The organism is Arthrobacter sp. K4-10C (genome assembly GCF_059090085.1).
The window spans coordinates 1-53868 of the sequence record NZ_JBNHFI010000016.1 but is presented as its reverse complement, the minus strand read 5'-3'; the positions used below and the strand labels follow the sequence as shown (position 1 = coordinate 53868).

Below are 53868 nucleotides of genomic sequence, written 5' to 3'. Positions count from 1 at the left end.
CGGTGGCGCGTGGTGGACGGGCAGATCCCGGGGCTGGACATCGCCGGGCTCATCGCGGAGCACTCGGCGGCCGCCCGGCGCCTCGTGAACGGCTGACACGCACCCTGCCCACTGCTAGCGTGGCCGCATGACTCCGTCAAAGACGCCGGCCGAGATCCTGGACATCGATGGTGAAGAGGTCCGCATCTCCAGCCCGGACAAGGTGGTGTTCCCGGAACCCGGCCTGACCAAGCTGGACCTGGTGCGGTACTATGTGGCGGTTGCCGACGGCGCGCTGCGCGGGGCAGGCGGCCGGCCGATGGTCCTCAAGCGGTTTCCCAAGGGCATCGGCGAGGAACCGTTCTTCCAGAAGCGTGTGCCGGAAAACCATCCTCCTTACATAGACACCACCACGCTGCATTATGCGTCGGGGACGTCTGCGGAGGAGGCCGTGATCCGGGATGCGGCGGGCCTGGCATGGGTGATCAACCTCGGCTGCCTGGACCTCAATCCCCATCCGGTCCGCGCGGAGGACCTGGAGCATCCCGATGAACTGCGGGTGGACCTCGACCCCATGCCGGGGGTGGACTGGTCGCAGATTGTCGACGTCGCATACGTGGCGCAGGAGGTCCTGGACGATGTGGGCCTGGTGGGCTGGCCGAAAACCAGCGGGTCGCGCGGCCTGCACATCCTGGTGCGGATCGCGCCGCAGTGGCCCTACAAGGACGTGCGGCTCGCGGCCGAAACCCTGGCCAGGGAAGTGGAGAACCGCGCGCCCGGCCTGGCTACCGCGCGATGGTGGAAGGAGGAACGCGGCGAGAGCGTTTTCGTGGATTTCAACCAGAACGCCAAGGACCGGACGGTGGCCTCCGCCTACTCGGTCAGGGCACTGCCCGACGCGCGGGTATCAACGCCGCTGTCGTGGGATGAGGTCCGGTCAGCCCGGCCGGAGCAGTTCACTGTGCCCGCCATACTGGAACGCTTCGCGGCCATCGGCGACCCGCACGCAGGCATCGACGACGCCGCCGGTTCCCTTGACGGGCTGCTGGCCCTCGCCAAGGAGCTGGGTCCCGCCGAAAAGGCGCCGGGGGGAGCCAACGGCTCCGGCCGCCGGCAGTCAACGATGCCGCTCATCGAGGTGGCCCGCACCCGGACCAAACCGGAGGCGCTGGCTGCGCTGGATGAGTGGAAATCCCGGCACGCCGCCGTCGTCCCTTCACTCACCCCGGCCGACGTGCTGGTGGACGGAATGCGCGGGTCGAGCTCGCTTTGGTACCGGGTGCGGGTGAACCTGCAGCACGTTCCCGAGGCGGAGCGTCCGCCGCAGGAAGAGCTCATTGCCGATTACGACCCCTGGGCCGGAAAGGAATGGCCGGGGCGCACGGGGTCCTGACGGCGTCAGCGGCGGTTGAAGCCCGGCAGCGCGTGGATCCAGCGCGAGATGCGGCTGGGCTCGTGGACCCGGTCCTCGGGCACGTAGAAATCCGGATCGATGCCGCCGCCGCGCGGGAGGTAGAACTCCTGCTCGGAAGGCTGGGCCGCGGGTGACGGTGCTGTTGCGGCCTGGTCCTGCTGGTACATCTGGTCCTCCTCTATTTCGTATCGCGGAAAGCAAATTCTGCTATGTGAAAAGACTACGGATGTCACGGCCGCGCGTCAATGCCCCTCTGGACCGGCCTGGACTCCCGCCGGTCACAAAACGAATTTTGGGTTTGTGATGTACACCACCGGATTGCGGGGGTACGCTGGAAGGCAACTCGTGGCGCACGTCACGTAACCTGGGAGCAGCAGGCAGGGTCGTAATGAGCTGGCATCAATGGATGCCGGCTCTTTTTTGTTGGGTCGGCTCCACCGGAAACGCGCCAGAAACGCGCGCTTAATTTCAGTGATGGAACCTAGGTTCCACTTACCGGAGATTGGGAAATGACCATGAGCAGCAAGATCATCCTCGGCGAAAACCAGTACGGCAAGGCCGAAGTCCGCGTCGTCAAGATCACCCGCGACACCAACCGGCACGAGATCGAGGACCTGAACGTCACCTCGCAGCTGCGGGGCGACTTCACTGCGGCCCACCTGGAGGGCGACAACGCCCACGTGGTGGCCACGGACACCCAGAAGAACACTATCTACGCCTTCGCCCGTGACGGCGTCGGCTCCCCCGAAGCCTTCCTGCTGCGCCTCGGCGAGCACTTCACCTCCAGCTTTGACTGGGTCACCGGCGGCCGCTGGGAAGCCGAGTCCTACGCCTGGAACCGCATCCAGGCCCACGGCAGCGAACACGACCACTCGTTCGTCCGCAACGGCCAGGAAGTCCGGACCGCAGTCCTGGTCCGCGACGGCGCCACCACCCACCTGGTCTCCGGGCTCAAGGACCTGACCGTCCTGAAGTCCACCCAGTCCGGCTTCGTAGGCTACCCGAGGGACCGCTACACCACCTTGCCGGAAACCACGGACCGCATCCTCGCCACGGACGTCTCCGCCCGCTGGCGCTTCAAGACCGGCACCGACTTCAGCACCCTTGACTTCAACAAGAGCTACAACGACGTCAAGGGGCTCCTGCTCGAAGGCTTCACCGAGAAGTACTCCCATGCCCTGCAGCAGACCCTGTTCGACATGGGCCAGAAGGTCCTTGAGGCCCACACCGAGATCGATGAGATCAAGTTCTCCATGCCCAACAAGCACCACTTCCTGGTGGACCTCACCCCGTTCGGCCTGGACAACCCGAACGAGGTCTTCTACGCCGCGGACCGCCCCTACGGCCTGATCGAGGCCACCGTCCAGCGCGAGGACGCCGCCCCGGCCCCCGCAGCGTGGTCCGGCATCGCCGGCTTCTGCTAATTCACAACCGGCAGCATAGCCGGGGCCTCTCCGCGGAGGGGCCCCGGCCCCCGAAGGCCCCCGGATTTTCCGCTTTACCCAGACCTGTTAGCCAGACCCCGTTAGCCAGACAATGACGTCTGCCATGAACCCAGAAAGTCTGCCATGAACATCAAGAAAAAACTGGCCGCTGCGGCCGCCGGTAAAAGGGCCCAGCAGGCCCGGCCGGAGGACCAGCGGCTGTCGATCGGAAGCACGTTCGCCTACGGTTTCCAGCACGTCCTCACCATGTACGGCGGCATCATCGCCCCGCCCCTGATCATTGGCGCGGCGGCCGGCATGAGCTCGCAGGACATCGGCCTGCTGATCGCGGCCTGCCTGTTCGTCGGCGGCCTCGCCACCATCCTGCAGACCGTCGGCGTTCCCTTCTTCGGCTCGCAGTTGCCGCTGGTCCAAGGCGTCTCCTTTGCCGGCGTCTCAACCATGGTCGCCATCGTCCACGGCGGCGGCGGAATCCAGGCCGTGTTCGGATCCGTCATCGCCGCGTCGCTGATCGGTTTGCTGATCACACCGCTTTTCTCGAAGATCATCCGGTTCTTCCCGCCGGTGGTCACCGGAACGGTTATCACCACCATCGGCCTCACCCTGATGCCGGTCGCCGCCAACTGGGCCATGGGCGGCAACAGCAAGGCCCCCAACTACGGGAGCATGGCCAACATCGGCCTGGCCGCCGCCACGATGGCCATCGTCCTGCTCCTCAGCAAGGTGGGCAGTGCCGCCATTTCCCGGCTGTCCATCCTGCTCGCCATGGTCCTGGGCACCATCATCGCCTTCGCCTTCGGCATGGCGGACTTCTCCAAGGTGGGCCAGGGCGAAATCGTCGCGTTCCCCACCCCGCTCGCCTTCGGCCCGCCGGTATTCGAGATCGCGGCCATCATCTCCATGTTGATCGTCATCCTGGTGACCCTGACGGAGACGTCGGCGGACATCATCGCCGTGGGCGAGATCGTGGGCACCAAGGTGGACTCCAAGCGGATTGGCGACGGCCTCCGCGCGGACATGCTCTCCAGCGCCGTCTCCCCGCTGTTCAACTCCTTCACCCAGAGCGCCTTCGCCCAGAACGTCGGCCTGGTAGCCATCACGGGCGTGAAGAGCCGGTTCGTGGTCAGCGCCGGCGGCCTGATCCTGGTGATACTCGGCCTGTTGCCCATCCTTGGCCGGGTGGTCGCAGCGGTGCCCACCCCGGTCCTCGGCGGCGCCGGCGTCGTCCTCTTTGGAACCGTGGCCGCCAGCGGCATCCGCACGCTCGCCAAGGTGGAGTACAAGAACAACATGAACCTGATCATCGTGGCGGCGTCCATCGGGTTCGGCATGATCCCCATTGCCGCCCCGGCGTTCTACGACCAGTTCCCGTCCTGGTTCGGCACCATCTTCCACTCGGGCATCAGCTCCGCCGCCGTGATGGCCATCCTGTTGAACCTGCTGTTCAACCACCTCAAGGCCGGGAACTCGGACAACCAGTCCGTGTTCGTGGCTGGTACCGAGCGCGTCGTCCGGGAAGAGGACCTCAAGTGCCTGGCCGACGGCGACCGCTTCGAAGGCGGGAAGCTCATCGACTGCGACGGCAAGGAAGTCCGGGTCGAAGCATCGGAGAAGGCGTCAGAACACTAGGGACGGCACAAAGGGACAGCCCCGGACCTTCGGCTCCGGGGCTGTCCCGTCCTGCGGATTAGACCATAAGCGGCACGGGATGAATCTCGTCCGCCGGATGGCCAGTCCGCTCATGAATGCGCCGGACCGCCTCCGCAGACGGAGCCTCCGACAGGCAGTAGACCAGGCCCGATTCAGGGTCCGCCCATGCCTGCTGGAAATCGACGCTTTCTTCACCCTGGATCGCCAAGTCCGCATCATGCGCGGCCCTGAGCTGTTCGGCGGTGATGCCGACCATGTTGTGGTGAACGTCCATGAATTTCGTCATGATGACAACCCCCGATGGGTTCGAATCCGATGGATGCCGCACATGATACGCCCAGCCGCAACCGCGGTCAACGGCGGCCATGGACAGGCAATAAGCCATTGGCCGGGGAAGGAATCAGGAGCGGTTGAGCTCCGCGGAGATTGTCTGGGCTGCTTCGCGGAGGACGGGAACAGCCTTGTCGGCGAAATGTTCGTCCACGCGCGACACCGGGCCGGAGACCGAGATTGCCGTAGGCGTGGGAGCATTGGGCACGGCCATGGCAAAGCAGCGCACGCCGAGCTCCTGTTCCTCCTCGTCAATGGAGTACCCCCGCTCGCGGATGAGCTTGAGGTCCGCCAGGAGCTCGTCGATGTCGCCGATGCTCTTGGACGTTGGCGTGGGCATGCCGGCACGGGTAACGATGCCGCGGACCACGTCGTCGTCCAGTTGCGCCAGGATCGCCTTGCCGACGCCAGTGGCATGGGTATGCGCCCGGCGGCCCACCTCAGTGAACATGCGCATGGAATGCAGGGACGGCACCTGGGCCACGTAGATGACCATGTCCGAATCGAGCACCGCCATGTTGGAGGTCTCGCCCAGCCGGTCCACCAGCGTCTTGAGCTGCGGGCGGGCCAGGGCGCCGAGCTGCTTGTTCGCTCCCTCGCCCAGCCTGATCAGCCGGGGGCCCAGGGCGTAGCGGCGGTTGGGCAGCTGGCGGATGTAGCCCAGCGCCACGAGGGTACGCAGGAGCCGGTGGATGGTGGGCAGCGGCAGGTCCGTGGAGGAGGACAACTCGCTGAGCGTAACGTCGCCGCCCGCGTCGGTGATCAATTCCAAGAGCTCGAAGACGCGCTCAACGGACTGCACGCCTCCGGCGGCTTTCTCAGCCATAACCAAGTCTCCTGTGGCTCGGATTCCGACAAGCCTTATCCGCATCGTGAAAAAGAGTTGCCCTAGTGATTTCAAGATACAGCACCCGCCGGGTGGATGCGATCGGCCACAGGCAGGGGTTGTATTTCCATAAAGTAGATAATAATATCCATAATACGAAAACATTCGGATAGACCAGCAGCCCCGGACAAGGCCCAACAGGAGGACATTCAATGGCGAACCCCAGCCCCGGAAATTCGATTACCCTGCGCGTGGAAGCACCGTCAAGCTTCAGCGCCACCAGCGAACTGGCCGCGGCAGTCGGAGCGGCGGGCGCCGCCATCACCGCCCTTGACGTCAGCGAGTCCCACCACGAGACGCTGGTTGTTGACGTCACGTGCAACACCACCGACGACGCCCACGCCGCCCGGGTCAAGGACGCACTGAACGCGCTCGACGGCGTCACGGTCCAGCACGTCTCGGACCGAACCTTCCTGATGCACCTGGGCGGCAAGCTGGAAGTCGTCCCCAAGGTGGCCCTGCGCAACCGCGACGACCTCTCCCGGGCCTACACTCCCGGCGTCGCCCGCGTCTGCCTCGCCATTGCGGAGGACCCGGCAGCCGCCCGCAACCTGACCGTCAAGCGCAACACCATTGCCGTCGTCACCGACGGCTCGGCAGTGCTTGGCCTCGGCAACATCGGCCCGGCCGCCGCCCTCCCCGTGATGGAAGGCAAGGCGGCGCTGTTCAAGCAGTTCGCCAACGTGGACGCCTGGCCCGTCTGCCTGGACACCCAGGACACGGAAGAAATCATCAGCATCGTCAAGGCCCTGGCACCCGTGTACGGCGGCGTCAACCTGGAGGACATCGCCGCGCCGCGCTGCTTCGAAATCGAGAACCGGCTCCGCGAGGAACTGGACATCCCGGTCTTCCACGACGACCAGCACGGCACCGCCATCGTCACCCTGGCAGCCCTGGTCAACGCCCTGCGCGTGGTGGGCAAGAAGCTCTCCGAGGTGAAGATCGTGGTCTCAGGCGTCGGCGCAGCCGGCTCCGCAATCATCCAGCTCCTCAAGGCGCAGGGCGCCCGGCACATCATCGCCGCCGGCCGCTCCGGAGCCATCCACGCGGGCGAAAAGTACGACGACGAACACCGCACCTGGATTGCCGCGAACACCAACCAGGAACGTTTCTCCGGCACCCTCCACGACGCCCTCAAGGGAGCGGACGTGTTCATCGGCGTCAGCGCCCCGCACGTCATCGGCGAGGAGCAGGTGGCCTCCATGGCCGAGGACGCGATCGTTTTCGCCATGGCCAACCCCACTCCGGAGATCGATCCCGTCATCGCGTCGAAGCACGCCGCCGTGGTGGCCACCGGCCGCAGCGACTTCCCCAACCAGATCAACAACGTGCTGGCCTTCCCTGGCTTCTTCCGCGGCCTTCTGGACGCCGGCGCAAGCGACATCACGCCGGACATGCTGGTAGCGGCGGCCGAAGCAATCGCCAACCGGGTGGCTGACGACGAGCTCAATGCCAGCTACATTATCCCCAGCGTCTTCGATCCCCATGTTGCCGCCGACGTGGCCGAAGCAGTGGCGGCGGCAGCCCGTTCCGCCAACGTGGCCACCAAGGCAGAACATGCCGCGGACGCCGCAGCGGTTCACGTTGGCGCCCTGGCCGGCGCCTGATTTCCGCCCGACTTCCAGCCATAGGAAAGGACCAGAAATGGCCATCACCGTCACAGATCCCCGGCCGATCAACCGCGCCGAGGAGATCCTCACCCCCAAGGCGCTGGCTTTCGTGGAGGAACTTCACAAGCGCTTCGCCGGCACCCGCAACGAGCTGCTGGCGGCCCGCGCCGCCAAACGGCAGCGCGTTGCCGAGACCGGAAAGCTGGACTTCCTGCCGGAAACCCAGGCCGTGCGCGACGGCGACTGGAAAGTCGCACCGGCACCGGCAGCCCTGCAGGACCGCAGGGTGGAAATGACCGGCCCGGCGTCCCCGGCAAAGATGGCCATCAACGCCCTGAACTCCGGCGCCAAGGTGTGGCTGGCGGACCTCGAGGACGCCAGCACCCCCACCTGGGGCAACGTCATTGATGCCATCCTCAACCTCCGCGACGCCGCCCAGGGCACCCTGAGCTTCACCTCGGACGAAGGCAAGGAGTACCGTCTCCGCACCGACGCGCCGCTCGCCGTCGTGGTGGCCCGGCCCCGTGGCTGGCACATGCAGGAAAAGCACCTGCTCATCGACGGCCAACCGGCTGTGGGTGCGCTGGTGGACTTCGGCCTGCACTTCTTCCACGTGGCCAAGCAGCTGGTGCTCAACGGGCATGGGCCGTACTACTACCTGCCCAAGATGGAAAGCCACCTCGAGGCCCGGCTCTGGAACGATGTGTTCGTTTTCGCACAGGACTTCCTGGGCCTGAACCAGGGCACCATTCGCGCCACGGTGCTGATAGAAACCATTCCGGCCGCGTTCGAGATGGACGAGATCCTCTACGAACTCCGCGACCACGCCTCCGGCCTGAACGCCGGCCGCTGGGACTACCTGTTCAGCATCATCAAGTACTTCCGTGATGCCGGCGGGGAGTTCGTCCTGCCGGACCGCGCCTCGGTGGCCATGACGGCACCGTTCATGCGCGCCTACACGGAACTTCTGGTGAAGACCTGCCACAAGCGCGGCGCCTTCGCCATGGGCGGGATGGCTGCAGTCATTCCCAACCGCCGCCACCCCGAGGTTACCGAGGCTGCGTTCGAGAAGGTACGGGCGGACAAGACCCGCGAGGCCAACGACGGATTCGACGGCTCGTGGGTGGCACACCCGGACCTGGTGCCCACCTGCCGCGAGGTCTTCGACTCGGTCCTGGGCGGGAAGCCCAACCAGCTGGACAAGCAGCGCCCCGAGGTGTCCGTTACCGCCGGGCAGCTGCTGGACGTTGCCTCTGCCGAAGGCCAGGTCACCGAGTCCGGCCTGCGCCTGAACCTCTACGTCGCCGTCGCATACACGGCCGTCTGGCTGTCCGGGAACGGTGCCGTGGCCATCCACAACCTGATGGAGGACGCAGCCACCGCAGAGATCTCCCGCTCCCAGGTGTGGCAGCAGATCCGCAATAAGTCAGTCCTGGCAGATACCGGCAACACCGTCACCAAGGAACTGGTGGAGCGGATCCTGGGTGAGGAAACGGAACGGCTCCGCACCGAGTTCGGGGACGAAGCCTTCCGCCGCTACTACCAGCCAGCCAGCGAACTGATTGCGGACATCTGCCTCTCGGACGACTACACCGACTTCCTCACCACCCCCGCCTACGAACTGGTGGGCTGAGGCATGCCCGCAACACCCAAGCCCTCGCTCTCGCCGGGGGACCTCGCACACATCGACGGCCAGCTTGCCCAAACGGACCGGCTCCTGGAACGCAACTACCCGGGCGACGACGGCTCCCGCCAACCGGTCCACACGGTGTACGTCCCCGCGGACCGTTTCTCGCCGTCGCTCGCTGCCGAATGGGGAGCCGAAGCGAAAGCCGCCGTGGAGGCGCACGGCGGCTTCGGCAGGCTTGGCGGACTGCTGGGCCAGGAGCCCGGCCTCGCCGATGCGGTAGCCTCCCGGGTGGAAGCGAAGCTGGCCGCAGAACCCATTGAGGACCTGCGGCTCGACTTCGAGGACGGCTTCGGGGACAGGGGCGACGACGCCGAGGACGCCGCCGCGGTTGCCGCGGCTTCCGCGGTGGCCGCCGCAGTCTCTGCAGGGTCCGCTCCCCCGTTCATCGGCATCCGGTTCAAGTGCTTTGAGGCGCCCACCCGGGCCCGCGGGCTGCGGACCCTGGACTTGTTCGTTTCCGGCCTGGCCGCCGCCGGAGAGCTGCCGGAGGGACTGGTCCTGACCCTGCCCAAGGTCACCACCCTGGCCCAGGTCCAGGCCATGGACTTCGCCGTGTCCCGGCTGGAGCAGGTGCACTCGCTGCCCGCCGGCCGGCTGCGCTTCGAAGTCCAGGTGGAAACACCCCAGCTCATCCTGGGACCGGAGGGCACGTCACCGGTGGCTCAGCTTCCGCACGCCGTGCCCGGCCGGATCAGCGGACTGCACTACGGCACGTACGATTACTCGGCGTCGCTGCAGATCGCCGCGGAGTACCAGTCCATGGAGCATCCGGTAGCGGACTTCGCCAAGGAGGTCATGCAGCTTGCGGTGGCCGGCACCGGCATCCGCCTTTCCGACGGGTCCACCAACATCATCCCGGTAGGCGACAACGTGGAGAACGCCTGGCAGCTGCACGGCCGGCTTGTCCGACGCTCCCTGGAACGCGGCTACTACCAGGGCTGGGACCTGCATCCGGCCCAGCTGCCCAGCAGGTTCGCCGCCACGTACGCCTTCTACCGGCAGGGCCTCCCCGCCGCGGCCGCCCGCCTGCGCAACTATGTTGAGCAGACTGCCGGCGGGGTCATGGACGAACCCGCCACCGCCCGGGCCCTGGCCGCGTTCGTGCTGCGCGGCGTCCAATGCGGCGCCGTCGGTGCCGAGGAAGTCCAGGCGCTCGCCGCCGTCGGAATTCCGCAGCTGACTGCCTTGGCACATCCGCGGCTCGCCACCACGTCAAACTCCCAGTAAGGATCATTCATGGGCAAGTACTACTACCCCGAAGGCGGCCTGCCGCCGCAGACGCACCTCACCACCGAGCGCGCCATCGTCAAGGAGGCCTACACGGTGATCCCCAAGGGCGTGCTGACGGACATCGTCACGTCCAACCTGCCGGGCTTCAGGAACACCCGTTCCTGGATCCTCGCCCGCCCCATCTCAGGTTTCGCCACCACGTTCTCCCAGCTGATCGTGGAAATCGGCCCGGGCGGCGGGGCTCCCAAGGCGGAGTTCGAGGAAGGCGTCGAAGGCGTCGTCTTCGTCACCAAAGGCACGGTCAACCTGACCCTCGACGGCGAACTGCACCAGCTCGAAGAGGGCGGCTACGCCTACCTGGCAGCCGGAGCCCAGTGGGGGCTGGAGAACGTGTCCGACGACATCGTCTCCTTCCACTGGATCCGCAAGGCCTACGAGCGCCTGGAAGGGTACGAGGCCAAGTCCTTCGTCACCAACGAGAAGGACGTGGAGCCGACGTCCATGCCGGACACCAACGACGTCTGGAAGACCACCCGTTTCACGGACTCCAATGATTTGGCCCACGACATGCAGGTGAACATCGTGACGTTCCAGCCCGGCGGCGTCATCCCGTTCCCGGAAACCCACGTCATGGAACACGGCCTGTACGTCCTTGAGGGCAAGGCCATGTACCTGCTGAACAACGACTGGGTTGAGGTGGAGGCGGGCGACTTCATGTGGCTGCGGGCCTTCTGTCCGCAGGCCTGCTACGCCGGCGGCCCGGGCGAGTTCCGCTACCTGCTCTACAAGGACATGAACCGCCAGGTCCGCCTCACCTAGGCTCCTCAGGCCCAACTGGGTAGCAGCAAGTGTCGTTTTGGAGGGTCAAAAGGACAGTTACTGCTACCTGGTTGGGGGAAGAATAAGACACATGGGTACGCGCCAGGGCAGTGCGGGGCAGCGCAGGAGTGCTGCCCTGTGCGCGGCCTTGCTGGCCATATCCACTGCCGGCTGCACCGCGGAGCCAAGGCCGCCGGACCAGGACAAACCCGCCGCCTACGCAATGCTGGAAGCCTTCAGTTCGCGGATGATCGACGACGGCGCCCCGGCAGTCCTCATCACCGTCAGGAATGGCGAGGACACCTGGACCCATGCCGCCGGGGTGCGGAGCCTGGAGACACGCGAGGCGGTTACGGTGTCCGATCCGGTCCGGATCGGCGGGATCACGGAATCGATGGTGGCTGTCTCCGTCCTGAAGCTGGTTGAAGAAGGCAGGATCAGCCTGGACGACCAGGCCAGCTCATACCTGCCTGAGTTCGGGGCGGTCCTGCGTCCGCCGGGCCCCGTGACACTGCGCCAGCTCCTGTCCCATGAATCCGGGATCCCCGACTTTTCCATCGCCTTGTTTGCCTCCGGCCCCTGGGAAGAGGCCACCAACACCACCCTCAGCCTGGAAGAGCAGCTGGCGCTGGCGGCCACCCTTCCGTGGCAGGGCAGGCTGGTGCAGGGTTTTGACTATTCCCGGACGGACTACGCCGCGCTTGCCCTCATGGTGGAGCGGCTCCGCGGCCAGCCGATCAGCCAGGTGCTTGCAGCCGATACCGCCGGACCGCTGGGGCTGGCAGCCACCGGCCTGGGCAACGAAGCACTGCCTGCCCGCATGGTCCACGGCTACGTCACCGTCAACGGGACACCGCTGGACGTGACCGGGAGGGCATGGCTCGCCGAGCATGCCGCCGGCGGCGGGGTCTCGACCGTGGAGGAGGTGAACCGGTTTTACGGTGCTCTGCTGCGGGGCGACCTCCTGGCACCGCAGACAGTACGCGAGATGCAGGGCGGCTACCAGCGGTACTACGGTTATGCCCTCCGGCGCTGGAACGATACCTGCACCAACCGCTTCTACTACGGACTGCCCGGGGATTCAGACGGCTACGGCGTAATGTCGTTGACCAGCGAGGACGGGAGCAGGCAGGTGGCGCTTGCCGTTGCCTACCCGCCCGAACCGCCCGCGCTGGAGATCAACCCGCTGATCCTCGAATTGGAGGACGTGGCCGAAGGGGCCCTTAACAGCCTCTGCTGACCCCGGCAGGCAACCGCTCAGGCGCCCGGGTTCAGGACCACCTTGATGCAGCCGTCCTCCTTCTTCTGGAACTTTTCGTACAGTGCGGGTGCGCCCTCAAGGCCGGAGCGGTGGGTGACCAGGTCCATCACGCCCAGCGGATCGGCGCCGTCCTCCACGAGCGGGAGCAGGTGGTCGGTCCAGCGACGGACGTTGCACTGGCCCATCCGCACCTGGATCTGTTTGTCGAACATGGTCAGCATCGGCATGGGGCTTGCCTGCCCGCCGTACACGCCGCTGAGCGAGAGGATTCCGCCCCGGCGCACGGCGTCGATTGAGGTGTGCAGGGCGGCCAGGCGGTCCACACCGGCGGTTTCCATTGCCTTCTGGGCCAGTTTGTCCGGCAGCAGCCCCAGCGCCTGGTGGGCGAAGCCGGCAACAGGCGAACCGTGGGCTTCCATCCCGACAGCGTCCACCACCGCGTCAGGGCCCCTCCCCGATGTCATCTCCCGCAGTTCGTCCGAGACAGTCTTCGTGTAATCGAGCACCTCCACGCCGTGCCGCGCCGCCATCTCCCGGCGTTCCGGAACCGGGTCCACTCCCACCACCCGGAAGCCGCGGTGGACGCCGATGCGGCTGGCAAACTGGCCCACCGGACCCAGTCCGAACACGGCCAGGGTGCCGCCGGGCTGGACATCCGCGTACTCCACGGCCTGCCAGGCGGTGGGCAGGATGTCCGAAAGGAACAGGTACCGCTCGTCGGGAAGCTCGCTTCCCACCTTTACCGGACCGTAGTCTGCATGCGGAACGCGCAGGTACTCTGCCTGCCCGCCGGGAACGGAACCGTACAGTTCCGAGTAGCCGAAGAGGGCCGCTCCTGAGCCTTTCTCCTTCACCTGCGTGGTTTCACACTGCGACTGCAGGCCCTGGCCGCACATGTAGCAGTGGCCGCAGGCGATGTTGAAGGGCACAACCACTCGGTCGCCCGGGCGAAGGTTGGTGACGGCGCTTCCCACCTCTTCCACGATGCCCATTGGTTCGTGGCCGATCACGTCACCTTTGTGCATGTAGGGGCCAAGGACTTCGTAGAGGTGCAGGTCAGAGCCGCAGATCGCCGTCGACGTGATGCGGACGATGGCATCGGTAGGCTCCTGGATCACCGGGTCCGGTACTTCTTCGACGCTTACCGAGCGTTTCCCTTGCCAGGTCAGTGCTTTCACGGTTTCCCTTTCGCTTGGCGCTCCTGCGGCGCGAGTGCCCCGTCCTTCGACGCTATCGGCTTCAGTGCAAAAAAGTAAGCAGACTGATCAAATACTTGTCGTCCCGGCCGGGGGCTTCTAGCGTAGGAAGGGCCAGATCCGCACGAGCCCGAGTGGAAACCAGCCGAGTGAAAGAGGAACACGATGACGCTCTACCAGCCCGAACCGGTCGAGATCTCCACCCGCATGCGGCCCGGCGAATGGACGGAAGAAAGCCTGGAGGAACTGGTCAGCTCCTACCGCACCAGGATCGTGGAGATGGGAGCCAGCGCGTCGGACATCGTCACGGACATTGAGCGAAACGACGACGGTTCAGTGCGGGTTGCGGTGTCCTGGGTCAAGCCAGCCCACGCCGGCGATGAGGACACCGTCACGGGCGGGCAGACGGTCTGACGCCTCAGGTATCTCCCCGCAGCAGCCGGCCGATGGCGCTTGACTCAAGGCTTTCCAGCAGGTCCCGCGGGCCCTCGTAAACCTCAGCCGCCCCGGCGTCGCGCAGTTTTGACTCACTTATTCCGCCGCAGGTGACCCCTATCGAGGGGATTCCAAGTACCGCAGCGGCCTTCATATCCCAGACGGCATCACCCACGAAGACGGCGTTCCCGGCCTCCACGCCGATGGCCCGCAAGGCGGCCACCAGAATGTCCGGGGAAGGCTTGCTTTCCTCGGCGTCGTTGGCACTGGTTGCGCCGTCGATGAAGGGGTCGGAGCCGAGGATGTCTTTCATGACCTGCAGGTCCTTCTTCCGCGCGGAGGACGCGAGGGCAACGGCAAGCCCGTCGCCATGGCACCGGGCGAGCAAGTCCCTGGCTCCGTCGAAGGCCCGCAGCGCCGGCCAGTGGGAGGCGTACAGCGCGCCGTGGCTTGCCATCACTTCCCGGTCCGCGTCCCGGTCCCGGTCTGGCGGGAGGAGGCTGTCCACTAGACGGTCCCCGCCCATGCCCACGAAGCCGTGGATGGATGCCATGGGGATGTCATAGCCGTACTGGCGGAAGGCTCCCCACCAGGACAGGGTGTGGATGTAGGACGAGTCGATCAGCGTCCCGTCGACGTCAAAGAGAACCCCCCGGCGTTGCCCGCCAGGGGGTGGCATGCGGGGATGCCCCATCAGCTCACCGCTGTCCGCTTGGCCGCCGGCGCCCTTTTCTGCCGGGCCGCCGCCTCCTTGGCCGTGCTGACCGGCCGCACGGGCTCCCGGATAACCGTGCCCGCGCCACTGTGGCTTTTGTCCCTGATAAGGCCAGTGCCGGCAATCTCCCGGGCCATCGCAACCCCGGCCACTGCAGCCCTCTTAGTAGGGAAGGTGACCGAAATGGCCATCAAGTTTCCGGTCCCGTCAAGCATCCGCACCCTGTAGCCGCCGTCAGGCGCGTCCACAAGCTCAAAATACCCGGCCATACATATCACTCCTCCGTCAGTCACGGCGCTGTGCTTCTTGGAGCACTCCATGAGGTGTTAGTAAGTATACTTAGCTATTCTGCGAAGGAGAAGCTACACCCTTATCAGCGCCGCCTCTGCGCTTTTCCGCCGATTCCGGCGGAATGGGGGTGTCACTCCGCCGAACGGTATCCTGATGAAGCTCCAAAGCGCTAGTCACAAGGGCAAAGTGGCTGAAAGCCTGTGGTGTATTGCCCAGCTGCCGGCCCGCTTTAACCGCCCACTCCTCACTCAGCAGCCCAACATCGTTCCGCAGCTCCAGCAGGCGTCCGAACAGCTGCCTCGACTCCTCCGGCCGCCCCGCGCCCAGCAGAGCCTCCACCAGCCAGAAGGAACACGCCAGGAAAACGCCCTCATCGCCCGGCAGCCCGTCGTCGCTCTCGGCAGGACGGTACCGCAGCACCAGGCCATCCTCGGTGAGTTCGCGCTGTATGGCCTCGATAGTGCCGATGACCCGGGGATCGTCGGGCGGCAGGAAGCCAACACGCGGTATCAGGAGGAGGCTGGCATCCAGTTCGGGCCTCCCGTAGGACTGCACAAACGTGTTGCGGGCGGCGTCGAAGCCGTTGGCCATGACGTCGCGGCGGATGGTGTCCCGCAGCGCCTCCCAACGCTCGGCGGGACCGGGCAGACCGGATTCGCGGACACCTTTCACCATCCGGTCCGCGGCAACCCAGGCCATCACCTTGGAATGGGTGAAGTGCCGGCGCGGGCCGCGCATCTCCCACAGCCCGTTGTCCGGCTGGTCCCAGATGGTTTCAAGGTGGGCCATGAGGGCGCACTGCAAATCCCATGCCTCGTCCGAGTGCTTGAGCAGCGAGTGGCGGGTCAGGGCCAGGCAGTCCAGGACTTCACCCCAGACATCCAGCTGCAGCTGTTCCGCCGCGCCGTTGCCGATCCGCACCGGGGAGGAGTTTTCATAGCCTTTCAGCCAGCCCAGCTCCATCTCGGGGAGCCGCCGCTCACCGTGGATCCCGTACATGATTTGCAGGTCCGCCGGGTCCCCGGCCACGGCGCGCAGCAGCCAGTCCCGCCAGGCCGCCGCTTCGGCGGTGTATCCCGCGGCCAGGAGTGCCTGGAGCGTCATGGTGGCGTCCCGCAGCCAGCAGTACCTGTAGTCCCAGTTGCGGGGGCCGCCCAACTGCTCGGGCAAGGAAGTGGTCACGGCCGCCACGATCCCTCCGGTGGGCGCATACGTGAGGGCCTTCAGGGTCACCAGCGAGCGCAACACTGCGTCCTGGTATTCGCCTTTGACCGTGCACTGCGACGCCCAGCCGCGCCAGAACGCGTACGTGGTGTCCAGGACTTTCTCGGCGTCCACGGTGTGGGGCCTGCCCATGTGGCTTGGCGCCCAGGTGAGCACGAACGGCACCCGTTCGCCGGCGCTGACGGTGAACTCGCTGACCGTGTGCATGTTCTCGCTGTGGAGGGGAGCGGGAGTCACAAAGTAGACGGCGTCGGGGCCGGCGATGGCGTGCAGCCCGTGCTTGTCCCGGCGCACCCAGGGGATGATGTGGCCGTAGTCGAACCGCATGATCAGCTCGCCGCGCATTTTCACGCTGCCGCTGACGCCCTCGACGATGCGCACAATGTCCGCCACCGCGTCACGGGGCGGCATGAAGTCGATGACGCGCACCGTCCCTTCGGTGGTTTGCCACTCGGTCTCCAGGATCAGGCTGCCGTCCCGGTAGCTCCGCCTCGTGCACGGCCCGCCGTCTTGCGGCGCCAAAAGCCAGCGTCCGGCGTCGGGCGTGTCCAGCAGCGCACTGAAGCACGCGGGGGAATCAAAGCGGGGCAGGCACAGCCAGTCGATGGAACCCTCATTGCTGACCAGTGCCCCGGTTTGCAGGTCTCCCACCACCGCGTAATCCTCAATTCGCGCCATGTCCTTACCCTGCCACAACCGGCGGCTGGCGGAAGGCACAATTGGGTGTAGCCTGCAGGGGTGGCAGTCCATATCGGCACTTCAGGGTGGAGTTACGACCACTGGGAGAACGTCCTCTACCCGCCCAGGCTGCCTGCCAGGGACCGGCTCCAGCACTATGTGGCGCAGTTCAGCACAGTTGAGCTCAATGCCAGCTTTTACCGCTGGCCCAGGGACACAACCTTCGCCGGTTGGAACCAGCGACTCCCCCCGGGATTCACCATGTCCGTCAAGGCCCCGCGCGGGCTTACCCACGCCCGGAAACTGTACTCCCCCGAGGTGTGGCTGGAGCGCATCACCCGGTGCTGGCATGAACTCGGCGACAAGCGGGCGGTCCTGCTGGTCCAACTGCCACCGCAGATGGAGCGCGATGATGCCCGGCTGGACTACTTCCTGGCGGCGGTCCCGTCCTGGATCCGGATCACCGTGGAATTCCGGCACCCCACCTGGGACAGCCCGGAGGTGTTCGCGCTGCTGGAGCGGCACCAGGCCGCCTACTGCATCATGAGCGGCGCCAACCTGCCCTGCCTCCTGCGCACCACGGCCCCGTTCACCTACATCAGGCTGCACGGGCCGGACCACCAGCACCTCTACGCGGGCTCCTACTCCGACGCCGACCTGCACTGGTGGGCGGACAGGATCCGCGGGTGGGCGGCTGCCGGCCTGGATGTCTACGCCTATTTCAATAACGACGGCGGCGGCAACGCGGTGCGGAACGCCGAGACCCTGCGCGGCATCCTGGGGACGGGCTGACGCTTCGGCATCGTCACCGCGCACCGGCATGGTGGGCCGTCACGGCGCAGCGTAATGGTGCGGGTGTCTCCTCGCAGGCGGCAGCCCTGTGGCAGAGTGGAGCCATGGACACCGCTCCGCAAAATTCGCACCGGAACACAGCTACCCCTTCCAACCAGGACATGGGCCATCGGCATGTGCTGTCCGGAAACCAGGCATTCCGCCTGGCCCATCGGGTATCCGACGCCTTCAACGGCGTCCGGATCCAGCTGGCCAAGCGGTGGAAGTTCGTACCGCAGACCATCGCTTACCAGGGTTACGGGTCCACCACCCAGGTCCGGGTGCTGGGCCGGGTCCTGATGACGCAAAAGCCGATGCCGGGCAGCAAGGCGGAAACCGATGCAAAGAACGGCACCCAGAACATCCGCGGCTGGCGGGCGTTCACGGGCGTGCCGCTGCAGTTCATCGACGTCGAAATCACGATTGGGGATGTGGTCGCCCACGTCCGTACGGACCGGGGCGGGCTGATTGACACCGAGGTGGACGTCCAGCTGTCCCCCGGCTGGCACATCGCCGTCCTGCGCGCGGAAGGAACCGAGCCTGCGGAGGCCCTCATCCAGGTGATCGCACCCGACGTGAAGTTCGGCATCGTGTCCGATATCGACGACACCGTCATGGTGACAGCCCTGCCCCGCCCGTTCCTTGCCCTCTGGAACACTTTCGTGCTGAGCGAGCGCGCCCGCATGGCCACCCCCGGCATGGCCGTCCTCCTGGACCGGCTGACCGTCGAACACCCCGACGCGCCGGTGATCTACCTGTCCACCGGCCCGTGGAACGCGGCTCCGACACTTGCCCGGTTCCTGACCCGCAACATGTATCCGAAAGGGGCGCTGCTGCTGACGGACTGGGGTTTGACCCAGGACCGCTGGTTCCGCAGCGGCCAGGAGCACAAGCACCGGAACCTGGAGCGGCTGAGCAAGGAGTTCCCGGACATGCGCTGGCTCCTGATCGGCGACAACGGCCAGCATGACGAGGCCATCTACTCGGGCTTTGCAACAGAGAACCCCGACAAGGTAGCTGCCATCGCCATCCGCCAGCTGTCCATCAGCGAATCCGTTTTCGCCGGCGGCCACTCGGAGGACGGGGACCACACCACCTCCAAGGTCCCCTGGATCTACTCCCCGGACGGCGCCGGCATGGCCAAACAGCTGTCTGTGCTGGGCATGCTCTGAACCTGCTGGAGTCCTAGGCGCTGGCACCCAGGGGGGACATGCCGTCGTCGGGCGCTTCTGTGGCAAACACCTCCGGTAGCACGGCCTGCGCGATGGCTGCGCCTGCCGCCACGGCGAGGTCGCGTTCCTCGATAAGTTCCTGGAGCCAGAAGTAGGAGGCCTTCGGTGTCCTTTCCAGCGTTTCGAAGTCCACGTGCAGGAGGCCGAAGGGCTGGTTGTACCCGGCCGACCACTCGAAGTTGTCCAGCAGGGACCAGACGTAATAGCCGCGCAGGTCGATGGACTCGGCCTCGCCGCCCGGCGCCGTGGCCCGCAACGCCGTTTCCAGATGGTCGGAGAGGTACTTCAGCCGGCGCTCGTCCGGAATGAACCTGGTGTTGGTGGACTTGTCCCGGACAATGATGTCCTCGAAGCTGGCCCCGCCCTCGGTGAGGATCACCGGCGGCAGGTTGGGGTACCGCTCAGCCATCTCCTTCAGGGCAACCGCCATGTACTCCGGCTTCACGGGCCAGCCGTAGGACGTGATGTCCGCTTCCGGCCAGGTTTCCACGTGGAACGGTGTGCCCCCGCTGCCCGCCGCGCTGAGGTCGCTGCCCATGGCCTCCGCCATGCTGGCCGGCACCGCGCCGCCGCCCGGGCCCACCGCCACCTTGGTGGGCATGTAGTAGTTGAGGCCGTAGAAATCCAGCGGCTGTGAAATGAGTGCCATGTCCTCCTCCGGGTGTTCGAAGGAGGAGAAGAACTTGGCCGCGCGGATCAGGTCGGGGTACTTGCCGGTGAGCACGGGATCCGCGTAGAGCCGGTTCTGGGCCAGGTCCATCAGGCCGGCGCTGATGCGGTCCAAGGGGTTGATTGAATTCGGCACCATGGGAGAGTAGACGTTGGTCATCCCGATCTCACCCGGCACCCCGGCGGCACGCAGAGCCTGTACGGCAAGGCCGTGCCCCAACAATTGGTGGTGGACCGTGGGGAAGGCGCCCAGGAGCAACTCCTTGCCCGGCGAATGCAGGCCCAGGGAGTAGCCGTTGGTACTGACGGTGGCGGGCTCATTGATGGTGACCCACCGGGCCACCCGGTCACCGAAGGCCTCGGCCAGGATCCCCGCATACTCCCCCAGCCGGTAGGCAGTGTCCCGGTTCAGCCAGCCGCCCGCCTCGTCAAGCGCCAGGGGCGTGTCCCAGTGGTAGATGGTGGCCATCGGCGAAATTCCGCTGGCCAGCAGTTCGTCGAGGAGTCGGTCGTAGAAGTCCAGGCCAGCCTTGTTGGCCCGACCGCTGCCCGTGGGCTGGATCCGCGGCCACGCGAAGGAGAACCGGTAGGAGTCCACGCCCAGCTGCTTCATGAGGGCCACGTCCTGCGGCATGCGGTGGTAGTGGTCGCAGGACGTGACGGGACTGTGGTCCTCCACGATGGCACCCGGTTTGGCAGCAAACACGTCCCAGCCGGCGGGCCCGCGGCCGTCCTCATCCAGTGCCCCTTCAATCTGGAAGGCGGCGGTGGCAACGCCGAGCGTGAACCCCGGGGGAATGAGTGCTGCCAGATCCTTGGCGGTGATGTGCATGTGGCGGGCCCTTTGTCACGGTGGATAAGTACGTCTCAGGATCGCACAAGGTAAGGGTGCTGACGAGCAGGCACTGCCAGGGTCTGCGAATGGATGAAAAACCGGGGCAGTTCAGTGGTGGCGGCGACCCTGGCGGACCAGCCCGTTGGCGATCGCCATCTGGCCTCGGCCGTAAAGGACTTGGTGGCCGATGCGGAGTCCCTGACCCGCAGCCTCCTGGGCAGCGGCAGCCAGCATCACTGGGAGCCGAACAGGAACTCCTTGGCGTGCGCCACGGCCTTTCGAAATGCGTCGTTCCGGAGGGTGACCAGGTGCTCCGTTTCACCGTCCGCCGGTTCCAGGTAGCCGGTGTAGCCCGGACGCAGGACCCAGATGTCTCCGGCGGGAGGCAGGTAGAACACGCCAAAGGACCTTTGCTGCTTTTCCTCGGCAGTCCACACAGGTACCACGGCGAGTGCGGCGCCGGTGGCCGGATTGATCCATTGCGCCCGGGGAAGGGGTTCCTCATGAGCCTCCGGGTCCAGGAAGGGTGCGGTCCCCTGGCCCCACCGCTGCTCGAAGCGCTCGTGGAACGCCGGAATCAGGTGTGAATCGTAGCGCCGCCATTCGCTCATGCAGTTCTCCGCCTCCTCGCGGTATTTGTTGTCGTTGATGCCACGTCAAGCGCTGGATCGAGGCCGCCGCTACGACCAGGGCCCGCTTTCCCAGCGGACGGGCGTGACCCTGATGGTGTGCGCGGAAGACCCGCCGCGGGTTGGTACCTTGCGCACGGGGATCACCCTGGGCGCGGACGCCGCCCGCTGCTTGTCGTACGCGGCTCGCCGCTCCGGGTCCCGCAGGACGTTGAATGCCTGCATGATGCGAAGCAGTTCCCCTTCCGGTCCGATGGCCCCATCCATATCGGGATGGTGGCTGCGCATCAAGGCCCGGTAGGCCCGGGATATCTCCTGGGGGCTGGCGTCCGGTGGGACGCGCAAGGTGGCGTAGTAATCGGGGGTGTCTGTCATAGTGGCCGTCCCAACTCACGGGGCACGGGCCCGGAGGCCCGGCGACCGCCGTCGGACAAAGGACCGCGGGATGCAGGCAGCGCAAGGAGCGCTGCCAGCATCCCGCCCAACGGGCTAGGTTGCGATCTGCTGCATCTGGTCCTGCTGCGTTTCAATCTCGATCTTCCGCGGCTTGGCCTGTTCCGCGACGGGGATGCGCAAAGTCAGGACACCCTGGTCGTAGCTCGCCCTGATGTTGTCCGTGTTCAGGGTGTCGCCCAGGATCAGCTGGCGGCTGAAGACACCCCGGGGACGTTCGGCAGCCACCAACTCCACGTTGGGCTGCGTGGGATCCTGGCGCTCGGCCCGGACGGTAAGGACATTGCGCTCGACATTGAGGTCCAGCGAGTCAACCTTGACCCCTGGAAGGTCGAACGCCACCACGAATTCGCCGTCCTCCTGCCAGGCATCCATGGGCATGGCGGCCGGGCGGGCGGCGGTTCCAAAGACCTGCTGCGTGAGCCGGTCCAGCTCACGGAACGGGTCCGTACGCATCAACATCATTTTCCCACTCCTTCAGCTTGTAAGTGTTGGATCGGTTCTCATCCCCCACCGATCTATGGTGGTGGATATAGATTTTTTATAGCACCCGTGGGAAACTGAGGCAATACCGCAGGACCACAATCTTGGAGACCCTATGGCAGACCCCGGAGCAGAACCGGCGCGCCGCCCCGCCAGTGGACGTGCGCTCTACGCCATCTCGGTTGCAGCCAAGCTGGCTGGGACGGGCCAGCAGAACATCCGGCTGTATGAGACCAAGGGATTGCTGACCCCGTCCCGGACCGCGGGTGGCACCCGCCAATACAGCGACGACGACATCGCCGTGCTGCTGCGGATCGGCGAACTCCTGGAACAGGGCCTGAACCTTGCGGGCGTGGCCAAGGTGCTGGAACTGGAGGCAGCCAACGTAAAGCTGCACCGTGCCCTGAAGCGGGCAAGGTCCCGGCCGCCGGCCTGAACGGGGCTTACTCCCCCTGCGTCTCGGCCCTGGAGAGGTCCCCCGTGATCCGCTCTCCCGGCACCCGGGCGGTCCGCCAGGTGTCCAGGGCGATCACTCCACCCAGGATGATGAGCGACAGGGAGACTGAAGCGAGCGCATCACTCAGCCAGTGGTAGCCGAGGTACAACCGGCTCAGTGCCGCCAGCACAATACCGAAACCCGCCCCAATGAAGCCAAGCACCGCGGCCCGGGTGTTTTTCCGCCGGGAGAAGATCAGGAAGGCGCCCACCAGCAGGAAGTCGCAGGCTCCCAGGACGTGCCCGGAGGGGAACGAAAAGGTGTGGTCTATGCCGAAGAGCATCTGGTCTACGGGCGGGCGCGAACGCCGGACAATCTGCAGGATGATCTGCGAAACGATGACGCCGGCCAGCATCGCGGAGGCCAGCAGGATGGGCCGCCAGGCATGCTTGGCCGCGAAGCCCCATGCCACAACCACCACGAGGATAATGATGGGAAGGGCGATGGGGCCAAACACCACGGCGAGGAAAATCATGACGGCGGTAAGGGTGCCGGACCTCAGTCCGAGCAGCCAGTCGCGGACCGGCCCGTCTGCCGCGGACAGGCCGTCCGCCTGCAGCACGCTGATAAGGGTGGCCAGGAAGAGGGCCACCCCGGCCGCCGCCAGAATTACCGCTGCACGGTACAGGCCGCGCCGGTCTGCAGGCTCGACGTAGCGTTCCTCCACCACAAACTTGTCGTGGAAAGCGCGCCACCTGCCGGCACCTTTCCCGGTTGTTCCGGAGGGTGCCCGAGAGCCTGCCGGTCCCTGCTGTCCCACTGCGATGCCCCTCCCTACAAGGTGAAAGATTGCTTGGGTGAAGACTATCCCGTAAGCCGCGCCCCGGTTGGGTGCGCAGAAACGGCTGCGGCGCTTCGCATGGAAGGACCCATCGCCGATAAGTGACTTGACTCACAAGTGACCGTGCAGTAACATCCGTGTTAGCGCTAACAGAGACGCGTGAGCTGTTGAACCAGGGGCCGGCCGGGTCTCTGGCAACTTCGACGGGGCCCGCCACTCCCCCCGATGTCCGGAGCCCGGACCCCGCATCACCACCAGGCACTCCTGGCGGCTCTATTGCCAGCAAGCGCAGATGCTTGCCGGCCCGGCACCACCTCGCGGACCGGCCTCCGCGGAAGGAGAAAAGCATGAGAATCAGGAAACTACTGGGCGCCGTCGCAGTCGCCCTTGCCGTCACTGTCGGGGCCACAGGTTGCGGCACCCGGGGCGCAGCGACCGAATCAGGGGCATCTGCAAATCCCAGTGAGTCCCTCGTGGGCATCTCCATGCCCACACAGACATCTGAGCGCTGGATTGCTGATGGCGGTAACGTCGAAAAATCCTTGAAGGACCTGGGGTACAAGACTGACCTGCAATTCGCCAATGATGATATTCCTACCCAGGTATCACAGATCGAAAACATGCTCACTAAGGGCGCCAAGGCCCTTATCATCGCCGCCATCGACGGCACTACGTTGACGGATGTCCTGGCCAAGGCCAAGGAGCAGAACGTCAAAGTCATCGCGTATGACCGCCTGATCAACGGTTCCCCGAACGTCGACTACTACACCACGTTCGACAACTACACCGTGGGCGTGCAGCAGGCGACATCCCTGCTGACCGGGCTCGGCCTCGTGGATGCCAGCGGCCAGAAGGTAGAGGGCAAGGGCCCGTTCAACGTCGAGCTTTTCGCCGGCAGTCCGGATGACAACAACGCCAACTTCTTCTGGACCGGCGCAATGGACACACTGAAGCCCTACCTGGACGCCGGGACCTTGAAGGTGCCCAGCGGCCAGACGAAGTTCGAGCAGGCAGCCATCCTGCGCTGGCAGGCGCCTGTCGCACAGAAGCGCATGGAGGACATCCTCACTGCCGCCTACAGTTCGGGGACCAAACTGGACGGCGTGCTTTCTCCCTATGACGGCCTGTCCATCGGCATCATCTCAGCACTGACCAGCACCGGTGGCTACGCCAAAGGCACGCTGCCTGTGGTGACCGGCCAGGACGCTGAAAAGGGCTCCGTGAAGTCCATCATCGCCGGCGAGCAATACTCCACCATCTTCAAGGACACCCGGAAGCTCGGCTCGCAGGCTGTCAAGATGGTCGACTCCGTCCTCAAGGGCCAGGAGCCGGAAGTGAATGACACGAAGACCTACAACAACAAGGTCAAGGTTGTTCCGGCCTTCCTGCTTGAGTCCGTAATCATCACCGAGGACAACTACAAGAAGGAACTCATCGACTCCGGTTACTACTCGGACGCCGACGTCAAGTAACTACCACGCAGGTGTGGCCGGGCCTTTCGGCCCGGCCACACGCTTCCCCCAGCACCTGCAGCAGCAGGCTGCCAGCTTCCAACCAGTCAGTGGGAATTGACGATGAACACACCCATTCTTCAAATGCGAGGAATCACCAAGACCTTCCCGGGGGTCAAGGCCCTCCAGGATGTCACCCTGGATGTCAACCGCGGCGAAGTACACGCCATTTGCGGGGAAAACGGGGCCGGGAAATCAACCCTGATGAAGGTCTTGTCCGGTGTCTACCCGGACAACTCGTTCGACGGGGAAATCCTCTTCGAAAGCCAACCGTGCAGCTTTTCCAGCATCAATGACAGCGAAAAGCGCGGCATCGTGATCATTCACCAGGAGCTAGCCCTTAGCCCGTACCTCTCCATCGCCGAAAACATCTACCTCGGAAATGAGCAGGCCAGGAACGGCTGGGTGGATTGGCGCAAAACCAACCTGGAAGCGGCCAAGCTTCTGGCCAGGGTGGGCCTGGCCGAGAATCCGGTCACCCCGGTCCAGCACATCAGCGTAGGCAAGCAGCAGCTGGTGGAGATCGCCAAAGCCCTGTCCAAGGAAGTCAAGCTCCTCATCCTGGATGAGCCCACGGCTGCCCTCAACGACGAGGACTCGGGCCATCTCCTGGACCTGATCCTGCACCTCAAGGGGCAAGGGATCACGTGCATTATCATCAGCCACAAACTCAACGAGATCCGAAAAGTCGCGGACGCCGTCACCATCATCCGCGACGGCAGGACCATTGAAACGCTCCGGCTGGCCGAAGGCCAGATCACCCAGGAACGCATCATCCGCGGCATGGTGGGACGCGATCTGGACAGCCTCTACCCCGAACGGACCCCCAACATCGGGGAGGAAGTGCTGCGGATCGAAGACTGGTCAGTCCAGCATCCCCAGGACCACACCCGAATGGTGGTATCCAACGCCCACCTCAACGTCCGCAAGGGCGAAGTAGTGGGCCTGGCGGGACTCATGGGTGCGGGCAGGACCGAACTGGCCATGAGCGTGTTCGGGCGGACCTACGGGCGCGCCGTTTCCGGGAAGGTGTTCAAGTACGGCCAGGAAATCAACACCTCCACCGTGCCGGAAGCTATTCGGCACGGCATTGCCTATGCCACCGAAGACCGCAAACACTACGGCCTGAACCTCATTGAGGACATCAAGCGCAATATCTCCATGGCTGCCCTCGGAAAGCTGGCCACGCGGGGCTGGGTGGACAAGAACGAAGAGACAGCCGTTGCCAACCGCTACCGGACGAGCATGAACATCAAAGCGCCCTCAGTTGCCGCTGTCACGGGCAAGCTCTCGGGCGGGAACCAGCAGAAGGTGGTGCTGAGCAAGTGGATGTTCTCCGATCCGGACGTGCTGATTCTCGATGAACCCACCAGGGGTATCGACGTCGGCGCCAAGTTTGAGATCTACACGATCATTGCCCAGCTCGCGGCCGAAGGAAAAGCAGTCATTGTCATCTCCTCGGAACTGCCCGAACTCCTTGGCATCTGCGACAGGATCTACACCCTGTCCGCAGGCCACGTCACCGGTGAAGTGCCCATTGCCGAGGCCTCCCAGGAAACCCTCATGCACTACATGACCAAAGAGAAGGAATAGCATGTCCGCCCTACGAGAATCCCTCGGCTTCCTGACAAGCCGCCTCCGGCAGGTTGGCATATTCGTCGCCCTGATCCTGATTGTGCTGCTGTTCCAGGTGCTCACCGACGGAATCCTTCTGCAGCCCCAGAACGTCACCAACCTTGTGGTCCAGAACAGCTACATCCTGATCCTGGCCATAGGCATGGTGATGGTGATCATCGCCGGACATATCGACCTTTCGGTAGGCTCCGTCGCCGGCTTCATCGGCGCGGTGGCCGGCGTCATGATGGTCCATTGGGGGTGGGCGTGGTGGCTCGCCATCCCGGCATGCCTCCTGATGGGCGCGCTGGTGGGAGCGTGGCAAGGCTACTGGATCGCCTACGTGGGCATCCCGGCATTCATCGTTACCCTCGCAGGCATGCTGATCTTCCGCGGACTCACCCTGATCACGCTGAAAAACCAGCAGATCACCCCGTTCCCCGACGAGTTGCGCGCACTGGGCGGCGGCTTCCTTCCCGACATCACCGGTGGTACCTCCGTGCTGGAATGGCTGACCGTCATCCTGGGCGTCGGCGGCACCGCAGCAATTGTGTTCCAGTCGCTGAAGGAGCGCAGGATCCGCAGGAAGTTCGATCTTGAGAACGAACCGATGGCGTGGTTCGCCACGAAGACGGCGTTCATCGCGCTGCTCATGCTCGTCATCACCTTCCTGCTCGCAAGCTACCGCGGCACGCCGATCGTGCTGATCGTCCTCGCTGTCCTGGTGATTGTCTACTCCGCGTTGATGAACAACAGCATTTTTGGCCGCCACGTCTACGCAGTTGGCGGCAACCTCCACGCGGCTGAACTTTCCGGCATCAAAACCAAGGCCGTCACCTTCCGGCTTTTCGTCAACATGGGTGTCCTGGCCGCCTTGGCCGGGCTGGTATTCACCGCACGGCTGAACTCGGCGCAGCCCGCGGGCGGCACCGGTTTTGAACTGGACTCGATTGCCGCCGCCTTCATCGGCGGAGCAGCCGTAACGGGTGGCATTGGAACCGTGGCCGGCGCCATGATCGGAGGCCTCATCATGGGCGTGCTGAACAACGGCATGTCCATTCTTGGCCTCGGCACGGACTACCAGCAGCTCATCAAGGGACTTGTCCTCCTGCTCGCCGTTGGCTTCGATATCTTCAACAAGAACCGCAGCAATGGAGGCGGAAGCACCGTCGGAAAGCGGTTCAAGTTGCGGACCAGGCCCCCGGCTGCAACCGGTCCAAAAGCACCGGGGAAAGAGGCCGAACAGCGCCCCGTGCCGGTACCGGTGAATACCGCCGACCGGATCTGACGGAAGGGTCAATCCATGCCCGGAGCAGCGGATGACTGGCAGGACCTGCGCGGTTTATGGGTGGAACTCCGTGCAGGGGGACGACTGGTGCGGACCGGCGAAGTGGAGGAGGTGGCAGCGGATTCTTCTGTCTTATGGCTCAGATACAACGGTGCCCACGGCCGCCAGATGATAGCCAGCGGGGACGGTTACGACATTATCCCGCTGGGAAGCAGAACGCCGGAAGCCTGAAGCAGGACTGGACAAGGCGGCCGACGACGGCAGGTAACTGCCGCCGTCGGCCGCCTTTTGGCTGCCCGGCAACCGGTGCCGCGGCCACCCTGATCAGAACGAGCCGGTGGTGAACTGCCAGGTACGGGTGGCGAGCTGGTTCCCGGCGAGGTCGCGGACGGCGGTTCCTCCGCCGGCCACCGTCACGGTGTATTTGGTTTTGCCGGCCAGTGCCTGCTGCGGGTCCAGGACCCACTGGTTGGTGGTGCCGTTGCGGAACACGGCGGCCGGGACCACCGCGCCGGTGGCGGAGTTCTTCACCGTGAAGGTGGTGCCGTTGACGCCCTGCACCGCCTCGCTGAAGCTCACGCTGATGTTATTGCCGCGCCGCACCAGCGAAGCGTTGCTGCCCGGGGTGGTGCCGGTAACCACGGGAGCCGGGCCGGTGAGGAAGGTCCAGTTGGTGGAGGCCAGCGGAGTTCCGGCGGCATCCCGGATGGCGGAGGCGCCGCCCACCAGCGAGGCCGTGTAGGTGGTGTCCGCGGCGAGGCCCGCTGAGGGGTCAAGAGTGGCGGTACGGGTGGTCGCGTTGTAGGTGACGGCGGCGGGAATGGTGCTGCCGGCGGCGTTCTTGAGCACGAAGGTGGCTGGGCTGACGCCCTGTACCGCGGCGCTGAAGGTTGCCGTCACGTTGGTGCCGGTGCCCACCGAGGTGGCCTTCGCACTTGGCGTCACGGCCGTGACCGTGGGGGCCGGAGCCGGAGCCGGGGCGGGCGCAGGGGCAGGGGCAGCAACCGCGGTATACAGCAGCCGGTTTGGCGTCCCGCTCGTGGCGCCCGTGATGGCTCCGGCAGTCGCATTCGTCACCAGTGTGCTGGCTACCTGCGCCGGCGCGAGGGCGGGGTTCTGCGAGAGCAGCACCGCTGCGGCCCCGGCAACGTGCGGCGCGGCCATGGAGGTACCTGACATGGAAGCCGTTGCCGTGGAGGAACTGTAGTACGTGGACGCAATGCCTACCCCGGGGGCGTAAAGATCCACGCAGGAGCCATAGTTGGAGAAGGACGCCTGCCTATCGGCAGAATCGCTGGCCGCCACAGTGACGGCGCCGGAGACGCGGGCGGGAGAACTGCCGCACGCGTCAACGGCGGAGTTCCCGGCGGCAACCACTGCGGTGACGCCGTCGCTCATCACTGACTGGATGGCCGTGTCCACTGCCGCGCTGGCGGGACCGCCCAGGCTGAGGTTGGCCACTGCCGGCACACCTGCGGGGTGGTGGGCCGCGATCCAGTCCAGTCCGGCCACGACGTCCGAGTTGTAGCCGGAGCCCTTGCAGTCGAGCACCCGGACCGGCACCACCGTGGCGGCCTTGGCCACGCCGTAGGTGGATCCTGCGACGGTTCCGGCAACGTGGGTGCCGTGGCCGTTGCAGTCGCTGGAACCCAGGCCGTCGGCCACGGCGCTCCAGCCTGCCGCCACCCGGCCGCCGAAGTCGGCATGGGAGGGCAGGACTCCGGTGTCCACCACGTAGGCCGTCACGCCGGCGCCCGCCAGGGTCCACGAGTAGGAGCCGGACAGCGGCAGGGCGCGTTGGTCCACCCGGTCCAGCCCCCACGGCGAGGGCTGCTGCGTGCCGGACATGCTGACAGGCGCGTCCGCCTCCACCGACAAAACGCGGCCGGAGCGGGCCAGCGCCTCGGCCTGGGCGGGGTTGGCAGTGACCACGGCACCGCGGAGCGCGTGCTTGAAGGTACGTCCGACGCCGACGCCTTGCCCGCGCAGGCTTGCCGCCTCCGCGTCCACGTCGGCATTGGCCGCGTACTGGACGATGTAGCGACCCGCTGCGCCCGCATCCGCTTTTGGTGCGGCTACGGCGGGGAGGGACGTGGCGGTCAGGGCGACGGCGGAGACCAGGGCTGCTGCGGCGGGCAGCACGAAAGATGGGGTGCGAATTTTGGGGTCCTCTGGGATGGCGCTGGGGGTGGCGGAGACCACCGCTGTTACCACCAGAATAGGAGCCCAAAAGGCCCCGCCGGAGGGTCCTTGCAGGATCCTGTGAAAACCCTTGGATGTTCCTGCGCGCGGTGCGTTTCCGGCGGCAAACTTGGGCCGGGACTATGCCCGGGGGTTCCGCCAGCTGTGTTCAGGCTCGAAGCCCAGGAGCCTGCGGGCCTTGTCGATGGACAGCATGGTTTCGTGCTCGCCCAGTTCCTTGGTGACCTTGACCGCAGGGAAGACCTCGGCGGCGAGGCCGGCACTTGACCGGCTCATCACGGTGTCCGCATTGGCGATGATGAAGGCTTCGAATCCCGCCCGGCCGTTCTCCAGGGCCCGCACCACTGCCTGGGCGCCATCGCGGCCGTCGATGTAGCCCCAGAGGTTCCACTTTCGGAGCTTCGCGTCCGAGTCGAAGGAGGGGAAGTCGTCGTAGTCCTCCTCGTCCATGACGTTGGAGAACCGCAGCGCCACGATGCTCAGTTCCGGGTCCCAGCGCGTCAGCTCCGCCGCCATCTGTTCTTCGAGGTGCTTGACCAGGGAGTAGGTGCTTTCCGGGCGGGCGGGGTATTCCTCGTCCACGGGGATGTAGGGCGGGTCGACGTCGAACGGCAGTCCCAGCACCGTCTCGCTGGAGGCGTACACCACCTTCTTGATGCCCGCACGGCGGGCAGCCTGGAAGACGTTGTAGGTGGAAAGCATGTTGTTTTCGAAGGTCGCAGCGTCCGGAAGGATGCCCGGCGCCGGAACGGCACCAAGGTGCACCACGGCGTCGAAACCGCTGTGCCTGTCGTCGACCCCCAGCAACGCATCCACCACCTGACCGTAGTTGCGCAGGTCCACCACCAGCAGCCCGGGGCTCCTGGCGCCTGCCCGGTCCAGGTTCAGGACGTGGTGGCCGTCATCGGTGAGCCGGCGAACCACGTGCCGGCCCAGTTTTCCGCTTCCGCCGGTGACGGCAATTCTCATCGGGATATCCTTTGGTTGGAGGTCCGGGCCTGGTCAGGACCGGGGTGTGGCAAGGAACTTTTCGACGGCGGCGATCGCCATCGCGGTGACCTCCACAGGGTCCCCGCTGCCGTCTACGGAGACCAGGATCCCGCGGCCGGCATAGACCGACACAACTTCATGGGTCTCGCGGTGGTAGAGGTCAAGCCGGTTGCGGAACACGTCCACAGTGTCATCGGTCCGCCCCTGCTCCTGGGCACGCCGCCGCATCCGCTGCTCCAGTTCGGCGTCGGGAGCCCGCAGCTCGATGACGGCGTCCAGGGCCAGCCCCTGGGAAGCGAGCATGTTGTCCAGTTCCACCACCTGGGGCGCCGTGCGCGGATAGCCGTCCAGCAGGAAACCCGACTGGACGTCGCTGTCCAGCAGGCGGTCCTTGACCAGAGCGTTGGTGAGGTGGTCCGGGACGAAATCGCCGCCGTCGAGGTACTTTGCAGCCTGGCCGCCCAGTTCGGTCTCCTCGCTTACATTGCTCCGGAAGATGTCACCTGTGGAAACGGCAGGAATGCCGAAGTGGCGGGCCAGGTGTTCGGCCTGCGTCCCCTTGCCCGAACCCGGCGGACCGATGATGAGCAGTCTGGTCATGTTCGTGTCCCTTCCGGGGAAAACGGCCCGCTTGTTTCACGTCTGCCGCCGGAGCGCCGGCGCCTGCTTCATTCTGCCGGGAACACCGGCAAGGCGCCAGAGCAGTGCGCTCCGGCGGTGGCCGATATGGCGTCCCCCCTTCTGCTGGATGTATATACTCGGACGTATCGGTTTAGCAGCAGGCCGTTGGACAGTTCGTCGATCCAGCGACCTTCACCGGTTCCCGCCTTTCCGGCAGGCCGGCGTGTTGCCGGCTCGTTTTGACCTGAGCGAATGGCACCAGAAAAATCGTGGCCAGCGAGTCAACAGCAAAAACCGATACATCCATTACAGGGCACCTCCACGAGCTGGTCCTGAACAGCTCTGACGTTGAGGACTTCCTCAACGAACTGGCGCAGGTGCCTGCCCGTAGTCTTTCCGAGCCCGGCGACGAGATGCTGTGCGCCATCACCCTGCTTCGGCCGCGCAAGGCCGCCACGGTGGCGAGCAGCGGCCCGGACGCAAAGGCACTTGGCCTGCTTGAGCACCAGTTCGCCGAAACCCCCAGCCTGGCCGCTTCCGCCACCCGGGAGACCGTGCACGTTCGGGATATCGAGGCGGACCGGGGGTGGCCCGAATATTCCACTGCCGTAATGGCCCAGGGGGTCCGCTCCGTGGTGGCGCTGCCTTTCCGCCTCGAGGGTGAAACGAAGGCTGCCCTGATGCTCTACTCGCGCAGGCCCAACCGCTTTGACGGCCGGGTTCTGGAATTTGCCGATGATTTCGTCAGCCAGACCTCACTGGCGCTGCGCCTGGCAGTGCGGTTCGCCCACTACAGCGAGACCGCCGCCAACCTGCGCGCCACGCTGGAATCGCGGACGGTGATCGACATGGCCGTGGGCATCATCATGGCCCAGAACCGGTGCAGCCAGAATGACGCCTTCGAAATCCTCAAGACGGCGTCGAGCACCCGCAACTCGAAACTGCACGATGTGGCGGCCGCGGTTGTCAACGCCCTGGGCCAGGGCCCGGCGCGCACGCATTACGACGGCTAGCAGACACATCCGCCAAAGCACCAGCAGCACAGGTAGAATAAGGCCAACTTTGGCCGGGGGGCTTTTATGGAAAAGAAAAAGGTCTGCCTCGTCGTCGAAGACGACAAGGACATCCGTGGACTGATAACCGTGGTTCTTTCGCGCGCCGGATTCGAGGTGCAGACCGTGGCCACCGGGGCCGAGGCCATCGCCGCCGCCGCGGATCCAGCCATCGCACTTGTCACCCTGGACCTTGGCCTGCCGGACATGGACGGCCACGTGGTGGCTCGCGCCGTCCGGGCACTGAGCAAGGCCCCCCTGCTGTTCCTGACTGCGAGGTCCGAGAAAGACGACCTGCTGGCCGGCATGGCTTCGGGTGCTGCAGCGTACCTCACCAAGCCTTTCCATCCCCGCGAGCTTCGGGACGTGGCAATACAGCTGTGCCCCGCAACCGTTTCACCGGCCCCTCACGCACCCGGCAAGTCTTCTGCTGACTCGCCTGCCTTGAAATGACCCACGCCCGCCCGTTTCCGGCGACGGCGGACCGGCCGTCGCCGGAAACGGCACGTTAATCCCTACTTGGCGAGGAAGCTCAGCAGCGCCTCGTTGACCTCGGCGGCGTGGGTCCAGAGCAGGCCGTGCGGGGCACCTTCGATTTCGATGTAATCAGCACCGGGCAGTGCTTTAGCGAACAGGCGGCCCGTTGAGTCGATGGGAAGGATGTTGTCCGCGGTGCCGTGCAGGATAAGCGCGGGAACGTCGATCTTGGGGATGTCCTTGCGGAAGTCGGTGAGCCAGGTGGGCTGCGCGGCGACAGATGCGGTGGCACCGGCGCTGGCGGCAAGATTCCAGCTGGCGTTGACGGACTCCTGGCTCAGGCGGGGAGTGCCCAGGAAGGTGTCGGAGTTGTAGAAGTTCTTGAAGAACTCGGTGAAGAAGGCGTACCGGTCCGCCGTGACCGCTTCCTTCAGCCCGTCGAAGACTTCCTGGGGAACACCGTCCGGGTTGTCGTCCGTCTTGAGCAGGAACGGCTCGAGGGAACCGAGGAAGGCAGCGCGGGCCACCCGGGCGGAACCGTAGGTACCGAGGTATCGGGCCACTTCGCCAGTGCCCATGGAGAAGCCCACCAGCACCACGTCATTAAGGTTTAGGGTGGTCAACAGCTCGTTCAGGTCGGCCGCGAAGGTATCGTAGTCGTACCCTTCGGTGGGCTTGCTGGATTTACCGAAGCCGCGGCGGTCGTAGGTGATGACCCGGTAGCCCGCGTCCAGCAGGGCGGTGGCCTGCTTTTCCCAGGATGAGCCGTCCAGGGGGTAGCCGTGGATCAAAACAACCGGCTGGCCCGAGCCGTGGTCCTCGTAGTAGAGCTCGATGTCGGTGCTGTTCTCGGTTCCAACGGTGATGAAAGCCATAGCGGGCAATTCCTTTCGAGGCTGGTCGGAGCGGGCGAACGTCGTGCGGAGCCCGCGCACTCCCTACTCTAGGGCCGTCACTGCCCTTGGACGTCCCAAACCGGCGTCCGCTACTGGCTTGATCCCGGCTGGATATCCCTTACTGGGACGGCTGCGGGATCTCGCACGTGATCTTCGGATTGGCGCCCATGTAGTTCAGCGGGCCGGCGACGACGGTGATGGCCACGGTGCCTGCCTGCGCGCAGTTATCCGGTGCTCCGCCGAAGTAGCCACGCTGCCAGGCAGCCACGCCGCCGATGATCAGCCAGATGACGATAAGTGCTCCCAGGATCCGCATGATTCCTCCATCGGCCGCGGCGGCTGTGGGATCAATTATGCGACGACGGCGGCCGTCACCATAGTGCGGTGCTGCAACGATTGTGACACTATATGCGCATGAATGCAGATAAGAAGATTTGTTCCCTGGGGGCGGACGGCCAGTATGTGGAGCTCGCCGTGGAAGTCTTCGCGATGCTGGCGGACGCCACCCGGGTGCGGATCATCCTGGCCCTTCGGGACGGAGAGATGGCCGTGGGCGCCCTTGCCGACGTGGTGGGCAAATCGCCCGCGGCCGTCTCCCAGCACCTGGCAAAAATGCGGCTCGCCAGGATGGTCTCCACGCGGCAGGACGGGACCCGTGTCCTGTACCGGCTGGAGAACGAACATGCCCGCCAGCTTGTGGCCGATGCCATCTTCCAGGCCGAGCACGCACTGGGCGGACATCCGGCCCACCACCGCCTGGACAGCCCGCAACAGGACGGCGTCAAGCAGTGAGCGGGCACCAGCACGTTCAAGACCACAGCCACGAGCACGATCATGAACATAGGCACCATCATCACGGCGGCTTCCGCGGCTGGCTGAGGGACCTCTTTGTCCCGCACACGCACGATGCGGCGGACTCCATCGACGGTGCGATGGAAGCGAGCACTGAGGGCATCCGCGCCCTGAAGGTCAGCCTCTTCGTCCTGCTGGTCACCACCGTGCTGCAGTTTGCCGTGGTCCTGGTCAGCGGCTCGGTTGCCCTGTTGGCGGACACCATCCACAACTTCTCGGATGCCCTGACCGCCGTCCCGCTTTGGGTGGCGTTCATCCTGGGGCGGAAGGCAGCCACCCGCCGCTTCACCTACGGGTTCGGCCGCGCCGAGGATCTGGCTGGCCTGTTCATCGTGGGCGTCGTGGCGCTGTCCGCGATCACGGCCGGCTGGCAGTCCGTGGACCGGCTGATCCATCCGCAGCCGCTGCAGAACCTGGGCTGGGTGATGGCAGCCGGGCTGATCGGTTTCGCCGGCAACGAGGCCGTGGCCATCTACCGGATCCGGGTGGGCCGCAAAATAGGTTCCGCTGCCTTGGTAGCGGACGGAGTGCACGCCAGGACGGACGGTTTCACCTCACTGGCCGTGGTGCTCGGCGCCGCCGGCGTCATGCTCGGATTCCCGCTGGCGGACCCGATCGTAGGGCTCCTGATTTCCGCGGCCATCATGGTGCTGCTGTGGGGAACCATCCGGAGCATCGGCCGCCGCCTGATGGACGGCATCGAGCCCGAACTGGTGTCACTGGCCTGCCAGGCCCTGGAAGGAACCCCGGGGGTACTGGCAGTGCAGCGGGTGCAGCTTCGCTGGAACGGGCACCGGTTGCAGGGCACCGCCACGGTGCTGGTGGAGGACACCAGCCTGTCGGCGGCGGAAAGCATCATGGACCAGGCCGGCCACCGGCTGCGGCATGCCCTGCCCAAGCTGGACGACATGGTCCTGTCGCCCAGCCCGCGGCGGTAACGGGACTCAGGCCCTGGCGGCCTTGCCCGGAAGGGCCAGCTTGAAGACCTTGGCCCAGGAGGAACCCACCTGCTTCAACAGCGGCCCGGTGGTGTACTTGAGGCCGTAACGCTGGCAGATTTCACGGACCCTCGGGGCGACCTCGGCATACCGGCTGGAGGGCAGGTCCGGGAACAGATGGTGCTCGATCTGGTGCGACAGGTTGCCGGTCATGATGTGCATGAACTTCGAACCCGAGATGTTGGCCGAGCCGATCATCTGGCGGACGTACCAGTCGCCGCGGGTTTCGCCTTCCACCATTTCCTCCGTGAAGGTGTCGGTGCCTTCGGGGAAGTGGCCGCAGAAGATCACGGCGTGTGCCCAGACATTGCGTACCGCGTTGGCCGCGATGGTGCCGTAGAGGGCCTGCTTGCCGGAACCGGTGAGCATGGCCACAGCGGGGGTGGCTGCGTAGTCCTTGGTGAACTGCGTGACAACCTTCTTGCCCAGGGCCTTGAGGTCCTTGAGCAGGGCTTCCTTGGACTTGGTGCCTTCCTTGTACTCGGTCAGCTCGAGGTCGTAGATGGCGATGCCCCACTCGAATACCGGTGCCAGGATGGCATTGAACAACGGGTTGGCCAGGTTAATGGGCTTCCACGGCTGGTCCTCGTCCATCCGGAGGAGGTTGTATCCGACGTCGTTGTCCTTGCCCACCACGTTGGTCCAGCGGTGGTGCAGGTCGTTGTGGGTGTGCTGCCAGGAGCGGGAGGGAGTAACGAAGTCCCACTCCCAGGTGGTGGAGTGGATGTCCGGGTCACGCATCCAGTCCCACTGGCCGTGGAGGATGTTGTGGCCCAGCTCCATGTTCTCCAGGATCTTGGCGAGGCTGAGAAGGGTGGTGCCGGTGACCCAGGCGGCCTTGTTCTTGCTGACCAGCAGGGCCGCACGGCCGGAGATCTCCAGCCCGCGCTGGATCTTGATCATCCGGCGGATATACGCAGCGTCTTCGGCACCGCGCTTGGCCAGGATCTCGTCCCGGATGGCGTCGAGTTCGCGTCCGAGCTCCGCCACCTGTTCGTCGGTCAGGTGTGCCGCGGCAGGAGGCCGGACCGTGGGACTGCCGGACTCGGCCAGCTTTCCGGGGCGGGTCCTCGACCCGCCGGCAGCGCCGCCCTTGGTGGATGAGGGAGTGGCTTTGCTGGGTGAAATTACAGACATACCGTGATGCTCCTCAGAGTTCGAGGTTGACGGGTCCGGCGGCTGCCGAGACGCACGTTTGGATCAGTTGGCCGGGTTCGCCGTGGACTTCCCCGGTGCGGAGGTCGCGGACCTGTCCCGCGCGGAGCGGGGTGAGGCAGCTGTGGCAAATTCCCATCCTGCAGCCGCTGGGCATCAGGATCCCGGCGTCCTCACCCACGTCCAGGAGCGGGGTGTCGCCGTCGGCTTCCACTTCCCGGTCGGACGTTTCAAAGGTGACCACGCCGCCGTCGTGCCCCACACCGCCGTTGAACGTGGTGTTGAACCGTTCGATCATCAGGTTGCCGGCACTGCCGGCAACCGCCACCTCTGAGCCGGGCGCCGCCGTCGTGAGCGCTGCGCGCTTCCAGAGCGCCTCGGCGTCGTCCAGGAAGCTGTCCGGGCCGCACGCGTAGGCCGCCCGTTCCTTCCAGTCCGGGCAGAGCTCGTCCAGCTGGGCGGTGTTGGTAAGGTCCATGCGGCCCTGCTCACCGGTGAACCAGTGGGCCAGCCGGAAGTTGGGGAACTGGTCGGCAAGCTCGGCAAGTTCCTCGCGGAACAGGCTGTCACCGGGCGTCTTGGCGGAGTGGACAAGCACGACGTCGGCATCCGGGCGCCGTGGAACAAGCGTGCGGATCATGGACATCACCGGGGTGATGCCGCTGCCCGCCGTCACCATCAGCAGGGGCCGCGGGTGCTCCGGGAGGACGAAGTCGCCCTGCGGGGGTGCCAGGAAGAGCACGTCGCCGGGGCGGGTGGTGCGCACCAGTGTTCCGGACACGGCACCAACGTCGGTAACCGTGATGGCCGGGTCCTTGCCTGCGGGGGCGCTGAGTGAATAGGAGCGCCAGTGCCGGACGCCGTTGAGTTCAACGCCGATCCGAGCCCACTGGCCGGCCAGGTGGGAGTGCCAGCCGCGGCCGGGGCGGAAGAAGATCGTGGCTGACTGTGCTGTCTCCTGAACGACGCGCGTGACCACACCGCGGAGCTGCCGCGCGGAGTAGACCGGGTTGAACAGCGCGAGGATGTCTTCCGGTGCCAAAGGCGTGGTAAGTACGGAGGCCGCCTGGGCCAGCTGACGTAGCCGGATCATGCGATAAAGCCTAAAACGGCGCGGGCCATATTTCTCTCTCTCCGTCATATGACCGTTCCGCAGTCACTCTGTGTCAGGGCGGCAAAGCCCCCAAAGCCGCACTCTAAGAGTAACGGCTGCGGCTGCAGAACGTTCCCCAAGGGTTCAATAAGCATGCTTAGTATACCGCGGATATGGGTGGGCAACGCATCATAGCGGAGTTGACAATCAGGTGGTGCCAGTCCCCTGCGGAGTCAGGATCCGGCCGGGCTCCACCCAAGCGCGGGGGCGATATGGCGGGCCACGTTGGCCAGGAGCTTGGCGTTGAATTCGACGCCGAGCTGGTTGGGGACGGTGAGCAGCAGGGTGTCCGCGGCCTGGACGGCCGTATCGGCAGCCAGCTCCTCTACCAACTGATCCGGTTCGCCCACATAACTCTTGCCGAACCTGGCGGTGAACCCGTCGATGGTTCCCACCTGGTCCCGGCTGTCGCGCAGGGCGCTGCCCGCAAAGAAACGGCTGTCCTCGTCGTCCGCGATGGGAAGGACGCTGCGGCTCACTGAAATCCGGGGCTCGTGCCGGTGGCCGGCAGCGGACCATGCGTCCCTGAACAGCCGGATCTGTTCCGCCTGCAGTTCGTGGAACGGGACGCCGGTGTCCTCGGTGAGCAGGGTTGAGCTCATCAGGTTCATGCCCAGTTCGGCAGCCCAGACGGCGGTCTTGCGCGTTCCGGCGCCCCACCAGATGCGTTCGGCTAGGCCGGGTGATTGGGGCTGGACCGGCAGGAGCCCGGTGGCACCGCCGGCATACCGCGGATCGGCCTCTGCCACGCCGGCGCCGCTGATCGCCTTGCGGAAGAGGGCAGTGTGCCGGCGGGCCATGTCGGCGTCGGTCTCGCCTGGTTCCGGTACGTAGCCGAAGGCTGCCGCGCCCTGGCGGGCCGGTTCGGGTGAACCGCGGCTGATGCCCAGCTGGAGCCTGCCGCCGCTGATCAGGTCCGTGGCCGCAGCCTCTTCGGCCATGTAGAGCGGGTTCTCGTACCGCATGTCGATCACACCGGTGCCGATCTCGATCCGGCTGGTGCTTGCCGCAATGGCGGACAGCAGGGGGAATGGGGAAGCCTGCTGGCGGGCAAAGTGGTGGACGCGGAAGAATGCGCCGTCCACGCCCAGCTCCTCCGCTGCCACCGCCAGTTCGATGCCCTGGAGCAGCGCCTCCCCGGCAGTCCTGGTGCGGGAGCCCTGGCCTGGGCCCCAGTGTCCGAATGACAAGAATCCGATGCGCTCCATACCTGCCCAACCTTGCGGAGCCTGGCCGCATTCCCGGCTGGCATGATGGCTCCGTGGGTACTCCTGATCAGACGTTGGCCATTGGCAAGATTGTCCTGCTGTTCGCCCTGGCGGCGGCTGCGGAAATCGGCGGGGCCTGGCTCGTGTGGCAGTCCGTGCGCGAAGGCAAGGACTGGTGGTGGGCCGGGCTGGGCGTCATTGCCCTGGGCGCCTACGGATTCGTTGCCACCCTCCAACCGGACGCCCACTTCGGCCGGATCCTTGCGGCCTACGGCGGGGTGTTCGTGGCAGGTTCCCTCGCCTGGGGCATGATCTTCGATGGTTTCCGGCCCGACCGCTGGGACATCACCGGTTCCCTCATCTGCCTGCTGGGCGTCGCCGTCATTATGTTCGCCCCGCGGAACGGCGGCTGAACAGCGCAGCGGCAGCCAAGCCGGGCGCCGGGAGGATAGGCTCGGGGCCAACAGGGAGGTTGGATGATGGACCAGGCGGATTACTGCATCATTGGCGGCGGAATCGTGGGGCTGGCCACCGCCTACCAGCTGCTCCGCAAGGAACCGGGAGCCTCCCTGGTCCTGCTGGAAGCAGCTGGGACACTCGGTTCCCACCAGACCGGGCACAACAGCGGCGTTATCCACTCCGGCATCTACTACGCCCCGGACAGCCTCAAGGCCCGCTTCAGCAAAGCCGGGGCGCAGCAGACCAAGGACTTCTGCCGGGAGCACGGGATCCGCTTTGCCGAACCCGGCAAACTGCTGGTGGCCACCAACCCGGTGGAACTTTCACGACTGGACCAGCTGGAGCAACGTGCCGGCATCCACGGCCTGGAGTGCGAGCGCATCACCGAGGCAGAACTCCTGCGCCGGGAGCCGAACGTTACTGGCCTCGGCGCCCTGTTCATCCCCAGCACGGGCATTGTGGACTATCGTGCCGTGGCACGGAGACTTGCGGAACTGGTGACCGCTGGCGGCGGACGGGTAGTGACCGGCGCCAAGGTCAACTCCATCACCGAGCATGCCGGCAGGGTTGATGTGGGCACCATCCGCGGACTGTACTCCTGCCGGCAGCTGGTAGCGTGCGCGGGCCTGCAGTCGGACCGCGTTGCGGAGTTGGCCGGCGTGGACATCGACGTCCAGATCATCCCGTTCCGCGGCGAATACTTCGAGCTGCCGGCGGCCAAGTCCGGCTACGTCCGGCACCTCATCTATCCGGTTCCGGACCCTGCCCTGCCTTTCCTGGGCGTGCACCTCAGCCCCACCGTGGCCGGAACCATCACCGTGGGTCCGAACGCCGTCCTGGGACTGGCACGCGAGGGGTATCCCAAGTTCTCGGTGGACGTTCGCGACGTGGCCCGGTATGTGCGCTTTCCCGGTCTGTGGAGGGTGGCCCGTGCGCATGCGGCAACGGCGGTCCGCGAGGCCCGCAACTCCCTGTTCAAGGGCAGCTACCTCAGGGAATGCCGGAAGTACGCGCCCGGGCTGACCGCTGCTGACCTGTTGCCGTACGAGGCCGGCATCCGAGCGCAGGCCGTACGCCGGGACGGCACACTGGTGCACGACTTCCTGCTGGCCGAGACGGACCGGATGATCCATGTCCTGAACGCCCCCTCCCCCGCCGCCACCGCAGCGCTGCCCATCGGCGAACACCTCGCTGACAAAGCCGTGCGCGCCCGCACTGCCTGAACAGTGCACCATGTGAACACCGCACCATCTGAACATCGCATCGTCTGGACACCGCACCGTCCGGACACCGCACCGTCCGGACACCGCACGGTCCGGACAGGTCAGCGCCACGGCCTGAACGGCCGAGCTGTACCGCCTAAACTGGCACCGTGACCAGCAGCCAGCAACCGCCCAAGGAGCCCGCACCGCCGTCGCGCGGGAAAATCGCCGAGCGGCTGCTGCCGGGCGGTGAAGAACCCGATCCGCGTTTCACCCTGGCCAACGAGCGCACGTTCCTCGCCTGGATCCGCACCTCATTGGCCCTGCTGGCAGGCGGCATCGCCATTGAGGCGTTCACCGCAGACCTGTTCCTGGAGCCGGTCCGCAAGGGCCTGGCCGTCGTGTTGCTGCTCCTCGGCATGCTGCTGAGCGCCGGCGCGGCAGTCCGGTGGCTTCGGGTGGAACGCAGCATGCGCAACAAGGCACCCCTGCCGCTGCCGCTCATTGTGCCCCTGCTGGCCGGGGCAGGCGCGCTGGCGGCCGCCGTCGTGCTTGTTTTCATCCTCTGGCGCTGACGCATGGCACGTTCCCGCTCCGCTGGCCCGCACGGGGATCCGGGCCTCCAGCCCGAACGGACCACCCTCGCATGGGGCCGCACCATGATGGCTCTGGTCACGGTCAGCGCGATCTTCCTGCGCTGGCTTCCGGTGCACGGGTTTCCCATCCTGCTGCTCTTCGGCGTTTCCTCGGCTGCCGCCCTGGCCATTTACCTCACCCAGCGCCGGCGCTACAGCACCAGCTCCCGGGGCATCTCCCGGGAGTATGTCGACGCCGACATCGCCTCGGTGCTTTGGACGGCTTTCGCGGGCGCGGCGCTGGGCGGCCTGGGCATCGGTGTAGTCCTCGCCGGGTAGCCTCCTCCCGGCCTAGAACATCGGCAGGACAAAACCGGCCAGCAGGGCCACAGCGCCGATGCCGGTCAGGACGCGGCCCAGCACGGAAGCCGTCCTGCCGGCCTCTTCCGGCGCCACGGTCTGCCACTGGGTGGGACGCTTCGGATGGTAGTAGATGGGCAGGGTGTCGCCCTCTGACAGGGGCTTGATGTCGTGGGGTGACATGGGCGCGTGGTGCACCTGCTGTTTCCCGTCCAGCCAGCGGAATCCCACGCCAGTGTTGTCCGAGTACACCACGGCGTCGGCCACTGCCCATGGATGGACGAAGCGGCGGAGGAACCCGGTGTAGAACAGCAGACCCAGCCCGGTGGGCAGGCACATCCAAGTCAGCATTTCCAGGATTGGACCTGCCATATCGAGCACAGTGGGCATGAACCTGATGGTACCGCGCAGGGGTGGTGGCTTCTGCACTGACTACGTACCCTGAGGGGACCAGACGGACCGGCACGGAGTAAGGGGAGATCATGAACGATCAGGATATTCTGGCGCGCATCCAGGACCTGGTGGAGGAGGAACATTCCCTGCGAGAGGCCGCCGGCGGCGGCCAGGTTCCGGACCAGGCCCGGCTGAAGCAGGTGGAGGAAAGCCTGGACCAGTGCTGGGACCTGCTGCGCCAACGCAGGGCCAAGTCCGAATCCGGAGAGAACCCGAACGAGGCTGAGGCCCGGCCCGTCAGCGAGGTGGAAGGCTACAAGCAGTAGCTCGATAAGCTGGGAATGTCCCGCCAGCGCCCTGCCTTGTGGCACCAGATTGGAGTTTTCCATGCGTCTTGCAGTCGCCCAGATCATCAGCAGCGCTGATCCGGCAGCCAACCTGGAGCTGATCCGGGACTACGCCACCCAGGCCAAGGCGGCGGGTGCGGAGCTGGTGGTCTTCCCGGAAGCGGCGATGCGGGCTTTCGGCCATTCCCTAAGGGGCATTGCCGAGCCGCTGGACGGGCCATGGGCGGAAAAGGTCCGCGGCATCGCCAGGGAACTGGACATCGCCATCGTGGCAGGGATGTTCACCCCGGGGAAGGACGGGCGGGTCCGCAACACCCTGCTGGTGACGGGTCCCGGCGTCGACACCTCCTATGACAAGGTGCACCTCTTCGATGCCTTCGGCTTCACCGAGTCGAAAACAGTGGACGCCGGGGAACGCCCTGTCACCTTCGAGGTCAATGGCACGGTTTTCGGCCTTGCCACCTGCTACGACGTCCGCTTCCCGGCCCTGTTCACGGCCAACGCGAAGGCCGGCGCACAGGTCAACATCGTGTGTGCGTCCTGGGGTGCCGGCGAAGGCAAGGCGGAGCAGTGGGACCTGCTGGTCCGTGCCCGGGCACTGGACAGCACCACGTTTGTTGTTGCCTGCGGCCAGGGCGACCCCGAGACCGTCGGCGCAGGACCTGCGGGCACCGCCCCCACCGGAATCGGCCACAGTGCGGTCATCTCGCCCCTGGGCTCCGCCCTGGTGGCGCTGGGCGGAAAACCGGAACTTGCCGTTGTGGACATCGAGCCATCCTCCGTTGACGAGGTCCGCACCAGGCTCCCGGTCCTGGTTAACGCCCGCCGGTTCTAGTCCTGCCGGGAGCCGGTGAGCTTCCGTTCACGGGCAGGAAACCTGGCGGGCAAGGCGGACGACGGCGGGTCCTCACCTGTCCCTCGCGGCGTCGCCTGCTTTTTGGGGCCAGGAGCAGCGGGAACTCTTCGGTCCAGGCACCGCTGATGGCGCCCGTTAACATCGCCGAAACATCTTCGACACGGGAACTTCACGCAGCGGCGGTTTGTGTAACGCCGCCGCAACTTTCCTGGGCGCTAACGGAAACACGGGCCACGAAAGATGAGTCCCCGGGGGAATTGCCGGGGCGTCGGACCGCCCCGGGAGGATCGTGTGCGAAGGGACTGCCGGTGGAGATTTCTGCCCAACACGTCTGGCTGATGATGTCGGCCGCGATGGTACTGCTCATGACCCCCGGACTGGGTCTTTTCTACGGCGGCATGACCCGCGCCAAGGCTGCCCTCAACATGATCATGATGAGCTTCATTTCCGCCGGCATCGTCGGAGTGGTGTGGGTCCTCTGGGGCTATTCCATGACCACCGGCGACGGTGTGCTGGGCATCTTCGGGAACCCGTTCACCAGCTTCGGACTGCAGAACCTGATGGGCTCGCCCGATCTGATCAAGGCGGGCTTCAGTTCCACGTTTGCCATCATCACCGTCGCGCTGATCAGCGGCGCCATCGCGGACCGGGCGAAGTTCGGCGCGTGGGCCCTGTTCGTGCCGGCGTGGGTCACCGTTGTCTACTGCCCGCTCGCCTACATGATCTGGGGCGGCGGCCTGCTGAGCGCGGGCGGGGCCCTCACCGCCATATTCGGCCAGGTCATCGACTTCGCCGGTGGCGCCGTGGTGGAGATCAGTTCCGGAACAGCGGCACTGGTTCTCGCCCTCATCGTCGGCCAGCGGCACGGCTTCGCCAAGGACCCGAACCACCGCCCGCACAACGTGCCCTTCATCATGCTGGGCGCGGCCATCCTGTGGTTCGGCTGGTTCGGTTTCAACGGCGGTGCCGCCACCACTGCCGAGCAGGCGGGGCTGGTCTGGGTGAACACCCTGGTCACTCCGGCAGCGGCGATGCTGAGCTGGCTGGTCACTGAAAAGATCCGGCACGGCCATCCCACTTCCCTGGGTGCGGCCTCCGGAGTGGTGGCCGGACTCGTGGCCATCACCCCGTCCTGCGCCAACATCAGCCCGGTGGCCGCAATCGGCCTGGGCCTGGTAGCCGGCGCTGCCTGCGCCGTCTTTGTCGACCTGAAGTACCGCTTTGGACTGGATGACTCCCTGGACGTGGTGGGGGTCCACCTGGGTGCCGGGCTCATCGGCACGCTGGCCCTCGGGTTCATTGCCCTTCCCGTGGACAGCCAGGGCGGCGGGCTCTTCTACGGCGGCGGCATGCAGCAGCTCATCGCCCAGACAGCAGCCGTGGTGGTCACCCTGCTGCTCTCCGGACTGGGCACCCTGGTTATCGGCCGGGCTATCAACAAGACCATCGGGTTCCGGGTCAGCCACGAAGCTGAGACTGCCGGTGTGGACCTGTCCGAGCACGCCGAGAGCGCCTACGCCTTTGGCGAGCTGGGAGCCGGCTTCAACCCGCTGCGGCCCGGTTCTTCCCAGCTTCCCGGCACAGCCACGGACTCCTTGGAGCGGCCCGCCAGGGAAGACTCATTCGCCTAGGTGTAACCAGCCAGCAGGCTGCAGCACCTCCCGGTTTCCCTGGCTTAGTCCGCCAGGATCTTGTACAGGGCACGGCGGGTCTCATCCAGCTTTTCGATGGCTGCGGCACGCTGCTCCTCGGTAACGCCGCTGCGGAACTGGTGGATGACGCCCATCAGCTTGCCGATGCTCTGGTGAAAGTCCCGGTCCGAGCTGTCGGGGCCGGCGTTCCACGCGTTTTCCATCTCCTCGGCGTGTTCTGCAACATAGGCCCTGCCGGCCTCGGTGAGGGAGAACTCGGTACCGCGGCCTTCGCTCAGCGCCTCGATCAGCCCCTCGTCGACCAGCTGCTGGAGCGTGGGGTAGATGGAACCGGGACTTGGCCGCCAGGCACCGTCGGTCCTTTCGGCGATGGTCTTGATCAGCCCGTAACCATTCGACGGTGATTCCGCCAGGAGCGAGAGGATGGCGGCACGCACGTCCCCACGGTTTGCCCGCCTTGCGCCGCGACCGAATCCGGGACCATAACCAGGCCCGAAGCCCGGACCAAACCCGGGTCCAAAGCCCGGACCGAATCCGCCGCCGCGATGCCCGTGGGGCCCCCTGCGGCCTCTTCCCCGCTGGAACCTGCTCCTGCCGAATTCGCGGTCCGGGAATTTTTCGTCATTCATGCCTTTCATGAGGCATCGTCCTTTCGGTACTTTCCTGTTACGCTGACCTCCTCAGCGATAGTTAACGATATGTCGTTAACTATCGCTTGGTCAAGGGACAAGTGTGACCAAATCCTGACCTGCCGGACTCTGGAAGACGCATCTGCAGCGGCGTAGTCTTTTCTCACCTCCAAGCTCGAGGGCTGAAAAATGGCGAAGAAACGGAAGCGCAGGCCCGGCGTCGGCACCGCTGTGGGACGACTTCTGGGGTTCCTGGCGGCGAGTGCAATGTGCGGGATCCTGGCTGCGAGTTTGGTTGTCCCGGCAGTGGCAGCCGCGGGAATTGGCGTCCGCAACTCCATCGGCTTCTTCGAAAGCCTGCCCGAGGAACTGACTGTGCAGCCGCCGTCGCAATCCACCAAGGTGCTCACCTCCGACGGCCAGCCGATCGCGACCTTCTATGCCGAAAACCGGGTGCGGATCCCCTTGGACCAGATGTCGCCGCACATCAAGGACGCCGTCATCGCCATCGAGGACAGCAGGTTCTACGATCACGCCGGCATCGACCCACAGGGCATTGTCCGCGCCGTGGTGGCGAACCTGACCAAGGGTGACCAGCAAGGTGCTTCGACCATCACCCAGCAGTACGTCACGAATGTCATCAACGAGGCCCGGCTGTCGCAGGACCGGCCCGACGAGGTGATCCTGAGCGGCCAGAAGGACATGGGCGACAAGCTGCGGGAGATGAAACTGGCCATAGCGCTGGAGAAAAAGTTCAGCAAGGAGCAGATCCTTGAGGGGTACCTGAACATCGTGTTCTTCAACAGCGACGCCTACGGTGTGGAGGCCGCCGCGCGCTACTTCTTTGGCACGACGGCCAAGGACCTCACCCTGCCCCAGGCGGCCCTGCTGGCGGGCCTGGTGAACAGCCCGACGTTCTACAATCCGGCGCTCAACCCGGACAATTCGCTGGCGCGCCGCAACCAGGTACTCGGCGAGATGCTCCGCCTCGGCAAGATCTCCCAGGCTGAGCACGACGACGCAGTTGCCACGCCGATCGAACTCAAGATCAGCCCGGAGCGGCAGGGCTGCGCCAACGCCACCATGGCCCCGTACTTCTGCGACTACATCTCGCACCTCATCCTGAACAACCCGGCGTTCGGGCAGAACGAGGTGGAACGCCAGCGCAAGCTGTACCGCGGCGGCCTGACCATCATCACCACCCTGGACAGCAGGCTGCAGGCCGCAGCCCAGGAACAGGTGGACGGCACGGCCGGACCCAACCCGGACCGGTGGGGTGCGGCTCTGGTGACCGTGCAGCCGGGAACCGGCAAGATCCTGGCGATGGCTCAAAACACAGTTTTCCTTGCGGAACCGGGCAAGTTCGATACCCACTTGAACTTCAATGTGGATGCCAAGGATCCCCAGGGAAACAACCTGAATGGTGCGGGCGGGTTCCAGACGGGGTCCACGATGAAGCCGTTCACGTTTGCCCAGTGGCTGAACGAGGGCAAGCCCCTGACCGCGGAAGTGGACGCGTCCCGCCGCGTTTACCCGCTGGGGTTCCCGTGGCGGTCGAGTTGCGGCAAGGTGTTGGGCGCCTACAGCACGGCCCAGAACAACCCTGAGCTGGGCGCAGCGGATGACCTGCAGAACGCCGAGGAGGGCTTCTACCGGAAGATGGCCATCAATTACGGCCTGTACAACTCCATCAACACCGCCACTTTCGCTTCAGCCACCCAGCTGGACTTCTGCGGCATCCAGAAGATGGTGGATGCCGTGGGCCTGCACAATGGCCTGGACGGGTCACCCATCAATATGCATCAGTTGGGCAACCTGCTGGGTGCCACGAACGTTGCTCCGCTGCATATGGCGAATGCTTTTGCCACCTTCGCCAACGACGGCCGCTACTGCAATCCGATCGCTCTGGTGGAGGTCACCGATGCTTCGGGCGGGAAGCTTCCGGTGCAGCCTGTGGAGTGCCGGGATGCGGTGAAGCCTGACGTGGCGCGGGGAGTGAACTCCGTGCTGCAGGACGTGCTGGTGAGGGGCTCCGGCTTCTGGATCAACCCCAAGGTCCATGACAAGGTGCCAACGGCTGCCAAGACCGGCACGTCCAACAACAACGGCGCCACCTGGATTGTTGGCTACACCACCGGACTGTCCACCGCGTCCTTCTTCGGGGACCCACTTGAGAGCCAGAAGCGCCCCGGCCAGAACGTCACCATCAACGGGACCCATTACCCCCGGCTGGACGGCTATATGATCGCCGGACCACAGTGGGCCAACTACATGGTGAAGGTGGCACCGCTGTACCCCACCGCACCCTTCCCTGGGCCTCCCCCGTCGATGATTGGACCCAACCCGACGCCCAAGCCGTAGCAGGGACACCACCGTCACCACCCTGCGCGGCGACTACCCTTGCCGATGCCCAAAGGCCTCCATAAACAAAGTCTTCCGGCACCCACTGACAATCCGGCCCAGCCACACCCCATGTGGAAAAGGCGATATGGGCACGCCATTCAACATGTGCTGCCAGCCCAAGCGCCCCCTCCCCTGCCACAATGAACGGCGTGAAGAGTCTCGAGACCGAACGGCTGATCCTCCGCGAGTGGAGGCCTGAGGACGCCGGCTTCGTGCTGGATCTTTACTCCCGCTGGGAGGTCCAGCAGTTCATCGGCAATCCACGACAGGTCATGGCAGACATGGCCCAGGCGCAGGCACGGATTCACGCGTGGCAGGCGATGGACCACCCCGTCCACGGGGTCTGGGCCGTTCAACTCAAGGACACCGGGCAGCTTGCCGGAACTCTGCTCCTGAAGTCCATCCCGGCGTCGGGCGGCTCCCTTCCCCTGCAGCCCTCCGGGGAGACCGAAATAGGCTGGCATTTCCACCCCGACTTCTGGGGCCACGGCTACGCGACCGAAGCCGCCCGCACGGTGCTCACCTACGCCTTCGATAACGGCCTTCCGAAAGTGGTGGCCGTGACAGCGCCGGCCAACACCGCCTCACAAAAGGTATGCATCCGGATCGGACTGAAACACAAGGGGCAGACGGGGCGCTACTACAACACGCTCTGCGAGCTTTACGAGCTGACCCCGGAAACCTGAGCCAGGCACGCATCGCAAGCCAAGCCCCCACAAGCAATAACCGACGACGGCGGGAAGCGCCGCCGTCGTACTAACGCCTTGCGGTATTGCCCCCCCTTAGCCAGGCCCCTTCCACAGCCGTTGCCACCACGAGCGAGGGGCTTCAGGCTCCGGCGGAGCCTCAACGGTCCGGGAAACCCGGCGCTGCCGCCAGTGCCCCACTTCTTCCTCGATATCGCGAAGTTTGGTGATGACCGGCGGCCCGCCCTGAAGCTGCCGCCGCGCATCGATGACACGGCGGTTGAAATCCTGAAGGACGTCGCGGACCTGCTGTTCCGTGTACTGTGCGTCGAGCTTGGCGTCCAGTTCCGCATCCTCGACGCGCAGGAGAATGGCGGGCGGGCCAAGCCCGCTGATGTTCTCACGCTGGAGCAGGCCTTTGACCCACCAGTCGGGATCATACGACTCACCCAGGCCAGGGATCGGCTTGCCGGCGTACTTGAGGTTGTCGAACTTGCCCTGCGCCATGGCGTCCCGGACCAGGTAGTCCGCCCTGGCGGCGTCGCCCACCTTGCGCCTCTTCTCCCGTTCCTTCGCATCGAGGGCGTCGAGGGCAGCTTCCTCTTCGGCGCTGATGCCCGCTCCCCGGTAGGACCGCACCTCGGCGGCGCGCTCCAGCCGCTTCCGGAAATCCTCCCGCCCGCTGCTCATTCCTGCCACCGCCTAACGTCCGTCCAGCGCCCTTCCCCAAGTATTTCGAAGCCCTCTGGAAGGTTCAACGGCTTCAAGGCAATACAGTGGGGAAACGCTTCCCGCGAAAGGTTCCGGGTCACCAGCCGCTACATGGATCTGGAAGGGAAGCCGGCAATTCCGGTGTCCGGTGAACTGCACTCCACCAGGGTGCCGCGCACGAGGTGGCAGGAGGGGGCCGAGCGCCCTGCCGCGTAACCGCGGCACCGCCTAAGCTGGCACAAAAGCGGACATCGAAGAGGAGACGCCCATGGATGCCAGCGGGCAGGCGGAACGTTCGGAGACCTTCAGCTGGACGGATCCGAGGGTAGGGCTGGAGCACCTGCCCAAGATGTCCGGACTGGAGTTCCTCTCGGGAATGCGGGACGGAAGCATCCCGCGTCCGCCCATGGCCTCGCTGATGAACCTTCGCCTGGTGGCGGTGGAGCACGGACGGGTGGAGTTTGAATGCCGCCCTGGGGAGGCGCACTACAACCCGCTGGGTGTTGTGCATGGCGGACTGGCCTGCACGCTCCTGGACACCGTGGTGGGGTGCGCGGCGCACAGCACGCTCGCGGCGGGGTTCGGCTACACGTCCATCGACCTGTCGGTCAGCTACCTCCGGCCGATCACCCTTCACCACGGGGTGCTGCGGGCGGAGGGCACGGTGGTGAAGTTGGGGTCCCGGGTGGTGTTTTCGGAGGGCCGCGTTCTTGGGCCGGACAGCGAACTCCTGGCCACCGCCACCAGTTCCTTGCTGGTTTTTGCCGCGGCACCAAAGCAGGCCCCACCAAAGGCGTAGCGTACGACGGCGGGACGTCCCGCCGTCGTACGCTTCTGTTGGTCAGGCGTTGGCGTGCTCGGCGAGGATGCCGTCGATCTGGCCGACAGCCTCCTTCAGGCCTTCCTCCATGCCCATCGCCACCATCTGCTCCAGCTGCTCTTCAGACTCGAACGTGGACTGGATGGTCATGCGGGTCCGCTCCCCCAGGGGTTCCAGGGTCACCGCAGCATGGGTGATGCCCATGTCACCGGTGGGGTTGCCCTCGCTGTCCGCGAAGCCGTCGTTGAATTCGAGCTGGCGCGGTGCCTGGATGCTGGTGAATTGCCACCAGCCGTGGGCCTTCTCCCCGTCCGGGCCGGTCATGTAGTAGTTGGCCTTGCCGCCCGGTACGAACTCATGCTTGTGGAAAGTTGCCGGCCAGGTGGGCGGACCCCACCAGCGCTCCAGCTGTCGCGGGTCCTCGAAGAGCTGCCAGACGCGGTCCACGCCGGCCTCGAACTCTGCAACGAGGGTAAGGCTCAGTGCCTCGGGGTTCTTGTCCATACTGATGACTGTCATGGCTATGCCTTCCTAACCTTCAGCGAGAATGTCGGCCATCCGAGCGGCACGCTGCCGCCAGATTTGTTCATATCCATCGAGCAGCCGCCGGGCTTTCTGCAGGCCTTCATGATTACCCCGCACAATCTGCTCCCTTCCGCGCTTTTCCTTGGTGACCAGGGATGCACGCTCCAACACCGCCACATGCTTCTGGACTGCGGCGAAACTCATGGCGTAGAGGCCTGCCAGGCCTGACACTGAATACTCGCCGACCGTCACCCGCCGCACGATGTCGCGGCGGGTGGAATCGGCGAACGCCTGGAAGAGGCGGTCCAGTTCGGCCTCACGGAGCTCATCTACAACCATTTGGTTGTACGATATTCCGGCCTCCGGACGGAGTCAATGGGTTCCCGCCCCCTCTTTGCGGCTCCCCCGAAATTGCTGGGAGGACCGGTAGGTTGAATCCCATGAGCATCTTCCTCGCCGGTGCCGGGCCGGACCACATAGCCTTTCCCGGCGCGTTTGACCGCTTCGCTGAAGAGGTCTCGCAGAAAGCTGGCCCGAATGCCTTCCCCAAAATCGCCGTGGTGGTGCATGACCAGGGCGGGAACCCGGCGGGCCGGCTGCCGCAATACGTGGAGCCGCTCCGCGCCCGGATGGCCGTCGAACCCGTACCGGTGCTCCTTGGCCTGGACGGTGCCGCTGACCCGTCGCTGTTCGAGGGCGTGGACGCAGTTGTGGTGGGTGGTGGGCTGACTCCTGCCTACCTGGAGGGCCTCGCTCCGGCGCTGGACGCGATTACCGGCCTCGTGGCCGGCGGTGCTTCCTACCTCGGCTTTTCGGCCGGGTCAATGGTGGCGCCAGGACGGGCTTTAATCGGCGGTTTCCGGGTGGACGGCACGGAAGTGTGCGGCGAAGAGTGCTCGGAGGGGCTGGACGCCGTGGACATCCGGGACGGCTTGAACCTGACCCCTTTTTCCGTGGATGTCCATGCGGCGCAGGCCGGAACACTGGGCCGGGCGGTTGGTGCCGTGGCGGCAGGGCTGGTGGCAAGGGCGGTAGCCATTGACGAAGACACTGCCCTCATCCTTGCCACAAGAGACTCAGAGGACTTCGAAGTAATCGGAAGCGGCAACTGCTGGGATATCCGGGGACGTGCTTCCGGTGCACCGGACGCGGCCGGAGGATCCGCCATTGTCTCCCTCCTCCGCGCGGGTTGACCGGGGGGTTGCTGCTACCCGTCGAAGTGGGTCTGGATGCGGTCGCCGGACAGCTGTTCGATCAGCTCAGTGGCAACATCACGCAGCTTGCGGTTGCGGTTGCTGGAGACCTTGGTGAGGATTTCCATCGCTTCGGACTGGGAGCAGCGGTTTTGCGCCATGATCACGCCGCAGGCCAAATTAATGGCGGTCCTGCTTTGCAAGGCTGCTTCCAGGTCCTCCGCCCGGTTCTGGGCCGCGTTGATCCGGACGGAGAGACGCAGCGTGTTGTGCGCGGCAGCGGCGAATCCCAGGGCCTTCTCATAGACGTCGGGCGTGAAAGCCCGCGGTTTGGTGGCAAAGAAGTTAAGGGCAGCGAGGGCATCGCCGCTGATTTCAAGTGGCACGCCCAGGCTGCTGTGCACGTTGGCCGCGGCAAGCGCCTCGTTGTATGCCGGCCAGCGCGGGTCCCTGGAAACGTCGTCGATCATCACTGCCGTCATTTCCCGCAGGGCGAGGATACAGGGGCCGTCACCCAAGGCTTGCTCCACGTGGTCGAGCTCCACGGCGCGCGGGCTGCTCCCGGCCGCCGTGGCGGGCCTGCGCCGCAACTTGAGCGTGACCGCGCATTCCACTTGGTCGCCGGCGGCTTCGGAAATGGCGGCTGCGGCCAGGCCAGAGAGTCCAGAGAGGAATTCCACCGCGTTCTCCGCGCCCACCAGGATTTCCTGCAGTTGCTGTACAGACTCGTGATCGGCAGAACTCAACATGGGGCCATCTTACTGTCCACGGGAAACCGGCGCGGCCCTCAGCGGGCAAAAAGGGCCCCCTTCCGTGGCGGTCCGGAATGGCAGGCGGCTCCGGTGGGAGTTTAGGGGGCAGCACTCACAGCTCCCCCTGTCCGCACGTGATGAGATTCACTTGCAATAAACGGCCATTTTGTTGAGAGCGCCCTTTCGGTTTCGGCACCATGGAAGGGCAGGGCAGGATCACCTCCCGCCCTATCCATCCTGGTGACGCAATGAGGCACACCGGCATGCCCCACGGGCGGCCGGCGCCTCAGGGCGCAGACAGGCCGACCTTCGGCTTCACTGGCCGGACTAATGCAAGGAAGTGCTGAACAATGACGTTTGAAGCTGCCGAATCCGTGACCCTGAAAATCTGGGACCGCTCTGCCGTGCACCACACTCTGGACACGCTCGTTGAGGACCTCTCCGTCCGTCACAATACCGACAAGGGCAGCATCGCCGTGACCTGCAGCGGCCCCAACACCTTTACCCTCACCCTGGCTCCCGCCGTTCTGTAACAGCCAGCCAGCACCAGGCAGTGCCCTGGTGTCCTTGCTCACATCGCTCCGGTTCCGGTTGCCAATCAACCCCGCTGCCGTGCACACTAAATCCTGGGAATGCGCTTTCCCGAACTGCTTGTCCTCACCGACGAGGACACGGCCAGACACGTTTCGGCCGCCAGACCGCAAGAAATGGAAGTTGAATAATGACGTTCGATGCCACTGACTCCGTAACCCTGAAGATCTGGGACAAAGCCACCCTCCACCACACGCTGGAATCCGCAATCAGCGATCTCTCGGCACGCCACAACACCACCACCTGCCGGGTCGCGGTTACGTGTAGCGGCCCCAACACCTTCACGCTGAGCCTGCGCGGCGAGGACCGCGCCCTGGTGGGCGCCTAAGCGGTAACCCGCCATAAACGGAAGCGGGGGGCCGCCGGGCCGCCCCCCCCCGGCCCCGGGCGGCAAGAAGCCGGGGCCCCCCCCCACAGACCCGGGTGGCCCCCCCC

At 65.5% G+C, this 53868-nt stretch carries 60 protein-coding genes (1 of these 60 only partly in view); 34 read left to right on the top strand and 26 right to left on the bottom strand.

The genetic code is table 11. From position 1 onward, the window contains the following. Both AC5RUU_RS19015 and ligD read left to right on the top strand, forming a co-directional pair. A protein-coding gene (locus AC5RUU_RS19015; RefSeq protein WP_493976762.1) for an 8-oxoguanine deaminase crosses the window boundary here: on the top strand, positions 1-96 show its 3' end. Its footprint begins 1272 nt before the window's first position; the window shows 96 of its 1368 coding nt (coding positions 1273-1368); its start codon lies off the left edge, out of view; it ends in the stop codon at positions 94-96. A gap of 31 nt (positions 97-127) precedes the next feature. After that, positions 128-1372, top strand: coding sequence for a non-homologous end-joining DNA ligase (gene ligD / locus AC5RUU_RS19010; RefSeq protein WP_493976761.1), 1245 nt, complete (start codon positions 128-130; stop codon positions 1370-1372). A 5-nt stretch (positions 1373-1377) separates the two neighbouring features. Here the strand turns inward: ligD and AC5RUU_RS19005 are convergent, their stop codons facing one another. After that, entirely contained in the window at positions 1378-1560 is a 183-nt protein-coding gene (locus AC5RUU_RS19005; RefSeq protein ID WP_493976760.1) for a hypothetical protein, read from the bottom strand. A gap of 348 nt (positions 1561-1908) precedes the next feature. On the opposite strand from AC5RUU_RS19005, the gene pucL reads away from it, so the two are divergent. Further along, the gene (gene pucL, locus AC5RUU_RS19000) at positions 1909-2817 is read left to right on the top strand and encodes a factor-independent urate hydroxylase (RefSeq protein WP_493976759.1); all 909 of its coding nucleotides are present in this window, start codon (positions 1909-1911) and stop codon (positions 2815-2817) included. A gap of 144 nt (positions 2818-2961) precedes the next feature. Continuing rightward, positions 2962-4467, top strand: a complete 1506-nt coding sequence (locus AC5RUU_RS18995; RefSeq protein WP_493976758.1) for a nucleobase:cation symporter-2 family protein — start codon at positions 2962-2964, stop codon at positions 4465-4467. Between the two features lie 58 nt (positions 4468-4525). Here the strand turns inward: AC5RUU_RS18995 and AC5RUU_RS18990 are convergent, their stop codons facing one another. Together AC5RUU_RS18990 and AC5RUU_RS18985 are read right to left on the bottom strand one after the other, a co-directional pair. Next, on the bottom strand, positions 4526-4774 hold the full coding sequence (locus AC5RUU_RS18990; RefSeq protein ID WP_493976757.1) for an SCO4226 family nickel-binding protein: 249 nt from the start codon (positions 4772-4774) through the stop codon (positions 4526-4528). Between the two features lie 114 nt (positions 4775-4888). Beyond that, entirely contained in the window at positions 4889-5644 is a 756-nt protein-coding gene (locus tag AC5RUU_RS18985) for an IclR family transcriptional regulator (RefSeq protein WP_493976756.1), read from the bottom strand. A 212-nt stretch (positions 5645-5856) separates the two neighbouring features. Between AC5RUU_RS18985 and AC5RUU_RS18980 the strand changes: the two genes are divergently transcribed. The 5 genes from AC5RUU_RS18980 (at position 5857) to AC5RUU_RS18960 (ending at position 12293) form a co-directional block, all read left to right on the top strand. Beyond that, positions 5857-7311 (top strand): NAD-dependent malic enzyme, encoded by a 1455-nt coding sequence (locus AC5RUU_RS18980; RefSeq protein WP_493976755.1) that lies wholly within the window; start codon positions 5857-5859, stop codon positions 7309-7311. A 37-nt stretch (positions 7312-7348) separates the two neighbouring features. After that, positions 7349-8947, top strand: coding sequence for a malate synthase A (gene aceB, locus AC5RUU_RS18975; RefSeq protein WP_493976754.1), 1599 nt, complete (start codon positions 7349-7351; stop codon positions 8945-8947). Positions 8948-8950: 3 nt separating this feature from the next. Further along, a complete protein-coding gene (locus tag AC5RUU_RS18970; RefSeq protein WP_493976753.1) occupies positions 8951-10231 on the top strand; it encodes a DUF6986 family protein in 1281 nt (426 codons plus the stop codon). Between the two features lie 9 nt (positions 10232-10240). After that, entirely contained in the window at positions 10241-11053 is an 813-nt protein-coding gene (locus AC5RUU_RS18965; protein ID WP_493976752.1) for a bifunctional allantoicase/(S)-ureidoglycine aminohydrolase, read from the top strand. A 91-nt stretch (positions 11054-11144) separates the two neighbouring features. Next, positions 11145-12293, top strand: coding sequence for a serine hydrolase domain-containing protein (locus tag AC5RUU_RS18960; RefSeq protein ID WP_493976751.1), 1149 nt, complete (start codon positions 11145-11147; stop codon positions 12291-12293). 17 nt (positions 12294-12310) lie between these two features. On the opposite strand, the gene AC5RUU_RS18955 is transcribed toward AC5RUU_RS18960, so the two are convergent. Continuing rightward, complete coding sequence (locus AC5RUU_RS18955) at positions 12311-13492, bottom strand: zinc-dependent alcohol dehydrogenase (protein ID WP_493976750.1); 1182 nt, start codon at positions 13490-13492, stop codon at positions 12311-12313. A 183-nt stretch (positions 13493-13675) separates the two neighbouring features. Between AC5RUU_RS18955 and AC5RUU_RS18950 the strand changes: the two genes are divergently transcribed. Further along, complete coding sequence (locus AC5RUU_RS18950) at positions 13676-13924, top strand: hypothetical protein (RefSeq protein ID WP_493976749.1); 249 nt, start codon at positions 13676-13678, stop codon at positions 13922-13924. A 4-nt stretch (positions 13925-13928) separates the two neighbouring features. Here AC5RUU_RS18950 and AC5RUU_RS18945 read toward each other — a convergent pair whose 3' ends face one another. The 3 genes from AC5RUU_RS18945 to AC5RUU_RS18935 form a co-directional block, all read right to left on the bottom strand. Beyond that, entirely contained in the window at positions 13929-14624 is a 696-nt protein-coding gene (locus AC5RUU_RS18945) for an HAD family hydrolase (protein ID WP_493976748.1), read from the bottom strand. A 14-nt stretch (positions 14625-14638) separates the two neighbouring features. Further along, the gene (locus tag AC5RUU_RS18940) at positions 14639-14929 is read right to left on the bottom strand and encodes a hypothetical protein (RefSeq protein WP_493976747.1); all 291 of its coding nucleotides are present in this window, start codon (positions 14927-14929) and stop codon (positions 14639-14641) included. A 70-nt stretch (positions 14930-14999) separates the two neighbouring features. After that, the gene (locus AC5RUU_RS18935) at positions 15000-16925 is read right to left on the bottom strand and encodes a glycoside hydrolase family 15 protein (RefSeq protein WP_493976746.1); all 1926 of its coding nucleotides are present in this window, start codon (positions 16923-16925) and stop codon (positions 15000-15002) included. On the opposite strand from AC5RUU_RS18935, the gene AC5RUU_RS18930 reads away from it, so the two are divergent. Continuing rightward, entirely contained in the window at positions 16914-17645 is a 732-nt protein-coding gene (locus AC5RUU_RS18930; protein ID WP_493976745.1) for a DUF72 domain-containing protein, read from the top strand. The two genes, AC5RUU_RS18935 and AC5RUU_RS18930, sit on opposite strands and share 12 nt — an antisense overlap. 104 nt (positions 17646-17749) lie before the next feature. Beyond that, entirely contained in the window at positions 17750-18856 is a 1107-nt protein-coding gene (locus AC5RUU_RS18925) for an App1 family protein phosphatidate phosphatase (protein WP_493976744.1), read from the top strand. A 13-nt stretch (positions 18857-18869) separates the two neighbouring features. Here the strand turns inward: AC5RUU_RS18925 and AC5RUU_RS18920 are convergent, their stop codons facing one another. The 4 genes from AC5RUU_RS18920 to AC5RUU_RS18905 all read right to left on the bottom strand — a co-directional run bounded on the left by AC5RUU_RS18920 (position 18870) and on the right by AC5RUU_RS18905 (position 21964). Further along, positions 18870-20417, bottom strand: coding sequence for a glycoside hydrolase family 1 protein (locus tag AC5RUU_RS18920; protein WP_493976743.1), 1548 nt, complete (start codon positions 20415-20417; stop codon positions 18870-18872). A 236-nt stretch (positions 20418-20653) separates the two neighbouring features. After that, positions 20654-21031 carry a hypothetical protein gene (locus AC5RUU_RS18915; RefSeq protein ID WP_493976742.1) on the bottom strand — a complete coding sequence of 126 codons (378 nt, stop codon included), beginning with the start codon at positions 21029-21031 and terminating at the stop codon, positions 20654-20656. 69 nt (positions 21032-21100) lie between these two features. Beyond that, positions 21101-21424: a J domain-containing protein gene (locus AC5RUU_RS18910; protein ID WP_493976741.1), complete on the bottom strand. Its 324-nt coding sequence runs from the start codon at positions 21422-21424 to the stop codon at positions 21101-21103. A gap of 114 nt (positions 21425-21538) precedes the next feature. Then, a complete protein-coding gene (locus AC5RUU_RS18905; RefSeq protein ID WP_493976776.1) occupies positions 21539-21964 on the bottom strand; it encodes an Hsp20/alpha crystallin family protein in 426 nt (141 codons plus the stop codon). A 136-nt stretch (positions 21965-22100) separates the two neighbouring features. Here AC5RUU_RS18905 and AC5RUU_RS18900 point away from each other — a divergent pair, with 136 nt between their 5' ends. Next, on the top strand, positions 22101-22421 hold the full coding sequence (locus tag AC5RUU_RS18900; protein WP_493976740.1) for a MerR family transcriptional regulator: 321 nt from the start codon (positions 22101-22103) through the stop codon (positions 22419-22421). A gap of 7 nt (positions 22422-22428) precedes the next feature. Here the strand turns inward: AC5RUU_RS18900 and AC5RUU_RS18895 are convergent, their stop codons facing one another. After that, positions 22429-23241, bottom strand: coding sequence for a phosphatase PAP2 family protein (locus AC5RUU_RS18895; RefSeq protein WP_493976739.1), 813 nt, complete (start codon positions 23239-23241; stop codon positions 22429-22431). Positions 23242-23609: 368 nt separating this feature from the next. Here AC5RUU_RS18895 and chvE point away from each other — a divergent pair, with 368 nt between their 5' ends. The 4 genes from chvE (at position 23610) to AC5RUU_RS18875 (ending at position 27906) form a co-directional block, all read left to right on the top strand. Then, positions 23610-24734: a multiple monosaccharide ABC transporter substrate-binding protein gene (gene chvE / locus AC5RUU_RS18890; RefSeq protein ID WP_493976738.1), complete on the top strand. Its 1125-nt coding sequence runs from the start codon at positions 23610-23612 to the stop codon at positions 24732-24734. A 102-nt stretch (positions 24735-24836) separates the two neighbouring features. Next, on the top strand, positions 24837-26366 hold the full coding sequence (gene mmsA / locus AC5RUU_RS18885; RefSeq protein WP_493976737.1) for a multiple monosaccharide ABC transporter ATP-binding protein: 1530 nt from the start codon (positions 24837-24839) through the stop codon (positions 26364-26366). A 1-nt stretch (position 26367) separates the two neighbouring features. Continuing rightward, positions 26368-27675, top strand: coding sequence for a multiple monosaccharide ABC transporter permease (mmsB, locus tag AC5RUU_RS18880; RefSeq protein WP_493976736.1), 1308 nt, complete (start codon positions 26368-26370; stop codon positions 27673-27675). A gap of 15 nt (positions 27676-27690) precedes the next feature. Next, positions 27691-27906: a hypothetical protein gene (locus tag AC5RUU_RS18875; RefSeq protein WP_493976735.1), complete on the top strand. Its 216-nt coding sequence runs from the start codon at positions 27691-27693 to the stop codon at positions 27904-27906. Positions 27907-27999: 93 nt separating this feature from the next. On the opposite strand, the gene AC5RUU_RS18870 is transcribed toward AC5RUU_RS18875, so the two are convergent. From AC5RUU_RS18870 to AC5RUU_RS18860, 3 genes are all read right to left on the bottom strand, one after another. Further along, positions 28000-29889: a S8 family serine peptidase gene (locus AC5RUU_RS18870; RefSeq protein WP_493976734.1), complete on the bottom strand. Its 1890-nt coding sequence runs from the start codon at positions 29887-29889 to the stop codon at positions 28000-28002. A 108-nt stretch (positions 29890-29997) separates the two neighbouring features. Then, positions 29998-30846, bottom strand: coding sequence for an NAD-dependent epimerase/dehydratase family protein (locus AC5RUU_RS18865; protein ID WP_493976733.1), 849 nt, complete (start codon positions 30844-30846; stop codon positions 29998-30000). A 33-nt stretch (positions 30847-30879) separates the two neighbouring features. Then, the gene (locus AC5RUU_RS18860; protein WP_493976732.1) at positions 30880-31467 is read right to left on the bottom strand and encodes an adenylate kinase; all 588 of its coding nucleotides are present in this window, start codon (positions 31465-31467) and stop codon (positions 30880-30882) included. A 290-nt stretch (positions 31468-31757) separates the two neighbouring features. Here AC5RUU_RS18860 and AC5RUU_RS18855 point away from each other — a divergent pair, with 290 nt between their 5' ends. Beyond that, the gene (locus AC5RUU_RS18855; protein ID WP_493976731.1) at positions 31758-32501 is read left to right on the top strand and encodes a GAF and ANTAR domain-containing protein; all 744 of its coding nucleotides are present in this window, start codon (positions 31758-31760) and stop codon (positions 32499-32501) included. A 66-nt stretch (positions 32502-32567) separates the two neighbouring features. Then, positions 32568-32993 (top strand): response regulator transcription factor, encoded by a 426-nt coding sequence (locus AC5RUU_RS18850; RefSeq protein WP_493976730.1) that lies wholly within the window; start codon positions 32568-32570, stop codon positions 32991-32993. 62 nt (positions 32994-33055) lie between these two features. Here AC5RUU_RS18850 and AC5RUU_RS18845 read toward each other — a convergent pair whose 3' ends face one another. Both AC5RUU_RS18845 and AC5RUU_RS18840 read right to left on the bottom strand, forming a co-directional pair. Further along, complete coding sequence (locus tag AC5RUU_RS18845; RefSeq protein ID WP_493976729.1) at positions 33056-33892, bottom strand: alpha/beta fold hydrolase; 837 nt, start codon at positions 33890-33892, stop codon at positions 33056-33058. 139 nt (positions 33893-34031) lie between these two features. Beyond that, positions 34032-34229, bottom strand: a complete 198-nt coding sequence (locus tag AC5RUU_RS18840; RefSeq protein WP_493976728.1) for a hypothetical protein — start codon at positions 34227-34229, stop codon at positions 34032-34034. A 98-nt stretch (positions 34230-34327) separates the two neighbouring features. Between AC5RUU_RS18840 and AC5RUU_RS18835 the strand changes: the two genes are divergently transcribed. After that, on the top strand, positions 34328-34705 hold the full coding sequence (locus tag AC5RUU_RS18835) for an ArsR/SmtB family transcription factor (protein ID WP_493976727.1): 378 nt from the start codon (positions 34328-34330) through the stop codon (positions 34703-34705). A gap of 140 nt (positions 34706-34845) precedes the next feature. Next, positions 34846-35703 (top strand): cation diffusion facilitator family transporter, encoded by an 858-nt coding sequence (locus AC5RUU_RS18830; RefSeq protein WP_493976775.1) that lies wholly within the window; start codon positions 34846-34848, stop codon positions 35701-35703. A gap of 6 nt (positions 35704-35709) precedes the next feature. On the opposite strand, the gene AC5RUU_RS18825 is transcribed toward AC5RUU_RS18830, so the two are convergent. From AC5RUU_RS18825 to AC5RUU_RS18815, 3 genes are all read right to left on the bottom strand, one after another. Then, the gene (locus AC5RUU_RS18825) at positions 35710-36900 is read right to left on the bottom strand and encodes a fatty acid desaturase family protein (RefSeq protein ID WP_493976726.1); all 1191 of its coding nucleotides are present in this window, start codon (positions 36898-36900) and stop codon (positions 35710-35712) included. 13 nt (positions 36901-36913) lie between these two features. Then, positions 36914-38011 carry a ferredoxin reductase gene (locus AC5RUU_RS18820; RefSeq protein ID WP_493976725.1) on the bottom strand — a complete coding sequence of 366 codons (1098 nt, stop codon included), beginning with the start codon at positions 38009-38011 and terminating at the stop codon, positions 36914-36916. Between the two features lie 233 nt (positions 38012-38244). Next, positions 38245-39279, bottom strand: a complete 1035-nt coding sequence (locus tag AC5RUU_RS18815; RefSeq protein WP_493976724.1) for an LLM class flavin-dependent oxidoreductase — start codon at positions 39277-39279, stop codon at positions 38245-38247. Positions 39280-39353: 74 nt separating this feature from the next. Between AC5RUU_RS18815 and AC5RUU_RS18810 the strand changes: the two genes are divergently transcribed. The 4 genes from AC5RUU_RS18810 (at position 39354) to AC5RUU_RS18795 (ending at position 41854) form a co-directional block, all read left to right on the top strand. Continuing rightward, positions 39354-39692, top strand: coding sequence for a YnfA family protein (locus AC5RUU_RS18810; RefSeq protein ID WP_493976774.1), 339 nt, complete (start codon positions 39354-39356; stop codon positions 39690-39692). Between the two features lie 66 nt (positions 39693-39758). After that, positions 39759-40961 carry an L-2-hydroxyglutarate oxidase gene (gene lhgO, locus AC5RUU_RS18805; RefSeq protein ID WP_493976773.1) on the top strand — a complete coding sequence of 401 codons (1203 nt, stop codon included), beginning with the start codon at positions 39759-39761 and terminating at the stop codon, positions 40959-40961. Positions 40962-41110: 149 nt separating this feature from the next. Further along, positions 41111-41515, top strand: a complete 405-nt coding sequence (locus tag AC5RUU_RS18800) for a YidH family protein (protein WP_493976723.1) — start codon at positions 41111-41113, stop codon at positions 41513-41515. A 3-nt stretch (positions 41516-41518) separates the two neighbouring features. Next, a complete protein-coding gene (locus AC5RUU_RS18795; RefSeq protein WP_493976722.1) occupies positions 41519-41854 on the top strand; it encodes a DUF202 domain-containing protein in 336 nt (111 codons plus the stop codon). A gap of 12 nt (positions 41855-41866) precedes the next feature. On the opposite strand, the gene AC5RUU_RS18790 is transcribed toward AC5RUU_RS18795, so the two are convergent. Continuing rightward, complete coding sequence (locus tag AC5RUU_RS18790) at positions 41867-42265, bottom strand: hypothetical protein (RefSeq protein ID WP_493976721.1); 399 nt, start codon at positions 42263-42265, stop codon at positions 41867-41869. A gap of 92 nt (positions 42266-42357) precedes the next feature. On the opposite strand from AC5RUU_RS18790, the gene AC5RUU_RS18785 reads away from it, so the two are divergent. From AC5RUU_RS18785 to AC5RUU_RS18775, 3 genes are all read left to right on the top strand, one after another. Beyond that, positions 42358-42594, top strand: a complete 237-nt coding sequence (locus AC5RUU_RS18785) for a DUF2630 family protein (protein WP_493976720.1) — start codon at positions 42358-42360, stop codon at positions 42592-42594. Between the two features lie 61 nt (positions 42595-42655). Then, on the top strand, positions 42656-43450 hold the full coding sequence (locus tag AC5RUU_RS18780) for a carbon-nitrogen hydrolase family protein (RefSeq protein ID WP_493976719.1): 795 nt from the start codon (positions 42656-42658) through the stop codon (positions 43448-43450). Positions 43451-43779: 329 nt separating this feature from the next. Next, complete coding sequence (locus AC5RUU_RS18775) at positions 43780-45102, top strand: ammonium transporter (protein ID WP_493976718.1); 1323 nt, start codon at positions 43780-43782, stop codon at positions 45100-45102. 44 nt (positions 45103-45146) lie between these two features. Here the strand turns inward: AC5RUU_RS18775 and AC5RUU_RS18770 are convergent, their stop codons facing one another. Beyond that, positions 45147-45761, bottom strand: a complete 615-nt coding sequence (locus AC5RUU_RS18770) for a PadR family transcriptional regulator (protein ID WP_493976717.1) — start codon at positions 45759-45761, stop codon at positions 45147-45149. A gap of 180 nt (positions 45762-45941) precedes the next feature. Here AC5RUU_RS18770 and AC5RUU_RS18765 point away from each other — a divergent pair, with 180 nt between their 5' ends. Both AC5RUU_RS18765 and AC5RUU_RS18760 read left to right on the top strand, forming a co-directional pair. Further along, positions 45942-48113 (top strand): transglycosylase domain-containing protein, encoded by a 2172-nt coding sequence (locus tag AC5RUU_RS18765; RefSeq protein ID WP_493976716.1) that lies wholly within the window; start codon positions 45942-45944, stop codon positions 48111-48113. A gap of 182 nt (positions 48114-48295) precedes the next feature. Next, on the top strand, positions 48296-48841 hold the full coding sequence (locus tag AC5RUU_RS18760) for a GNAT family N-acetyltransferase (RefSeq protein WP_493976715.1): 546 nt from the start codon (positions 48296-48298) through the stop codon (positions 48839-48841). Between the two features lie 96 nt (positions 48842-48937). Here AC5RUU_RS18760 and AC5RUU_RS18755 read toward each other — a convergent pair whose 3' ends face one another. Then, on the bottom strand, positions 48938-49531 hold the full coding sequence (locus tag AC5RUU_RS18755) for a DnaJ family domain-containing protein (protein WP_493976714.1): 594 nt from the start codon (positions 49529-49531) through the stop codon (positions 48938-48940). Positions 49532-49820: 289 nt separating this feature from the next. On the opposite strand from AC5RUU_RS18755, the gene AC5RUU_RS18750 reads away from it, so the two are divergent. Continuing rightward, positions 49821-50351, top strand: a complete 531-nt coding sequence (locus tag AC5RUU_RS18750; RefSeq protein ID WP_493976713.1) for a PaaI family thioesterase — start codon at positions 49821-49823, stop codon at positions 50349-50351. 42 nt (positions 50352-50393) lie between these two features. Here the strand turns inward: AC5RUU_RS18750 and AC5RUU_RS18745 are convergent, their stop codons facing one another. Then, positions 50394-50891: an SRPBCC family protein gene (locus AC5RUU_RS18745; RefSeq protein ID WP_493976712.1), complete on the bottom strand. Its 498-nt coding sequence runs from the start codon at positions 50889-50891 to the stop codon at positions 50394-50396. A 12-nt stretch (positions 50892-50903) separates the two neighbouring features. After that, on the bottom strand, positions 50904-51236 hold the full coding sequence (locus tag AC5RUU_RS18740) for an ArsR/SmtB family transcription factor (protein ID WP_493976711.1): 333 nt from the start codon (positions 51234-51236) through the stop codon (positions 50904-50906). Between the two features lie 101 nt (positions 51237-51337). Here AC5RUU_RS18740 and AC5RUU_RS18735 point away from each other — a divergent pair, with 101 nt between their 5' ends. After that, on the top strand, positions 51338-52090 hold the full coding sequence (locus AC5RUU_RS18735; protein WP_493976710.1) for a type 1 glutamine amidotransferase family protein: 753 nt from the start codon (positions 51338-51340) through the stop codon (positions 52088-52090). 14 nt (positions 52091-52104) lie between these two features. Here the strand turns inward: AC5RUU_RS18735 and AC5RUU_RS18730 are convergent, their stop codons facing one another. Continuing rightward, entirely contained in the window at positions 52105-52839 is a 735-nt protein-coding gene (locus AC5RUU_RS18730; RefSeq protein WP_493976709.1) for an ANTAR domain-containing protein, read from the bottom strand. Positions 52840-53192: 353 nt separating this feature from the next. Between AC5RUU_RS18730 and AC5RUU_RS18725 the strand changes: the two genes are divergently transcribed. Beyond that, complete coding sequence (locus tag AC5RUU_RS18725) at positions 53193-53375, top strand: hypothetical protein (protein WP_493976708.1); 183 nt, start codon at positions 53193-53195, stop codon at positions 53373-53375. Between the two features lie 188 nt (positions 53376-53563). After that, on the top strand, positions 53564-53761 hold the full coding sequence (locus tag AC5RUU_RS18720; protein WP_493976707.1) for a hypothetical protein: 198 nt from the start codon (positions 53564-53566) through the stop codon (positions 53759-53761). The last annotated feature ends 107 nt before the right edge of the window (positions 53762-53868 follow it).

What these genes read in the sequence shown, in the direction of transcription:
- ligD (WP_493976761.1), top strand. Translation starts at nt 128, where the DNA reads ATGACTCCGTCAAAGACGCCGGCCGAGATCCTGGACATCGATGGTGAA.
- AC5RUU_RS18820 (WP_493976725.1), bottom strand. Translation starts at nt 38,011, where the DNA reads ATGATCCGGCTACGTCAGCTGGCCCAGGCGGCCTCCGTACTTACCACG.
- AC5RUU_RS18780 (WP_493976719.1), top strand. Translation starts at nt 42,656, where the DNA reads ATGCGTCTTGCAGTCGCCCAGATCATCAGCAGCGCTGATCCGGCAGCC.
- AC5RUU_RS18910 (WP_493976741.1), bottom strand. Translation starts at nt 21,424, where the DNA reads ATGACAGACACCCCCGATTACTACGCCACCTTGCGCGTCCCACCGGAC.
- AC5RUU_RS18755 (WP_493976714.1), bottom strand. Translation starts at nt 49,531, where the DNA reads ATGAGCAGCGGGCGGGAGGATTTCCGGAAGCGGCTGGAGCGCGCCGCC.
- AC5RUU_RS18740 (WP_493976711.1), bottom strand. Translation starts at nt 51,236, where the DNA reads ATGGTTGTAGATGAGCTCCGTGAGGCCGAACTGGACCGCCTCTTCCAG.
- AC5RUU_RS18945 (WP_493976748.1), bottom strand. Translation starts at nt 14,624, where the DNA reads ATGCCACCCCCTGGCGGGCAACGCCGGGGGGTTCTCTTTGACGTCGAC.
- AC5RUU_RS18735 (WP_493976710.1), top strand. Translation starts at nt 51,338, where the DNA reads ATGAGCATCTTCCTCGCCGGTGCCGGGCCGGACCACATAGCCTTTCCC.
- AC5RUU_RS18905 (WP_493976776.1), bottom strand. Translation starts at nt 21,964, where the DNA reads ATGTTGATGCGTACGGACCCGTTCCGTGAGCTGGACCGGCTCACGCAG.
- AC5RUU_RS18970 (WP_493976753.1), top strand. Translation starts at nt 8,951, where the DNA reads ATGCCCGCAACACCCAAGCCCTCGCTCTCGCCGGGGGACCTCGCACAC.
- lhgO (WP_493976773.1), top strand. Translation starts at nt 39,759, where the DNA reads ATGGACCAGGCGGATTACTGCATCATTGGCGGCGGAATCGTGGGGCTG.
- AC5RUU_RS18850 (WP_493976730.1), top strand. Translation starts at nt 32,568, where the DNA reads ATGGAAAAGAAAAAGGTCTGCCTCGTCGTCGAAGACGACAAGGACATC.
- AC5RUU_RS18995 (WP_493976758.1), top strand. Translation starts at nt 2,962, where the DNA reads ATGAACATCAAGAAAAAACTGGCCGCTGCGGCCGCCGGTAAAAGGGCC.
- mmsB (WP_493976736.1), top strand. Translation starts at nt 26,368, where the DNA reads ATGTCCGCCCTACGAGAATCCCTCGGCTTCCTGACAAGCCGCCTCCGG.
- AC5RUU_RS18990 (WP_493976757.1), bottom strand. Translation starts at nt 4,774, where the DNA reads ATGACGAAATTCATGGACGTTCACCACAACATGGTCGGCATCACCGCC.
- AC5RUU_RS18830 (WP_493976775.1), top strand. Translation starts at nt 34,846, where the DNA reads ATGGAAGCGAGCACTGAGGGCATCCGCGCCCTGAAGGTCAGCCTCTTC.
- AC5RUU_RS18965 (WP_493976752.1), top strand. Translation starts at nt 10,241, where the DNA reads ATGGGCAAGTACTACTACCCCGAAGGCGGCCTGCCGCCGCAGACGCAC.
- AC5RUU_RS18745 (WP_493976712.1), bottom strand. Translation starts at nt 50,891, where the DNA reads ATGACAGTCATCAGTATGGACAAGAACCCCGAGGCACTGAGCCTTACC.
- AC5RUU_RS18940 (WP_493976747.1), bottom strand. Translation starts at nt 14,929, where the DNA reads ATGGCCGGGTATTTTGAGCTTGTGGACGCGCCTGACGGCGGCTACAGG.
- AC5RUU_RS18725 (WP_493976708.1), top strand. Translation starts at nt 53,193, where the DNA reads ATGACGTTTGAAGCTGCCGAATCCGTGACCCTGAAAATCTGGGACCGC.
- chvE (WP_493976738.1), top strand. Translation starts at nt 23,610, where the DNA reads ATGAGAATCAGGAAACTACTGGGCGCCGTCGCAGTCGCCCTTGCCGTC.
- AC5RUU_RS18860 (WP_493976732.1), bottom strand. Translation starts at nt 31,467, where the DNA reads ATGACCAGACTGCTCATCATCGGTCCGCCGGGTTCGGGCAAGGGGACG.
- AC5RUU_RS18960 (WP_493976751.1), top strand. Translation starts at nt 11,145, where the DNA reads ATGGGTACGCGCCAGGGCAGTGCGGGGCAGCGCAGGAGTGCTGCCCTG.
- AC5RUU_RS18835 (WP_493976727.1), top strand. Translation starts at nt 34,328, where the DNA reads ATGAATGCAGATAAGAAGATTTGTTCCCTGGGGGCGGACGGCCAGTAT.
- AC5RUU_RS18915 (WP_493976742.1), bottom strand. Translation starts at nt 21,031, where the DNA reads ATGAGCGAATGGCGGCGCTACGATTCACACCTGATTCCGGCGTTCCAC.
- AC5RUU_RS18720 (WP_493976707.1), top strand. Translation starts at nt 53,564, where the DNA reads ATGACGTTCGATGCCACTGACTCCGTAACCCTGAAGATCTGGGACAAA.
- AC5RUU_RS18795 (WP_493976722.1), top strand. Translation starts at nt 41,519, where the DNA reads ATGGCACGTTCCCGCTCCGCTGGCCCGCACGGGGATCCGGGCCTCCAG.
- AC5RUU_RS18790 (WP_493976721.1), bottom strand. Translation starts at nt 42,265, where the DNA reads ATGCCCACTGTGCTCGATATGGCAGGTCCAATCCTGGAAATGCTGACT.
- AC5RUU_RS19005 (WP_493976760.1), bottom strand. Translation starts at nt 1,560, where the DNA reads ATGTACCAGCAGGACCAGGCCGCAACAGCACCGTCACCCGCGGCCCAG.
- pucL (WP_493976759.1), top strand. Translation starts at nt 1,909, where the DNA reads ATGAGCAGCAAGATCATCCTCGGCGAAAACCAGTACGGCAAGGCCGAA.
- AC5RUU_RS18760 (WP_493976715.1), top strand. Translation starts at nt 48,296, where the DNA reads ATGAACGGCGTGAAGAGTCTCGAGACCGAACGGCTGATCCTCCGCGAG.
- AC5RUU_RS18840 (WP_493976728.1), bottom strand. Translation starts at nt 34,229, where the DNA reads ATGCGGATCCTGGGAGCACTTATCGTCATCTGGCTGATCATCGGCGGC.
- AC5RUU_RS18730 (WP_493976709.1), bottom strand. Translation starts at nt 52,839, where the DNA reads ATGTTGAGTTCTGCCGATCACGAGTCTGTACAGCAACTGCAGGAAATC.
- AC5RUU_RS18900 (WP_493976740.1), top strand. Translation starts at nt 22,101, where the DNA reads ATGGCAGACCCCGGAGCAGAACCGGCGCGCCGCCCCGCCAGTGGACGT.
- AC5RUU_RS18935 (WP_493976746.1), bottom strand. Translation starts at nt 16,925, where the DNA reads ATGGACTGCCACCCCTGCAGGCTACACCCAATTGTGCCTTCCGCCAGC.
- AC5RUU_RS18815 (WP_493976724.1), bottom strand. Translation starts at nt 39,279, where the DNA reads ATGGAGCGCATCGGATTCTTGTCATTCGGACACTGGGGCCCAGGCCAG.
- AC5RUU_RS18765 (WP_493976716.1), top strand. Translation starts at nt 45,942, where the DNA reads ATGGCGAAGAAACGGAAGCGCAGGCCCGGCGTCGGCACCGCTGTGGGA.
- mmsA (WP_493976737.1), top strand. Translation starts at nt 24,837, where the DNA reads ATGAACACACCCATTCTTCAAATGCGAGGAATCACCAAGACCTTCCCG.
- AC5RUU_RS18875 (WP_493976735.1), top strand. Translation starts at nt 27,691, where the DNA reads ATGCCCGGAGCAGCGGATGACTGGCAGGACCTGCGCGGTTTATGGGTG.
- AC5RUU_RS18985 (WP_493976756.1), bottom strand. Translation starts at nt 5,644, where the DNA reads ATGGCTGAGAAAGCCGCCGGAGGCGTGCAGTCCGTTGAGCGCGTCTTC.
- AC5RUU_RS18845 (WP_493976729.1), bottom strand. Translation starts at nt 33,892, where the DNA reads ATGGCTTTCATCACCGTTGGAACCGAGAACAGCACCGACATCGAGCTC.
- AC5RUU_RS18825 (WP_493976726.1), bottom strand. Translation starts at nt 36,900, where the DNA reads ATGTCTGTAATTTCACCCAGCAAAGCCACTCCCTCATCCACCAAGGGC.
- AC5RUU_RS18770 (WP_493976717.1), bottom strand. Translation starts at nt 45,761, where the DNA reads ATGAAAGGCATGAATGACGAAAAATTCCCGGACCGCGAATTCGGCAGG.
- AC5RUU_RS18865 (WP_493976733.1), bottom strand. Translation starts at nt 30,846, where the DNA reads ATGAGAATTGCCGTCACCGGCGGAAGCGGAAAACTGGGCCGGCACGTG.
- AC5RUU_RS18980 (WP_493976755.1), top strand. Translation starts at nt 5,857, where the DNA reads ATGGCGAACCCCAGCCCCGGAAATTCGATTACCCTGCGCGTGGAAGCA.
- AC5RUU_RS18950 (WP_493976749.1), top strand. Translation starts at nt 13,676, where the DNA reads ATGACGCTCTACCAGCCCGAACCGGTCGAGATCTCCACCCGCATGCGG.
- AC5RUU_RS18925 (WP_493976744.1), top strand. Translation starts at nt 17,750, where the DNA reads ATGGACACCGCTCCGCAAAATTCGCACCGGAACACAGCTACCCCTTCC.
- AC5RUU_RS18750 (WP_493976713.1), top strand. Translation starts at nt 49,821, where the DNA reads ATGGATGCCAGCGGGCAGGCGGAACGTTCGGAGACCTTCAGCTGGACG.
- AC5RUU_RS18785 (WP_493976720.1), top strand. Translation starts at nt 42,358, where the DNA reads ATGAACGATCAGGATATTCTGGCGCGCATCCAGGACCTGGTGGAGGAG.
- aceB (WP_493976754.1), top strand. Translation starts at nt 7,349, where the DNA reads ATGGCCATCACCGTCACAGATCCCCGGCCGATCAACCGCGCCGAGGAG.
- AC5RUU_RS18920 (WP_493976743.1), bottom strand. Translation starts at nt 20,417, where the DNA reads ATGCACATCACCGCCAAGGATCTGGCAGCACTCATTCCCCCGGGGTTC.